Origin of the sequence: Vibrio sp. 11986-1-5, from assembly GCF_963878025.1 — a bacterium.
Lineage (GTDB): Bacteria > Pseudomonadota > Gammaproteobacteria > Enterobacterales > Vibrionaceae > Vibrio > Vibrio injensis.
Genome location: NZ_CAWNVW010000051.1, coordinates 1 through 57,671 on the forward strand (window position 1 = coordinate 1; position 57,671 = coordinate 57,671).

The 57,671-nt window shown below is 44.8% G+C and carries 55 protein-coding genes, 1 tRNA gene and 1 rRNA gene (1 of these 57 running past the window's edge); 32 read left to right on the forward strand and 25 right to left on the reverse strand.

The window, feature by feature from the left end; translation table 11 throughout:
• From AACS00_RS12930 to AACS00_RS12940, 3 genes are all read right to left on the reverse strand, one after another.
• A 16S ribosomal RNA gene (locus AACS00_RS12930) occupies positions 1-66 on the reverse strand; the annotation flags it as partial.
• A gap of 524 nt (positions 67-590) precedes the next feature.
• Positions 591-1,847 (reverse strand): HD-GYP domain-containing protein, encoded by a 1,257-nt coding sequence (locus AACS00_RS12935; RefSeq protein ID WP_072670611.1) that lies wholly within the window; start codon positions 1,845-1,847, stop codon positions 591-593.
• A 183-nt stretch (positions 1,848-2,030) separates the two neighbouring features.
• Positions 2,031-2,115, reverse strand: a tRNA-Leu gene (locus AACS00_RS12940).
• A gap of 188 nt (positions 2,116-2,303) precedes the next feature.
• On the opposite strand from AACS00_RS12940, the gene AACS00_RS12945 reads away from it, so the two are divergent.
• On the forward strand, positions 2,304-2,780 hold the full coding sequence (locus AACS00_RS12945; RefSeq protein WP_072670374.1) for an RDD family protein: 477 nt from the start codon (positions 2,304-2,306) through the stop codon (positions 2,778-2,780).
• Positions 2,781-2,883: 103 nt separating this feature from the next.
• Here AACS00_RS12945 and lptG read toward each other — a convergent pair whose 3' ends face one another.
• Together lptG and lptF are read right to left on the reverse strand one after the other, a co-directional pair.
• On the reverse strand, positions 2,884-3,954 hold the full coding sequence (gene lptG / locus AACS00_RS12950) for an LPS export ABC transporter permease LptG (RefSeq protein ID WP_072670375.1): 1,071 nt from the start codon (positions 3,952-3,954) through the stop codon (positions 2,884-2,886).
• Between the two features lie 3 nt (positions 3,955-3,957).
• A complete protein-coding gene (lptF, locus tag AACS00_RS12955; protein ID WP_072670376.1) occupies positions 3,958-5,061 on the reverse strand; it encodes an LPS export ABC transporter permease LptF in 1,104 nt (367 codons plus the stop codon).
• A gap of 192 nt (positions 5,062-5,253) precedes the next feature.
• On the opposite strand from lptF, the gene pepA reads away from it, so the two are divergent.
• From pepA to AACS00_RS12970, 3 genes are all read left to right on the forward strand, one after another.
• Positions 5,254-6,762: a leucyl aminopeptidase gene (gene pepA, locus AACS00_RS12960; protein WP_004394608.1), complete on the forward strand. Its 1,509-nt coding sequence runs from the start codon at positions 5,254-5,256 to the stop codon at positions 6,760-6,762.
• A gap of 55 nt (positions 6,763-6,817) precedes the next feature.
• A complete protein-coding gene (locus tag AACS00_RS12965) occupies positions 6,818-7,267 on the forward strand; it encodes a DNA polymerase III subunit chi (protein WP_110167668.1) in 450 nt (149 codons plus the stop codon).
• 94 nt (positions 7,268-7,361) lie between these two features.
• Positions 7,362-10,220: a valine--tRNA ligase gene (locus AACS00_RS12970; RefSeq protein ID WP_110167669.1), complete on the forward strand. Its 2,859-nt coding sequence runs from the start codon at positions 7,362-7,364 to the stop codon at positions 10,218-10,220.
• Between the two features lie 62 nt (positions 10,221-10,282).
• Here the strand turns inward: AACS00_RS12970 and AACS00_RS12975 are convergent, their stop codons facing one another.
• Positions 10,283-11,245 carry a D-2-hydroxyacid dehydrogenase gene (locus AACS00_RS12975; protein ID WP_110167670.1) on the reverse strand — a complete coding sequence of 321 codons (963 nt, stop codon included), beginning with the start codon at positions 11,243-11,245 and terminating at the stop codon, positions 10,283-10,285.
• 66 nt (positions 11,246-11,311) lie between these two features.
• Positions 11,312-12,049 carry a pseudouridine synthase gene (locus AACS00_RS12980; protein WP_072670380.1) on the reverse strand — a complete coding sequence of 246 codons (738 nt, stop codon included), beginning with the start codon at positions 12,047-12,049 and terminating at the stop codon, positions 11,312-11,314.
• A 450-nt stretch (positions 12,050-12,499) separates the two neighbouring features.
• Between AACS00_RS12980 and AACS00_RS12985 the strand changes: the two genes are divergently transcribed.
• Positions 12,500-13,771: an NRAMP family divalent metal transporter gene (locus AACS00_RS12985; RefSeq protein ID WP_110167671.1), complete on the forward strand. Its 1,272-nt coding sequence runs from the start codon at positions 12,500-12,502 to the stop codon at positions 13,769-13,771.
• A 102-nt stretch (positions 13,772-13,873) separates the two neighbouring features.
• Here AACS00_RS12985 and rapA read toward each other — a convergent pair whose 3' ends face one another.
• A complete protein-coding gene (gene rapA / locus AACS00_RS12990) occupies positions 13,874-16,783 on the reverse strand; it encodes an RNA polymerase-associated protein RapA (RefSeq protein WP_110167672.1) in 2,910 nt (969 codons plus the stop codon).
• Between the two features lie 445 nt (positions 16,784-17,228).
• On the opposite strand from rapA, the gene AACS00_RS12995 reads away from it, so the two are divergent.
• The 5 genes from AACS00_RS12995 (at position 17,229) to AACS00_RS13015 (ending at position 21,923) form a co-directional block, all read left to right on the forward strand.
• Positions 17,229-18,605 (forward strand): PhoH family protein, encoded by a 1,377-nt coding sequence (locus AACS00_RS12995; RefSeq protein ID WP_004394601.1) that lies wholly within the window; start codon positions 17,229-17,231, stop codon positions 18,603-18,605.
• Between the two features lie 113 nt (positions 18,606-18,718).
• Entirely contained in the window at positions 18,719-19,723 is a 1,005-nt protein-coding gene (gene argF, locus AACS00_RS13000; RefSeq protein WP_110167673.1) for an ornithine carbamoyltransferase, read from the forward strand.
• A 260-nt stretch (positions 19,724-19,983) separates the two neighbouring features.
• Positions 19,984-20,913 (forward strand): aspartate carbamoyltransferase, encoded by a 930-nt coding sequence (gene pyrB / locus AACS00_RS13005; protein ID WP_072670384.1) that lies wholly within the window; start codon positions 19,984-19,986, stop codon positions 20,911-20,913.
• 11 nt (positions 20,914-20,924) lie between these two features.
• The gene (pyrI, locus tag AACS00_RS13010; RefSeq protein ID WP_040904035.1) at positions 20,925-21,392 is read left to right on the forward strand and encodes an aspartate carbamoyltransferase regulatory subunit; all 468 of its coding nucleotides are present in this window, start codon (positions 20,925-20,927) and stop codon (positions 21,390-21,392) included.
• A 141-nt stretch (positions 21,393-21,533) separates the two neighbouring features.
• Positions 21,534-21,923, forward strand: coding sequence for a RidA family protein (locus AACS00_RS13015; protein WP_110167674.1), 390 nt, complete (start codon positions 21,534-21,536; stop codon positions 21,921-21,923).
• Between the two features lie 99 nt (positions 21,924-22,022).
• Here AACS00_RS13015 and AACS00_RS13020 read toward each other — a convergent pair whose 3' ends face one another.
• The 8 genes from AACS00_RS13020 to mlaF form a co-directional block, all read right to left on the reverse strand.
• Positions 22,023-22,760, reverse strand: a complete 738-nt coding sequence (locus tag AACS00_RS13020; RefSeq protein WP_072670385.1) for a 1-acylglycerol-3-phosphate O-acyltransferase — start codon at positions 22,758-22,760, stop codon at positions 22,023-22,025.
• A 74-nt stretch (positions 22,761-22,834) separates the two neighbouring features.
• Positions 22,835-24,100: a UDP-N-acetylglucosamine 1-carboxyvinyltransferase gene (gene murA, locus AACS00_RS13025; protein ID WP_110167675.1), complete on the reverse strand. Its 1,266-nt coding sequence runs from the start codon at positions 24,098-24,100 to the stop codon at positions 22,835-22,837.
• Positions 24,101-24,109: 9 nt separating this feature from the next.
• Positions 24,110-24,364, reverse strand: a complete 255-nt coding sequence (ibaG, locus tag AACS00_RS13030; RefSeq protein WP_072670387.1) for a BolA family iron metabolism protein IbaG — start codon at positions 24,362-24,364, stop codon at positions 24,110-24,112.
• On the reverse strand, positions 24,357-24,686 hold the full coding sequence (locus AACS00_RS13035; RefSeq protein WP_110167676.1) for an STAS domain-containing protein: 330 nt from the start codon (positions 24,684-24,686) through the stop codon (positions 24,357-24,359). The genes ibaG and AACS00_RS13035 overlap by 8 nt, the downstream gene beginning before the upstream one ends.
• Entirely contained in the window at positions 24,683-25,321 is a 639-nt protein-coding gene (locus AACS00_RS13040; RefSeq protein ID WP_110167677.1) for an MlaC/ttg2D family ABC transporter substrate-binding protein, read from the reverse strand. Before AACS00_RS13040 ends, AACS00_RS13035 begins: the two co-directional genes overlap by 4 nt.
• A 3-nt stretch (positions 25,322-25,324) precedes the next feature.
• Entirely contained in the window at positions 25,325-25,813 is a 489-nt protein-coding gene (gene mlaD / locus AACS00_RS13045; protein ID WP_072670389.1) for an outer membrane lipid asymmetry maintenance protein MlaD, read from the reverse strand.
• 2 nt (positions 25,814-25,815) lie between these two features.
• Entirely contained in the window at positions 25,816-26,607 is a 792-nt protein-coding gene (gene mlaE, locus AACS00_RS13050; RefSeq protein WP_072670390.1) for a lipid asymmetry maintenance ABC transporter permease subunit MlaE, read from the reverse strand.
• Entirely contained in the window at positions 26,597-27,400 is an 804-nt protein-coding gene (gene mlaF / locus AACS00_RS13055; RefSeq protein WP_110167777.1) for a phospholipid ABC transporter ATP-binding protein MlaF, read from the reverse strand. Before mlaF ends, mlaE begins: the two co-directional genes overlap by 11 nt.
• A 371-nt stretch (positions 27,401-27,771) precedes the next feature.
• Between mlaF and AACS00_RS13060 the strand changes: the two genes are divergently transcribed.
• The 12 genes from AACS00_RS13060 to mgtE all read left to right on the forward strand — a co-directional run bounded on the left by AACS00_RS13060 (position 27,772) and on the right by mgtE (position 37,036).
• Complete coding sequence (locus AACS00_RS13060) at positions 27,772-28,737, forward strand: calcium/sodium antiporter (RefSeq protein ID WP_110167678.1); 966 nt, start codon at positions 27,772-27,774, stop codon at positions 28,735-28,737.
• A gap of 14 nt (positions 28,738-28,751) precedes the next feature.
• Complete coding sequence (locus AACS00_RS13065; RefSeq protein ID WP_181397577.1) at positions 28,752-29,726, forward strand: KpsF/GutQ family sugar-phosphate isomerase; 975 nt, start codon at positions 28,752-28,754, stop codon at positions 29,724-29,726.
• On the forward strand, positions 29,726-30,283 hold the full coding sequence (gene kdsC, locus AACS00_RS13070) for a 3-deoxy-manno-octulosonate-8-phosphatase KdsC (protein ID WP_110167680.1): 558 nt from the start codon (positions 29,726-29,728) through the stop codon (positions 30,281-30,283). Before AACS00_RS13065 ends, kdsC begins: the two co-directional genes overlap by 1 nt.
• Positions 30,280-30,843, forward strand: coding sequence for an LPS export ABC transporter periplasmic protein LptC (gene lptC, locus AACS00_RS13075; RefSeq protein WP_072670394.1), 564 nt, complete (start codon positions 30,280-30,282; stop codon positions 30,841-30,843). The genes kdsC and lptC overlap by 4 nt, the downstream gene beginning before the upstream one ends.
• Complete coding sequence (lptA, locus tag AACS00_RS13080) at positions 30,824-31,321, forward strand: lipopolysaccharide transport periplasmic protein LptA (RefSeq protein ID WP_072670395.1); 498 nt, start codon at positions 30,824-30,826, stop codon at positions 31,319-31,321. Before lptC ends, lptA begins: the two co-directional genes overlap by 20 nt.
• Positions 31,322-31,323: 2 nt before the next feature.
• A complete protein-coding gene (gene lptB / locus AACS00_RS13085; RefSeq protein ID WP_004394585.1) occupies positions 31,324-32,049 on the forward strand; it encodes an LPS export ABC transporter ATP-binding protein in 726 nt (241 codons plus the stop codon).
• A gap of 99 nt (positions 32,050-32,148) precedes the next feature.
• Complete coding sequence (locus tag AACS00_RS13090; protein ID WP_110167681.1) at positions 32,149-33,603, forward strand: RNA polymerase factor sigma-54; 1,455 nt, start codon at positions 32,149-32,151, stop codon at positions 33,601-33,603.
• A 23-nt stretch (positions 33,604-33,626) separates the two neighbouring features.
• Positions 33,627-33,914, forward strand: a complete 288-nt coding sequence (gene hpf / locus AACS00_RS13095) for a ribosome hibernation promoting factor (protein ID WP_004394583.1) — start codon at positions 33,627-33,629, stop codon at positions 33,912-33,914.
• A gap of 1 nt (position 33,915) precedes the next feature.
• Positions 33,916-34,368: a PTS IIA-like nitrogen regulatory protein PtsN gene (ptsN, locus tag AACS00_RS13100; protein WP_072670397.1), complete on the forward strand. Its 453-nt coding sequence runs from the start codon at positions 33,916-33,918 to the stop codon at positions 34,366-34,368.
• 8 nt (positions 34,369-34,376) lie between these two features.
• Positions 34,377-35,237, forward strand: coding sequence for an RNase adapter RapZ (rapZ, locus tag AACS00_RS13105; RefSeq protein WP_110167682.1), 861 nt, complete (start codon positions 34,377-34,379; stop codon positions 35,235-35,237).
• Positions 35,238-35,244: 7 nt separating this feature from the next.
• Positions 35,245-35,523 (forward strand): HPr family phosphocarrier protein, encoded by a 279-nt coding sequence (locus AACS00_RS13110; RefSeq protein WP_072670399.1) that lies wholly within the window; start codon positions 35,245-35,247, stop codon positions 35,521-35,523.
• A gap of 157 nt (positions 35,524-35,680) precedes the next feature.
• Positions 35,681-37,036, forward strand: coding sequence for a magnesium transporter (gene mgtE / locus AACS00_RS13115; RefSeq protein WP_072670400.1), 1,356 nt, complete (start codon positions 35,681-35,683; stop codon positions 37,034-37,036).
• A 70-nt stretch (positions 37,037-37,106) separates the two neighbouring features.
• On the opposite strand, the gene pmbA is transcribed toward mgtE, so the two are convergent.
• Positions 37,107-38,450 carry a metalloprotease PmbA gene (gene pmbA, locus AACS00_RS13120; protein WP_110167683.1) on the reverse strand — a complete coding sequence of 448 codons (1,344 nt, stop codon included), beginning with the start codon at positions 38,448-38,450 and terminating at the stop codon, positions 37,107-37,109.
• A 111-nt stretch (positions 38,451-38,561) separates the two neighbouring features.
• Here pmbA and yjgA point away from each other — a divergent pair, with 111 nt between their 5' ends.
• A complete protein-coding gene (yjgA, locus tag AACS00_RS13125) occupies positions 38,562-39,089 on the forward strand; it encodes a ribosome biogenesis factor YjgA (RefSeq protein ID WP_072670402.1) in 528 nt (175 codons plus the stop codon).
• Positions 39,090-39,196: 107 nt separating this feature from the next.
• On the opposite strand, the gene thiQ is transcribed toward yjgA, so the two are convergent.
• From thiQ to mpl, 5 genes are all read right to left on the reverse strand, one after another.
• A complete protein-coding gene (gene thiQ, locus AACS00_RS13130) occupies positions 39,197-39,910 on the reverse strand; it encodes a thiamine ABC transporter ATP-binding protein (protein WP_072670403.1) in 714 nt (237 codons plus the stop codon).
• 3 nt (positions 39,911-39,913) lie between these two features.
• A complete protein-coding gene (gene thiP, locus AACS00_RS13135) occupies positions 39,914-41,506 on the reverse strand; it encodes a thiamine/thiamine pyrophosphate ABC transporter permease ThiP (protein WP_072670404.1) in 1,593 nt (530 codons plus the stop codon).
• A gap of 3 nt (positions 41,507-41,509) precedes the next feature.
• Entirely contained in the window at positions 41,510-42,523 is a 1,014-nt protein-coding gene (gene thiB / locus AACS00_RS13140) for a thiamine ABC transporter substrate binding subunit (RefSeq protein WP_110167684.1), read from the reverse strand.
• 249 nt (positions 42,524-42,772) lie between these two features.
• Positions 42,773-43,402, reverse strand: a complete 630-nt coding sequence (locus AACS00_RS13145; protein ID WP_110167685.1) for a flavin prenyltransferase UbiX — start codon at positions 43,400-43,402, stop codon at positions 42,773-42,775.
• Positions 43,403-43,423: 21 nt separating this feature from the next.
• Positions 43,424-44,785 (reverse strand): UDP-N-acetylmuramate:L-alanyl-gamma-D-glutamyl-meso-diaminopimelate ligase, encoded by a 1,362-nt coding sequence (gene mpl, locus AACS00_RS13150; RefSeq protein WP_110167686.1) that lies wholly within the window; start codon positions 44,783-44,785, stop codon positions 43,424-43,426.
• A 301-nt stretch (positions 44,786-45,086) separates the two neighbouring features.
• On the opposite strand from mpl, the gene fbp reads away from it, so the two are divergent.
• Both fbp and ppa read left to right on the forward strand, forming a co-directional pair.
• Positions 45,087-46,100, forward strand: a complete 1,014-nt coding sequence (gene fbp / locus AACS00_RS13155; RefSeq protein WP_004394571.1) for a class 1 fructose-bisphosphatase — start codon at positions 45,087-45,089, stop codon at positions 46,098-46,100.
• A 255-nt stretch (positions 46,101-46,355) separates the two neighbouring features.
• Positions 46,356-46,886: an inorganic diphosphatase gene (gene ppa, locus AACS00_RS13160; RefSeq protein WP_004394570.1), complete on the forward strand. Its 531-nt coding sequence runs from the start codon at positions 46,356-46,358 to the stop codon at positions 46,884-46,886.
• 81 nt (positions 46,887-46,967) lie between these two features.
• Here ppa and AACS00_RS13165 read toward each other — a convergent pair whose 3' ends face one another.
• Genes AACS00_RS13165 through tamA form a run of 3 tightly spaced genes read right to left on the reverse strand, consistent with a single transcriptional unit; the run spans position 46,968 to position 52,799 of the window.
• Positions 46,968-47,318 (reverse strand): gamma-glutamylcyclotransferase family protein, encoded by a 351-nt coding sequence (locus AACS00_RS13165; RefSeq protein ID WP_110167687.1) that lies wholly within the window; start codon positions 47,316-47,318, stop codon positions 46,968-46,970.
• Positions 47,319-47,325: 7 nt separating this feature from the next.
• Positions 47,326-51,084 (reverse strand): autotransporter assembly complex protein TamB, encoded by a 3,759-nt coding sequence (gene tamB / locus AACS00_RS13170; RefSeq protein WP_110167688.1) that lies wholly within the window; start codon positions 51,082-51,084, stop codon positions 47,326-47,328.
• Entirely contained in the window at positions 51,081-52,799 is a 1,719-nt protein-coding gene (gene tamA, locus AACS00_RS13175; protein ID WP_181397579.1) for an autotransporter assembly complex protein TamA, read from the reverse strand. The genes tamB and tamA overlap by 4 nt, the downstream gene beginning before the upstream one ends.
• A 296-nt stretch (positions 52,800-53,095) precedes the next feature.
• Here tamA and msrA point away from each other — a divergent pair, with 296 nt between their 5' ends.
• From msrA to AACS00_RS13210, 7 genes are all read left to right on the forward strand, one after another.
• Positions 53,096-53,719, forward strand: a complete 624-nt coding sequence (gene msrA, locus AACS00_RS13180) for a peptide-methionine (S)-S-oxide reductase MsrA (RefSeq protein WP_072670411.1) — start codon at positions 53,096-53,098, stop codon at positions 53,717-53,719.
• Positions 53,720-53,814: 95 nt separating this feature from the next.
• A complete protein-coding gene (locus tag AACS00_RS13185) occupies positions 53,815-54,492 on the forward strand; it encodes a hypothetical protein (RefSeq protein WP_110167689.1) in 678 nt (225 codons plus the stop codon).
• Positions 54,489-55,046: a YtfJ family protein gene (locus AACS00_RS13190; protein ID WP_110167690.1), complete on the forward strand. Its 558-nt coding sequence runs from the start codon at positions 54,489-54,491 to the stop codon at positions 55,044-55,046. The genes AACS00_RS13185 and AACS00_RS13190 overlap by 4 nt, the downstream gene beginning before the upstream one ends.
• A 66-nt stretch (positions 55,047-55,112) precedes the next feature.
• On the forward strand, positions 55,113-55,406 hold the full coding sequence (locus tag AACS00_RS13195; protein WP_110167691.1) for a DUF2607 family protein: 294 nt from the start codon (positions 55,113-55,115) through the stop codon (positions 55,404-55,406).
• Between the two features lie 59 nt (positions 55,407-55,465).
• Entirely contained in the window at positions 55,466-56,086 is a 621-nt protein-coding gene (zrgA, locus tag AACS00_RS13200) for a zinc uptake protein ZrgA (protein WP_110167692.1), read from the forward strand.
• 80 nt (positions 56,087-56,166) lie between these two features.
• A complete protein-coding gene (locus AACS00_RS13205; RefSeq protein WP_072670416.1) occupies positions 56,167-56,883 on the forward strand; it encodes an ABC transporter ATP-binding protein in 717 nt (238 codons plus the stop codon).
• Positions 56,880-57,671, forward strand: partial view of an ABC transporter permease gene (locus tag AACS00_RS13210; RefSeq protein ID WP_072670417.1) — the 5' portion only. The gene runs 468 nt beyond the window's last position; only the first 792 of its 1,260 coding nucleotides appear in the window; it begins with the start codon at positions 56,880-56,882; its stop codon lies off the right edge, out of view. The genes AACS00_RS13205 and AACS00_RS13210 overlap by 4 nt, the downstream gene beginning before the upstream one ends.

Genomic DNA, 57,671 nt, shown 5'->3' on the forward strand with positions numbered 1-57,671 from the left:
CTCGACTTGCATGTGTTAGGCCTGCCGCCAGCGTTCAATCTGAGCCATGATCAAACTCTTCAATTTAAGTTTTTTGTGGCTCAATGAATACTGACTTTAAACTACCATAAGTAATTCAAAGCTATTATCGTTCCAACAGAACGATAATGAATTGACTGTGCCGATAGTGCTAAAAGCGCTATCAATTGGTCACTCAGTTCATTGATACCGAAGTGCTTATTGCTAAGCATTTTGATTATCATCAACGAGTGCCCACACAGATTGATTGGTTTAAATTGTTAAAGAGCGTTGCTTGCGAGGCTCACTGAGCTTCGAAGCGGAGGTGAATTCTAGCGAGTTAATTTGAAGAGTCAAACACTTTTTCAAATTTTCTTTTTTAGAAGCTTTCCCTCAACCAACACTGCCTGAAGCCTTGTGGCGTCTGCCGTGTCAGTGAGGGCGCATTATAGGGAGTTCGATTGACTTGGCAAGTGTAAATTTTAGATTTTTTCGAAAAAAAACACCGTTTGCGCAAATAACCAGCAAACCATTATTTACCTACCACTTATCATCAGATAGCCAACATATTACCCACATTCACCTGTGGATAACTAGTCATCACTATCAAAGAAATAGGAAATTCGCGCCCTTGGATTTAAGTAATCACGAATCTTATCAGGAAGCTTATTTGGCAAAATTGCACTAAGGATTTTTATCTCTTTATCAGCAAGATCAATAATCGGTGCTTGTGTTCTAGGGACCGAGGGATCATAAATCAATACATTCGGGGATAATAGCTGCTTAGCATTGACGGATATCACCAAGCCAATAGCATTATTCGATAATTGAACTACCGTACCCGGTGGGTACACCCCCATAAATTTAACTAAAATACTTAAGTTTTCTTGGTTATAGAGATGCTTGGCATTTTTATATAGATAAGAGAGAGCGATATAAGGAATTTTTTGCTCGCTAGCAATCGCAGGATGACAAAGATTATCAAATGCATTCGCAACCGAAATGACTTGAGTTAACTCATCAATATCGGCTTCTTTAAGACCCTTGGGATACCCAGAACCATCGCTTAACTCATGGTGCTGCTCAATAACAATTTTTGCGCTTTCCGGGAAAGCGTCAAAATTACTCACCATTTCTAAGCCATATTTTGTGTGTAACTTAAGATAATTTTTTTCTGGTTCAGTGAGTGGCGTCGTTTTACGCACGATTGCACTCGGCACTCTTATTTTACCAATATCGTGAAATAGTGCCGCAAAGGCTATTTGTTTGATTTGTAACTCAGAGAGTCCTTTAGCTTTAGCGATCATCATTGAGATCACCGAAACATTCAGTGAATGAAAATAGATATCTTCAAATTCACTCTTACTATTCATTAGATGCAAAGTAACATTTTCATCACTCAATAATTTATCAACGATCTCTTCTACTAAGGCGCTAGCTTCATCAATAGCATCAGTCGGGCGGCTACGAATTTTATTCATAATCGCTCGCATCCGCGCTAAAGAACGCTCGAACTCTTTTTCACACTCTAATACCTGACGACGATAACAATTGAGTTTCTCTATCCGTTGTTCTTTCTCCTGCCAGAGTTTATCCGCCTGTTCATCAAGATTCGTCGGTTCTGCTACTGTTTGAGGCTCACTATCGAGAGGTAAAGGCGATGTATCACTTTGTGCGGGATTTAAGAAGACATGCTGTATACCCAAATGCTTAATCAACTGAATTTGTTCAACAGACTGAATTTTAAAGCTATTGAATAAAAAAGGATGCTCATTCCATTTCACTGGTAAGCGAATATGTAAACCTGGCTGCAATCTATCGACGGTAATCTTTATGCTTGTACTTGCCACGATCAGGACCAACAAAATAGGATTTTTGTCTAGTGTAGGAGATAGACGTGGCAAAATCACGCTCAGTACTCGGTAACTGTGCTTACGGTTAACATATTAGCGGCATGAAATTGAAAATATTGATGTGGTTGGTTCAGAAACAACAAAGCCCCGACTTTCGTCGAGGCTTTGTTGTATAAATTATGGTACCGATGGGCGGACTTGAACCGCCACTCCCGAAGGAAACGGATTTTGAATCCGTCGTGTCTACCAATTTCACCACATCGGCATCTAGGCTGTTGCCATCTGATGTCGGGCATTATACGTAAGAACGACGGTAGCGCAATAACAAAATATTGAAAAACAAATCGTTTGCTGAATATTTCGCCACAAGTCCCCTTCTTTTTCTGACTCTCTTTTCAGGATAGTAAACTGTCGATATGCTGATAGTCATTCATCTCCTTTATACAGACTACTATGAATAAGACCTCGCCCTTACTGTCAGCTGGATTTTTTCGCCGATTGACCGCACTACTCTATGATTCATTGATTGTTGTTTTTCTATTGTTTGTAGCGGGCGGCATGATCATGGTGATATTAGAGGCCTTAGTCACGATTGGTTTTCTAAGCTATGGTCCTTATCAAAATGTCAGCCAATTTTTAACTCGTCATCCCACTGTCAGTCCAGCCTATACCTTGTATTTGGCTACCATTTGGATTTACTTTTTTGTTTATTGTTGGACCAAGCACGGGCAAACCCTAGGCATGAAAGCATCGAAGATCCTGGTCCGTAATCAAGACGGTAGCTTAATCACTACCACACAAGCTCTTATTCGGCTTGCAACCGCAGGGTTAGGATTAGGGAACTTAACGGTACTGATTGACCCACAAAAACGCAGTTTTCAAGATATATGGGCTAAAACAGAAGTGGTTGTGGTCAGTCAATCTCGTTGAAACGTATAACCAAACGACGTTGAGCTGTAGAAAGGAAAGGTATCTTGCTCGAAAATAATAGGAGGGGAGATAAATCATCTCCCCTCCTATTATTGGTTTCATTCTACAACTTACGACGTAATAACATAACGGCAATACTAAGAAAGACTAGACTAGGTGCAATCGCGCCAAAAACAGGTGGAAAACCGTAAACTAAACTTAATGGACCAAAAAATTCACTGGAAATGTAAAAAGTGAAACCCGCAATCACTCCAGAAAGAATTCTTGCTCCCATAGTTACGCTGCGCAGTGGACCAAAAATAAATGACAGTGCCATCAACATCATCACACCGATTGAGAACGGTTGCGTCAATTTTCGCCATAAAGCTAATTCATAACGAGAGGCATCTTGCTCAGAGGCTTTCAAATAATGCACATAATCATAAAGGCCACTTAAGGCGAGCTCTTCAGGCTTAACAGTCACAACAGCTAATTTATCGGGTGCTAAAGCCGTACGCCATTGGTAGACATCTAAATACTGTTTGGTCAGAACCACATTATCTTGTAAATCGGTGATCTGAACTTGCTTCATTAACCAATGGTTGTCACCTAAATAATCCACCTGCTCAGCAAATACCACATGACGAAGCTGTTTTTGCTCATCAAAACGCCACATATTCAAACCATAGAGACGCTCATTATCAATCTTCGCGACAAAGATAAAATCATTGGCGTCTCTGGCCCATACACCTGTCCTTACAGAAAGGATATTACCACCAGAGGTTGCAAAAGCTCGCATATCACGAGCCATTTTTTGAGCTTGAGGGGCGCCCCATTCACCCAGTAAAGTAACAATAATCATTAAGGGAATCGCGGTTTTGAGCACCGATAAACCGATATCTAATTTAGAAAAGCCAGAGGCTTGCATCACCACTAATTCTGAACTGGCGGCTAGGGCTCCCAAACCGATAAGCGCACCCAGTAGCGCCGCCATTGGAAAAAACATTTCCACATCGCGCGGTACACTTAACAGTACAAAAAACAAAGCTTGCAAAAGATCATAGCTGCCATCGCCAACTTTTCTTAACTGCTCAACATATTTAATAATGCCGGACAAGCCCACGAAGGTCACTAGGACAAGACTTGTGGTAGCAATAATGGTTCGCCCGATATACCAATCTAAAATTTTAAACACGAATTAGGCCACCTTGCGCTTTGGTCTGAATTTGTCTTTTATCTTTCTTACCCATACGCTATCCAAGGTATTTGCAATAATCGCAGCAAATAATAGGGCAGCGTTGATGGGCCACATGCCAATTTCAATCGGAATCGTTCCATCTTCTAAAGCAGATTTCATGGCGCTGATGGTTAAGAAATAAGTTAAATAAATCAAAATGGCAGGACCCATTTTGGCAAATCGTCCCTGCCTCGGATTGACTGCCGACAGTGGCACCACCAACATCGTCAGTAGTGGAATACACAACACCAATGAAATACGCCATTGCAGCTCTGCTTGCGCACGCGGATCCGGATTCCGAATCAAAGCTAAAGTCGGCGTCTCTTGCCAATCACGTCCTTTAGCCTTGACCGAGCGTTGACCAATGAGACCTTCGTATTGATCAAAACGCGTGATCATATAGTCTAATCGCGTCGGAACTCCTTCATAACGAACCCCATTATGCATAGTGATCATCTGTCGCCCATCACTCAACTCTTTGACTTCGCCAGAATCAGAAAACATCACGCTAGGTAAAATCGATTGACGAGGGGCAAGCTGTGCGACAAAAACATTCTGTAACTTTCTATTTTCGATGTTATCAATAAAAACTACTGATGAACCATCTGGCGAACGCTGAAATTGACCTTTTTGTAATAAATCAACGCTACTTTCAGCCGCTAACTGTTCAATGAGTTGGGCTTCTTTATCTTGGCTCCATGGCGATAACCAAAAAGCATTAAAAGCCGCGGCACTTGAGGTAATGATCGCTAAGTAAAGCGCGGCGCGGATCAGAAACTTATTTCCGATACCCGTTGCGTTCATTACAGTGATTTCGCTTTCTGCGTACAAGCGACCAAAGGTCAGCAGAATACCGATGTATAAGCTCAGCGGCAGCATGAGCAATCCCATCGCTGGCATATTTAACGCGACGATTGATAGGATCATTCGCGCAGGAATTTCACCATCCGAAGCATCAGCGAGAACACGAATGAATTTTTGGCTCAAAAACACTAAAAACAGCACGAAAAAGATCGCAAACTGGCTCTTTAATGTCTCTCGGATCAAATATCTAACAATAATCACGCTGAAATAACCTATGCAAAACTTGTTTTTTTGATTGAATCACTATAATTTCCCGTTGAACCTTTTATTTTTTTAAAATTTCGCTATCTGTTAGAACACCTAAACTATAGGTCGATCCATTAACGGATTCATCAAGTAAGAATGCATTATCTAACATTTAGTTCTATTTGTCTTTAGGATGTAGGAGTACGCATGGAGTTCAGTGTTAAAAGTGGTAGCCCAGAAAAACAACGCAGTGCATGCATTGTGGTGGGGGTTTTTGAACCACGCCGACTTTCTCCAGTAGCAGAACAACTTGATAAAATCAGTGATGGCTACATCAGTTCACTACTGCGTCGCGGTGATCTTGAAGGAAAACCGGGCCAGATGCTGCTGTTGCATCAAGTTCCGGGAGTCTTGTCTGAACGGGTATTACTGGTTGGTTGTGGTAAAGAGCGTGAACTGGGTGAACGTCAATATAAAGAGATCATCCAAAAAACCATTAGCACTCTTAACGAAACTGGCTCAATGGAAGCTGTATGCTTCTTAACTGAGTTACACGTTAAAGGCCGCGACACCTACTGGAAAGTTCGTCAAGCCGTAGAAGCAACCAAAGATGGTTTGTATACCTTTGATCAATTTAAAAGTGTTAAGCCAGAAACTCGTCGCCCACTGCGTAAGCTGGTATTTAATGTTCCAACTCGCCGAGAATTAAGCTTAGGTGAACGAGCCATCAACCATGGTTTAGCCATTGCTTCTGGTGTGAAAGCCAGTAAAGATCTTGGTAACATGCCACCGAATATCGCCAACCCAGCCTATTTGGCCTCTCAAGCCCGTCGTTTAGCGGACGATTATCCGACCATCACCACCAAAATCATTGGTGAAGAAGAGATGGAAAAACTCGGTATGACATCTTATTTAGCGGTAGGCCGAGGTTCGAAAAATGAATCCATGATGTCGGTGATCGAATATAAAGGACACGCAGACCCAACAGCAAAACCGATTGTGCTAGTTGGTAAAGGCTTAACCTTTGATTCAGGCGGTATCTCACTCAAACCAGGCGAAGCCATGGATGAGATGAAATACGACATGTGTGGCGCAGCTTCAGTGTTCGGCGCAATGAAAGCATTAGCCAAGCTGAATCTACCCATTAATGTGGTGGGTATTTTGGCGGGTTGTGAAAATATGCCTGGCAGTAATGCCTATCGCCCAGGCGATATCCTTACCACCATGTCAGGCCAAACCGTTGAAGTATTGAATACCGATGCTGAAGGGCGATTAGTACTGTGTGATGCTCTGACTTATGTTGAGCGTTTTGAACCCGATTGCGTCATTGATGTCGCAACCTTAACGGGAGCTTGCGTCATTGCTCTTGGTCATCACATTAGTGCCGTTATGTCGAACCATAACCCTCTGGCTCATGAGTTGATCAACGCCTCTGAGCAATCGAGTGATCGTGCTTGGCGTTTACCGTTAGCAGATGAATATCATGAACAATTAAAGAGCCCGTTTGCTGATATGGCGAATATCGGCGGTCGTCCAGGTGGTGCCATCACCGCAGGATGTTTCTTATCGAAGTTTACCAAGAAATATAATTGGGCGCATATTGATGTGGCTGGTACAGCTTGGAAATCGGGTGCCGCCAAAGGTTCGACTGGACGTCCAGTCTCGATGTTAGTGCAATTTCTCCTCAATCGTAGTGGCCACGATAGCGAGGAATAAACCTCAAAAAAGGGCCAAACGGCCCTTTTTTATTGCAATCAATGTGAGGTAACCAATGGCAACCGCAACCTTTTATTTAATTGCTAATGATAGCCCTCAAGCGACCATTACAGGGTTTGAGCACTATATTGTTTACCTAGCACACCATTTTGCTCGGCAAGGTGCCAAGGTGTACGTGCATTGCCAAGATAAACGTCATGCAGAACAGTTAGCGGAACGCTTTTGGCAAGTTGAGCCCACTCAGTTTATCGCTCATAACCTGATCGGTGAAGGTCCCAAATATGGCACTCCGATTGAAATTGGCTATCACGGAGTGAAGCCAACCTACAATCGCCAATTGGTAATAAATCTGGCCGATAATCATACAACCTTTGCGAACGCCTTTAGAGAGGTGGTAGACTTCGTCCCCTGCGAAGAAAAAACCAAGCAGCTGGCACGTGAACGATATAAAATCTATCGTCAAGCAGGCTATCAGTTACAAACGATCGAGCTACAGCATCCGTAGGTCAAACCTTATAGTTAAGGCGATCTTGACCAAGATCCTTCACTTATGAAGTTTGACTAAGATTAACTATTCACAGTATCCATTTAAGAGCACTATGGAAAAGACATATAACCCAACAGCAATCGAACAAGCTCTCTATCAGACTTGGGAAGAGAACGGCTACTTTAAGCCACACGGTGACACCTCAAAGCCAGCGTACAGCATTATGATTCCGCCACCGAACGTCACTGGTAGCCTTCATATGGGTCACGCTTTCCAAGATACCATCATGGATACTTTGATCCGTTGCGAACGTATGAAAGGTAAAAATACCTTATGGCAAGTCGGAACAGACCACGCTGGTATCGCCACCCAAATGGTTGTTGAACGCAAAATTGCTGCTGAAGAAGGCAAAACGAAGCACGATTATGGTCGTGAAGCGTTTATCGACAAAATTTGGGAGTGGAAGGCTGAATCTGGCGGTACGATTACTCAACAGTTACGTCGCCTAGGGGCCTCAGTTGATTGGGACCGTGAACGCTTTACCATGGATGAAGGTTTATCAAATGCCGTGCAAGAGGTCTTTGTTCGTTTGTATGAAGATGATTTGATCTATCGTGGCAAACGTCTGGTTAACTGGGATCCAAAACTGCACACCGCGATTTCCGATCTTGAAGTTGAAAATAAAGATATCAAAGGCCACATGTGGCACTTCCGCTACCCGTTAGCCGATGGTATTACAACCGCGGACGGTAAAGATTATATCGTCGTCGCCACCACTCGTCCTGAAACCATGCTCGGTGATACTGGTGTCGCGGTTAACCCTGAAGATCCTCGTTACCAAGCATTGATCGGTAAAGAAATCCTACTCCCTATCGTTAATCGCCGCATTCCTATCGTTGCCGATGAGCACGCCGATATGGAAAAAGGCACGGGTTGTGTAAAAATCACCCCGGCTCACGACTTCAATGACTACGAAGTGGGTAAACGCCATCAATTACCGATGATCAACATTCTCACCTTTGATGCCAACATTCGTGATGCCGCCGAAGTGTTTAATAGTAATGGTGAATCAAGTGATGTGTACAGCAGTGAGCTTCCAGAAAAATACCACGGTATGGAGCGTTTTGCCGCACGCAAGGCAATCGTTGCGGAATTTACTGAACTGGGCTTACTGGATGAAATCAAAGATCACGATCTGACCGTACCGTATGGTGATCGTGGTGGTGTCGTAATTGAACCGATGCTGACCGATCAATGGTATGTACGCACTGCTCCGTTAGCAAAAACAGCGGTCGAAGCCGTAGAAAACGGTGACATTCAGTTTGTTCCTAAGCAGTACGAAAACATGTACTTCTCTTGGATGCGCGACGTACAAGATTGGTGTATTTCTCGTCAGCTCTGGTGGGGACATCGTATTCCGGCTTGGTATGATAATGATGGCAACGTTTATGTCGGTCGTGATGAACAAGAAGTGCGTACTAAACACAACCTTGCGCCAGTCGTGGTGCTTAAGCAAGATAACGATGTGTTAGATACGTGGTTCTCCTCTGCACTTTGGACGTTTGGTACTCAAGGCTGGCCAGAAAATACCGATGCACTAAAAACCTTCCATCCATCGGATGTGTTGGTGACAGGCTTTGACATTATTTTCTTCTGGGTAGCACGGATGATCATGATGACCATGCATTTCTGTAAAGATGAGCATGGCAAACCTCAAGTCCCATTTAAAACCGTTTATGTCACCGGTCTTATCCGTGATGAAAATGGCGATAAAATGTCAAAATCGAAAGGTAACGTCCTTGATCCTATCGATATGATCGACGGTATCGATCTTGAGTCATTAGTTGAGAAACGTTGTGGCAACATGATGCAGCCTCAACTTGCCGCTAAAATCGAGAAAAACACGCGTAAAACGTTTGAAAGCGGTATCGACGCTTATGGTACTGATGCACTGCGCTTCACTCTAGCAGCCATGGCTTCAACTGGTCGTGATATTAACTGGGATATGAAACGCTTAGAGGGCTACCGCAACTTCTGTAATAAGTTGTGGAATGCCAGCCGTTACGTGTTGATGAATACCGAAGAGCAAGACTGTGGCTTTACTGCTGGTGAGATCGAGTACTCACTGGCCGACAAGTGGATTGAATCCCAGTTTGAACTAGCAGCTAAAGAGTTTAACAACCATATCAATAACTTCCGATTAGATATGGCTGCAAATACCTTATACGAGTTTATCTGGAACCAATTCTGTGACTGGTATCTGGAGCTAACCAAACCGATTCTTTGGAAAGGGTCTGAAGCTCAGCAACGCGGTACGCGTCGCACCCTTATTACCGTTCTCGAAAAAACACTGCGTTTAGCTCACCCGGTGATCCCTTATATTACCGAAACCATCTGGCAAAGCATCAAGCCTCTGGTTGACGGGGTTGAGGGCGAGACCATCATGCTCCAAGCACTGCCTCAATATAATCCAGAAAACTTTAATCAAAAGGCACTGGATGATATTGAATGGGTAAAAGCCTTTATTACCAGCATTCGTAACCTACGTGCTGAGTATGATATTAATCCGGGCAAACCTTTATCGGTAATGTTGAAAGTTGCTAATGAAGAAGATGCCGCACGCGTTGAAGCCAATAAACCTGTGCTGATCTCTCTCGCTAAACTTGAGTCCGTACGAGCGATTGAAAGCAATGAAGTTACGCCAGCTTGTGCTACCGCACTGGTCGGCAAATCGGAATTGATGATCCCGATGGCAGGATTGATTGATAAACAAGCTGAACTTGAGCGTCTAGCGAAAGAAATCGCCAAAACCGAAGGCGAAATCAAGCGTATTGAAGGCAAGTTGAGCAATCAAGGTTTTATTGCCAAAGCCCCAGAAGCGGTGGTTGCTGTCGAGCGTGACAAACTCAATGGCTATCAAGAAACCCTGGTGAAGTTAATCGAACAAAAAGCCACTATCAGCGCTTTATAAATTTCATCTTTACCTAATAAGAAAGGCAGCAATAAAGCTGCCTTTCTCTTTATAACCTGTAACTAAACCAACCTATTTTGCGACTTTCCAGCAATAAATGCCTCGATATTCGCGATTAGTATCGTCACCAGACGTTGAATGGCACTATCGCTTCCCCAAGCAACATGTGGCGTGAGTAATAAATTCGGTAAGTCCATATTGGCAATCAGTGGATTTCCCATGTCAGCAGGCTCTTGAGTAAAGACATCCACTCCAGCTCCAGCAATACGACGTTGCTTTAACGCATCCACCAGAGCCACTTCATCAATTAATCCTCCTCGACCAGTATTAATAACCAGCGCATTCGGTTTCATTAACGCCAACTCTGGCTGACTGATTAAATGGGTGGTCGCTGCCGTTAAAGGGCAATGCAGTGTTAATACATCAGCCGTCGTTAATACCTGCTCAAAATGAACATACCCTTCACGGCAAGAGTCAGCACCTTTGTGTTCTGCAAAGACCACTTGCATCCCTAATGCTTGAGCTAGGGCAGCCGTTGCTTTGCCTAGCGATCCACCACCAATAATACCCATCACACTACCGGCAATATCACCAATCGGATGAGTAAAGAAACAAAACTGCTTATTGCGTTGCCACTCTCCAGCAGCAATATCTTGATGGTATCCAAAAAGATTGCGTCTTAAGGCAAACATCATCGCAATAACATGTTCAGGTACCGATTGAGTGGCATAGCCCTGCACATTACACACCGCAATGTTTAGCTCACGACACGCCGATAAATCAACATTATTCGTTCCCGTAGCAGAAATCGCGACCAACTTGAGTTTCGGTAGTTGAGCCAGTATCTCGCGAGTGAGTACCACTTTATTAGTAATCACGATATCAGCGTCACCGATGCGCTCAAGCACCTGCTCAGGAGTCGTAAAATCATACTCTCGCCACTGGTGAGCAACGCTCAGATCGGGAAGATCAATATGGCGAGGGATCGTCGCTCGATCCAAAAACACAATGTTAAGTAATGACATAAACCACTCCCTATAAAATCACTTTAATCGCACATTGATTACTTCGCTGAGTCTCGTTCAATCACATTAAGGACGAGGCAGAGTTTTATAATCCGGTAGTTTTCTTTCTGGATCAAAATGATCCAAGATCACCGCCTCAGCTTCGGGATAGAAATCACACGGTACAAAAATGGTGCGCAGCCAATGACTGCGTGGATGATAAAAGCTGAGTTCTGCAGCGTGCAGGGCTAATCGATCAGAAAAGGCTAATGCCTCCGGAGAAGCATAAAACTCGTCACCGACTATCGGATGCCCAATCGCTAACATATGTACTCGTAACTGATGAGAACGCCCAGTGACAGGAAACAAACGCACAATCGTTGTCTGATCCTCTTGCTTAACCACCTGATACAAGGTTTTCGATGCTTTACCGTGCTCAAAACAGACTTTTTGTCGCGGACGATTCGGCCAATCGCAGATTAATGGTAAATCAACTTCACCTTGCTGCTGCTCAAGCTTGCCCCATACTCGCGCATAGTAGACTTTATGGGTTAATCGATACTGAAACTGCTTTTTCAGCGCCGCTTCCATGTATTTATTCTTAGCAAACAGCATTAAACCTGAGGTCGACATATCTAAACGATGCACGACTTGGATTTCCGAATGCTCAGCCACCAAGCGACTCCACATACTGTCATAGTGCTCAATGTGTTTGCCGGGCACAGAGAGTAATCCTGACGGTTTATTGACCGCCAAAATATACTCATCTTCATACACCACATCTATCCACGGATCGGTGGGGGGATGGTATTCAATCATCGCCATTATTATTGTCTCATCAGGAAAAAACGCCGCATTATATACTTAAATAGGGTCAAGTTGCAGATTGATGGTAAGAGGGATGATCGGCGCTTTATGCATCGCTTGTGCTTAGTAGCCCTACCGAAAACGTAACTAAAAGTTGACAGAATATTAACCTGTGATATTGATACGATATATTGACATAAGATCAATAAGTCATATGCCAAAATCACTTGGAGTGACAGGTAAGCGGCAAGTGGGTTCATCACCACAATCATAGCCAGACTATCTGATTGAGGTGAACCAACGTAGCCAACACCGCTGCAGCTTCAAGTAGGAAGGGGATAGTGACTATGACCATAACAATAAATCAAACACAACTATCAATCATACCTCTGGCATTGAAGATTGCTCAATCATGGCCTAAAACCAAGTGACCGCAAACGTAAGTCAAAGGTAGAAAAAGGATCGAGAATGGAAAACAGTGTCCCTTATTCAAACACCGAAAAACTCAGGTTAAAACAATTAGTTCGCTCACTTGGTCCGGGGATCATGATGGCTGCAGCGGCAGTCGGAGGCTCCCATCTTGTCGCTTCCACTCAAGCTGGCGCAATTTATGGCTGGCAATTAGCGGCATTGATTTTACTGGTGAATTTATTCAAATACCCTTTCTTTAAAGCTGGTGTTCAATACACCATGGGAACCGGAGAAAGTCTCGTTGAAGGTTACGCTAAGCTAGGAAAAACCTACCTGTGGGGATTCACTCTCTTAAGTATTTTCTCCGCGATTGTTAATACGGCTGCGTTACTGTTATTCAGTGCCAGTTTACTGGGTTACTTCATCCCATTTGAAATAGCGACCAGCGTACTTAGCGGCCTCATTTTAGTGACTTGTTTGATTATTTTGATCGCAGGGCACTACAAAGCTTTGGATGTTCTCTCCAAAACCATCATGGCAGTGCTCACCCTAGCGACTCTCACTGCGGTCTTCATTGCCGCGACTGGGCCCGCCCCATTCACCGTTGTCAGCGAAACGCCCTCACCTTGGACATTCGCTGCAATCGGTTTTATCGTCGTGACAATGGGCTGGATGCCGGCACCAATTGAAATTTCGAGCTTAACCTCAATGTGGCTAAAAAGTCAGCGCCGCCAACAAAATGTGACTGCACAATCGGCACTGTTTGATTTCAATGTCGGCTATATTGGTACAGCCTTACTCGCTATTGTGTTTCTTGCACTGGGCAGTTTGGTGCTACACGGTACAGGGGTTGAGCTGGCACAATCAGGCATTGGATTCTCTCATCAACTGGTCGGTTTGTACGCTTCCACCATTGGTGAATGGTCGCGCTATTTGATTGCTGTTATCGCCTTTTTCTGTATTTTTGGCAGCACAATTACGGTGATTGATGGCTATTCACGTGTCATTGCCGAAGCACAGCGTTTACTGCAACATAAAACTCACGCTTCACCTCGTTTGTTTCAAACATGGCTGTTTATCGTTTCAGCGCTGGCGTTGGCCATCATTGTCTTTTGGGCGTTTGCCTTGATGCCAATGCTCAACTTTGCCATGGTGATGGCATTTATGACCACGCCATTTTTTGCCCTACTCAATTACATATTAGTCACTAAGACCCCTTTACCAGCCGAATTAGCACTTGGTAAAAAAACGCGAGCGTTATCGATCGTGGGATTGATTTATCTATTCGGTTTCTTAGCGCTGTTTATTTGGTGGAAATGGCTAGTCTAATCGTGAAAGCGGGTGCTCTATTTCGCATCCGATTCAAGCGGATCAAAAAAGGCTTTGTCATTGGACAAAGCCTTTTTACATTAAAACGAACGGGATATAACGTTAGTTATGTGAAACCACAATCAAACGCAGTGAATCAAGTTGGTATTGCGCTTGAGAAATATACCCACTTAATGCACTTATCTGCTGCTCTAATGCGCTGATCTCTTCATCACGGATATTCGGGTTAACCGCTTTCAGTGCCAATAAACGCGCTAACTCTGCGTGCAAATTATGCTCCATCTCCTGCTTGGCCTGCTCACGAATAGCGTGTACTTTCGTACTAACCGCAGGATCGCTGGCGACAATTAAACGATGAATTTCAGCCTGTACAGAAGCCACCAATTTACTGGCTAAATGACGATTAACCGGGCTTAACTGACGATTAAAACTTTCAAAATCGACTTGCGCTGATAAATCATTGCCGCGGCCATCCATCAGAATACGGATTGGTGTTGCGGGTAAGAAACGGCTGATACCACTGCTCTTAGGCGCTTGAGCATCCACCAAATAGACCATCTCTAATAGAATTGTCCCCACTGGCAGCGCTTTATTTTTCAACAGAGATACCGCACAAACGCCAACTCCTTCACTCATTAGAAGATCAATCCCACCTTGAATCATCGGGTGCTCCCAACTGATAAAGTGCATATCTTCACGAGAAAGCGCTGTAGTACGGTCAAAAGTAATCGTCGCCCCTTCATAAGGCAAACCGGGATAACTCGAAACCATCATATGTTCAGAGGGCGTGACCACTAAAGCATTGTCACCACGGTCATCTTGATTTAACCCAACGGTATCAAACAGACTTAATGCGAAAGAAACCAGATTGGTATCACCATCGGTTTCTGCAATCGACTGAGCGATCTGCAGCGCTTTTTCTCCACCATTCGAGTGCATTTCCAATAAACGGTCACGCCCTTGTTCCAATTGGCTTTTTAGGGTTTGATTGAGCTTAGCTGAAGCCTCGATCACGCTCTCCAATTCACTGCTGTCTGCCGTGGCTAGCATTGCGATCAAAGCTTCGGAGAATTGGTCGTAGACCGCACGCCCGGTTGGGCATGTTTCCGCAAAAGCATTCAATCCTTCATTAAACCAGCGAGCCAGAATCCCTTGTGACGTCCCTTGCAAATAAGGTACATAAATATCGATGTCATTTTCTTGACCAATACGATCTAAGCGACCAATCCGCTGCTCAAGCAAATCAGGGTTAAACGGCAGATCAAACATAACCAGTTGGTGAGCAAACTGGAAGTTACGTCCTTCAGAGCCAATCTCACTACAAATCAGTACCTGAGCTCCGCCCTCTTCTTGAGCAAAATAAGCCGCCGCTTTATCGCGATCAATGATTGACATTCCTTCATGGAACACCGTCGCGCGAATCCCTTCTCGCTCACGAAGAGCTTGCTCTAATTGCAACGCGGTACTTGAGCGAGATGCAATGACTAAAATCTTTTCGCTACGTTTGGCTTTAACCTTATCAATCAACCAATTGACTCGTGAATCAAACTGCCACCAGCTCGCATCATCGCCTTCAAACTCTTGGAAGATTTCTTCTGGATAGAGCATTTTCATCGCTCGCGCTTGTGGACTTAGCTTACCACCAATCATCCCCGCGACGCGCATTGAAGTACTGTACTGCGCTGGAATCTCCATCGGTAATAAATGCACATTCCGCTTAGGAAAGCCTTTAATCGCAGCGCGCGTATTTCTAAATAGAACACGTCCTGTACCGTGGCGATCCATAAGATTGCTGATCAACTCATCACGGGCAGCGGCTTTTTCCTGTTCGTCAGCTTGACTGTCTAATACCCGCAGTAAGGGCTCGACGTCCTGCTCGGATAATAATTCTGCGATTTGATTTTTTGCGGTATCAGTCAATGCAAGACCAGATAACAGCGCGCTCACGGCATCAGCGACAGGCGCATATTGCTCTTCTTCTTTAACAAACGCGTCATAGTCATAAAAACGATCCGCATCCAGCAAGCGTAAACGAGCAAAATGACTTTCGCGTCCCAATTGCTCTGGTGTCGCAGTTAACAATAATACCGCAGGTGTGCGTTCTGCTAATCCTTCAATAACTTGATATTCACGACTCGGTTTATCTTGGCTCCATTGTAAATGGTGCGCCTCATCAACCACTAACAGATCCCATTCCGCTTCGAGCGCTTGTTCAAAACGTTGTCGGCTTTTACGTAAGAAATCTAATGAACATAAGACATATTGCTGGGTTTCAAACGGATTATCCGCTTCAGCATAGGCCTCAACACAGCGCTCTTCATCAAATACCGAAAAATGCAAGTTAAAGCGGCGCAACATTTCTACCAGCCACTGATGCTGCAATGTTTCAGGCACCACAATTAAAATCCGCTCTGCGCGTCCAGATAGCACTTGCTGATGAATGATCATCCCCGCTTCGATGGTTTTACCTAAACCCACTTCATCGGCTAACAAGACACGAGGCGCATAACGGCGACCCACTTCATGGGCAATGTATAATTGATGAGGAATTAACCCCGCACGCATACCACATAGGCCGCGCATTGGGCTTTTATGTTGCTGATATTGATTGGTCAGCGCACGATAACGCAATACAAAGTTATCCATCCGATCAATTTGCCCAGCAAACAGCTTATCTTGTGGTTTATTGAAGCGGATTTGGTTACTCAGAAAAATCTCTCGCAACGCAATGCCTGCTTGTTGAGTATCTTCACGAGTCCCTAAATAGGTGAGTACGCCCTGATCTTCCACCACTTGTTCAACATTGAGTGACCAACCTTCTTGACTATCAACCGTATCACCGACATTAAAAGCCACCCGTGTGACTGGCGCATCATGACGCGCATACACTCGGTTCTCTTCGGATGCAGCAAACATTAACGTCACCGTACGAGCGTCCATCGCGACCACTGTACCCAACCCTAAATCACTTTCTGTATCACTTATCCAGCGTTGCCCTAAAGCAAAAGTCATCAAGACTACCTCATCTATTGGGATTAAACATTATCCGTTACCGTGACTGCACCGGTGCCAAGAAAAAGTCTACTTGTCCTACCGTTATGGTGCAGAAAAAGGTCGCTAATCTTACTTGATGGCGTGATACAGGTCACGTCCATTCCACGCTTTTTTTCTTCAGTAGCTGGCTGACATCAAAGTGTCACATTTTAATGTCAATGCTAATTCAATAGGTTGCTATACTGAAAAAGACCAGCAGGTTGCCAAACGATACTAAACCAGTATCACCTTACATCGACGTAAGGTTTGTTGGCATACGATATGCTTGTTCAAACAGAGAGTATCCATACCAGTTTGCCTTCTATCCGCAGTGATCGACAACCTGGCGACAGCGTAGAATCGATCGTAAGCACGAGAATGCAGACCTTCATTATACCCGCTATCACATAGCAAGGAGACGCTTATGGGCGATACTGACCGGAAACTGTTTGTCCTAGACACCAACATACTATTGCATGAACCGCTTGCAATTTACTCCTTCCAAGAACATGACGTCGTCATCCCGATGACCGTCCTCGAAGAACTCGACAGAATTAAAGACAGCAAACGCGATGTGGCCCGAGACGCACGAGTCGCCATTCGTGCCTTGGAAAACATTTTCCACGATGCAACACCGGATGAGATTTCTGAAGGTATCCCCTTAAAAAATTCAGGTGGCAATAAAGGAACGATTGCCATTTTGGCCGATTACGAAGTGCATGAAACGGTTAAAGCGTTTACCGACAAAGAGGGAGACAACCGGATCTTGAATGCCGTGTTGCACCTACAAAACAAGCGCGCACCGCGCTCGGTGGTATTAATCACCAAAGACATCAACATGCGTTTGCGTGCGAAGGGAGCGGGAGTACGCTTTGTTGAAGATTACCGAACCGACCAATTAATTGACGATGTACAATACCTAACAAAAGGCTTTCAGACCCGTCCCGGTAATTTTTGGGATAATGTCGATAGCGTGGACAGTTATACTTTGGGAGGCAAAACTTTCCATAAATTGGATCGCAAACCTTTCGAACCCACCTACATTAATCAATATGTATTGGATGAAGAAAGCGACTTCACCGCTCGAGTCGAAACCCTCAGCGATGACTCAATAACCCTACGTGATCTTGGACGTGAGCGGCTCATGCACCGTAAAGTCTGGGACATCATGCCAAAAAACATTTATCAGGCCATGGCATTAGATGCCTTGCTCGATCCTGAGATTGATTTAGTCATTCTCACCGGCGCGGCCGGTAGTGGTAAAACGTTGCTGGCTATGGCCGCCGCCTTGGACCAAACCATCGAACGTAAAATGTTTGATAAAATCATTGTTACTCGCAACACACCCGATATTGGTGAGTCGATTGGCTTTTTACCGGGTAGTGAAGAAGAGAAAATGATGCCTTGGTTAGCCGCCATCACCGATACTTTAGAAGCGCTGCACAAGCACGATCACTGTACCGAGGGCTCGCTCAAATACATCTGTGATAAAGCGAATATTCAATTTAAATCCATCAACTTTATGCGTGGTCGCTCAATACAAAATGCCTTTGTCTTATTGGATGAGTGCCAAAACTTAACCGCATCACAAATTAAAACCATCATTACTCGCTGTGGGGAAGGAACCAAAATTGTCTGTTCTGGTAACTTGGCACAAATTGATTCCCATTATCTCACGCCTGTCACCTCCGGGCTCACCTACATGGTTGAGCGTTTCAAAAACTTCGAAGGCAGTGCCAACATTCACCTCAATGGTGTCGTTCGTAGCCGCTTAGCTGAATTTGCGGAAGAAAACTTATAACCCAATGCGGTGAGTTATTTCACATGACTCACCGCCAATAAAAATAATTATTCACTTTTATAGCATTTATATGTTTAACTAGTCCTATTCTTTTTTATGGTTAAGGACTCGATATGGCTTTTAATTTGCGTCAACGTAATTTTCTAAAATTACTTGATTTCACTCCCCAAGAAATTCAATTTTTATTGAGTCTAGCGGCGGACTTAAAGCGAGCCAAATACGCAGGCACCGAGCAAAAAAACTTGCTGGGTAAAAATATTGCGCTTATTTTTGAGAAAGCCTCCACGCGTACCCGCTGCGCTTTTGAAGTTGCTGCCTTTGATCAAGGCGCTCAAGTCACCTATATTGGCCCTTCCGGCTCGCAAATTGGCCATAAAGAATCAATGAAAGATACGGCACGAGTATTGGGCCGTATGTACGATGGCATACAATATCGCGGTTATGGTCAATCGATCGTCGAAGAACTTGGCCAATATGCTGGGGTTCCAGTATGGAATGGCCTCACTGATGAGTTTCATCCAACGCAAATTCTGGCTGATTTCCTAACCATGCAAGAGTTTTCTCATGGTAAAACTCTAGATCAAATCCGCTTTGCTTATCTTGGTGATGCGCGCAATAACATGGGCAATTCGCTCATGGTCGGCGCGGCAAAAATGGGCATGGATATTCGCTTAGTCGCTCCTAAAGCTTTCTGGCCAGACCGTCAATTGGTCGATACTTGTCAAAGGATTGCTCAACAAACAGGGGCAAGTATTACCTTGACCGAAGATGTCGCAGAGGGCGTCAAAGGCTGTGATTTCCTCTACACAGATGTTTGGGTATCAATGGGTGAAGAACCCGAAGCGTGGGACGAACGCGTGGCGATCATGACACCTTATCAAGTTAATATGGCGGCGATTCATGCCACGGGGAATCCTCGCGTTAAATTTATGCACTGCTTACCCGCCTTTCATAACGATCAAACCATCATCGGTAAACAAGTGGCTGAAAAATATGGTATGCAAGGCTTAGAGGTTACTGAAGAAGTGTTTGAATCCGAACACGCGATCGTGTTTGATCAAGCGGAAAACCGACTCCATACCATCAAAGCCGTAATGGTCGCCACCTTAGGTGGATAACTATGCATTTAATGGTTAATAAGCAAACGAAAAACTCACTAAGCAAACGCTTGCCTTGAGAAAAGTTAGGCGTATAATGCCCAGCAATTTGTCTAAGGGGTGGCTTGTGAACAGAAACGATATCAACCATGTTTCTATGCTTCATTGCGGTGAGCAATTTTGCTTACTAGTCAATGCGTTGTTACCCTTTATTGATAATAAATAGCCTCCCAGATCGGGGGGCTTTTTTATGGCCGAAACACCAAGCAAGGGAAGAAATTATGACCAATTCGCTTTATCAAAAGCACATCATCTCCATTTCTGAGCTATCACGAGCAGAACTGGAATTGATTGTCCGCACCGCAGGTCAATTAAAAGCCGAACCGAAACCGACTCTGATTAAAGATAAGGTTATTGCCAGCTGTTTTTTCGAACCCTCAACTCGAACGCGACTCTCTTTTGAAACGGCAGTACAACGTATCGGTGGCAGCGTGATTGGTTTTGACAACGGTGGCAATACGTCACTGGCTAAAAAAGGCGAAACCTTAGCCGATTCAGTTCAGGTGATAGCCTCTTACGTCGATGCGTTTGTTATGCGTCACCCTCAAGAGGGAGCCGCTCGTCTTGCTTCTGAATTTTCCAATGGTGTGCCAGTGATCAATGCTGGTGATGGTTCTAACCAACATCCGACACAAACCCTGCTCGATTTATTCTCAATTTTTGAAACCCAAGGCCGTTTAAATAACTTAAATATCGCCTTTGTCGGTGATTTGAAATATGGCCGTACCGTCCACTCTTTAACTCAAGCATTGGCGAAATTTGACAATAATCGCTTCTTCTTTGTCGCACCAGAAGCTCTGGCGATGCCTGATTATATTTGTGAAGAGCTTGATGATGCAGGGCTGCAGTACAGTTTACATAGTGATATGGAAAGCGTGATCCCTGAACTCGACATTTTATACATGACACGAGTCCAAAAAGAACGTTTCGATGAATCAGAATACGCGCATATTAAATCCGCCTTCGTGTTAACGGCAGCGATGCTGCAAGACGCTCGTTCAAACATGAAAGTCCTCCATCCACTGCCACGAGTTGATGAAATTACAACGGATGTCGATAAAACCTCGCACGCCTACTTCTTTCAACAAGCCGAGAATGGGGTCTATGCCCGTGAAGCACTGCTCGCCCTTGTGTTAAATGAGTCACTGTAATGGAGCCGAACATGAATAAAGAGACTAAACTGCAAGTTGAAGCGATTAAAAACGGGACGGTTATTGACCACATCCCAGCCAAGGTTGGGATCAAAGTATTGCGCTTATTTGATATGCACAACTCTCACCAACGCGTCACCATTGGCCTCAACCTCCCCTCATCAGCACTCGGCCATAAAGATCTCCTGAAGATAGAGAATGTCTTTATCAACGAAGATCAAGCCAATAAACTCGCACTCTATGCCCCCCATGCTACGGTTAACCAAATAGAAGATTATCAAGTCGTTAAAAAATTAGCCTTAACGCTGCCAGAAAAGATCAATAACGTCTTTGCTTGCCCAAACAGCAACTGTATCTCACACAATGAACCCGTTGAGAGTAGCTTCCGCATTTTTGAGAAAACCAATGAAATTCGTCTTAAGTGTAAATACTGTGAGAAAGTCTTCTCACGCGAAGTAGTCACCGAACGCGAAGCCTAAACAGAGTTCATCCGTACTAACGACGTAACATCCATAAACGGAGTGCGAACCGCTAAGGTTCTGCCGATTGCCTCTTTACCTCTACGGGGTTTAGAGGCACACTAAAAACTCATTTTTAATCAAGATTATGGAATAACTCGCATGACTACAGTTCTGCATACCAAATCGGCACCAGCCGCAATCGGTCCTTATATTCAGGGGATTGATTTGGGTAACATGGTTCTGACTTCAGGCCAAATCCCTGTAAACCCAGTGACAGGAGAAGTCCCTGCTGACATCGCTGCTCAAGCAAAGCAATCTTTGGATAACGTTAAAGCGGTGGTTGAATCGGCAGGATTGACGGTAGGCGATATCGTTAAAATGACCGTCTTCGTCAAAGATCTCAACGATTTCGCTACCGTGAATCAGGTTTATGGCCAGTTTTTTGATGATCATAACGTCGCCAATTACCCTGCACGTTCTTGCGTTGAAGTTGCACGTTTACCGAAAGATGTTGGGATTGAAATTGAAGCGATCGCTGTTCGTCGATAAGCGCTCTCACGAAAAAAAGGTTGCTTGATAAGCAACCTTTTTTCTTTTCTCTGATCTATTAGCGCAATTTTAATAGCTCAGTGATTTTATAATAGGTCACTATCCACGAGCTGGCTGAGCATCTAATCGCGCAACTTCAGCATCAAGTTCTGCTAATTTAATTTGCATATCATGATGACACTGCTTAGATAAATCACGGACCTGTTCTCGAGTTAAGCCTTCCGTACTAACGGGCGGCAGCATCTCGACAATCACATGACCATTATTCCAGCGATTTAAACGTAAGTGATCGGTAGAACTACAGACGATCGGAATAATCGGCACCTTTGCTCCTATCGCCGCGTGAAAAGCGCCCGCTTTAAAAGGCAATAATCCACGGCCACGAGAGCGCGTTCCTTCTGGAAACATCCAGACCGAAACATCACTGTTATTCATACTCTCGACTACCTGATCGATCGTCCCCTTGGCTTTAGCCTTGTTACTGCGATCAATCAAAATATTACCCGTTAGCCAATACAATTGGCCAAATAACGGCGTCCATAATAGGCTTTTTTTGCCGACCGTCACCACTTTGGGCGTCACCGCCGCAGAGACGGTAAAAAGATCCCAAGTATTTTGATGGTTAGCAATATAAATCGCCTGACCACGATGATAAGCATCATCAGGAATACGCAGCTCTAAAGTAATACCAAACACACGAGACATTTTGGCGAATAAACGGCCAAATGTGAAAACGTGTTTCGGATTACGCGGACTGAGTAGACAATAGGCACATCCAAAAACAAACATCACCACAGCAAATAGAGCTAATGCAAAAAGACGCAAGACAGCAATCATGCAGATTCTCCAATGGAGCTTAAATAAAAAAAAGCCGAAATCCTAAAATTTCGGCTCATTAACTATTGAGCCCGTTAGTTTGGCTCACTGATTCGTTCGATATGAGCCCCTAACGCTGACAATTTATCTTCGATGCGCTCATAACCACGATCGATATGATAAATACGATCAACGATAGTCTCACCCTTGGCGATGCAACCCGCGATCACTAAGCTCGCAGAAGCTCGTAGATCCGTAGCCATCACTTGAGCACCACTCAGCGATTCCACATCACCACAAATTACGGTATTACCTTCCACTTCAGCTTTGGCTCCCATACGCATCAATTCAGGGACATGCATAAAGCGGTTTTCAAAGATGGTTTCGGTAATTTTGCCACCACCTTTGGCCATTATATTCAGTAAAGTAAACTGGGCTTGCATATCAGTCGGAAAACCAGGGTGAGGAGCCGTACGAATCGACACGGCTTTTAGCTCTCGCCCAGTCATGTCCAAACTTATCCAATCATCGCCAGTTTCAATTTCTGCGCCAGCTTCTTCCAACTTGGCAAGCACCGCTTCCAGTAAACTGGCTTTAGTATTGCGACAGAGGATCTTGCCACGGGAGACCGCAGCGGCGACTAAAAAAGTACCAGTTTCAATACGATCAGCAACCACGGCATGGCGGCCACCAGCAAGACGTTCAACACCCTCGATAGTGATACTGTCTGTACCTGCACCAGTAATTTTAGCGCCGAGCTTATTTAAAAAGGCAGCAGTATCAACAATTTCCGGCTCTCTGGCAGCATTATCTAAGACTGTTTTACCTTCTGCTAATGTCGCAGCACACATGATGGTAATCGTGGCACCGACACTGACTTTATCCATGACAATATGCGCACCTTGCAAGCGTCCATCAACGCTCGCTTTAACATAACCGTCTTCTAACGTAATCGTCGCACCCAATTGCTCGAGGCCATGAATATGTAGGTCAACAGGACGTGCGCCAATCGCACAACCACCCGGCAGTGAAACTTGGCCTTGACCAAAGCGCGCAACCAATGGGCCTAACGCCCAAATTGAGGCTCGCATGGTTTTCACCAGATCGTATGGCGCGCAATATTGATTAATTTGGCTGGCATCAACATGCACCGAGCCATTACGTTCAACTTTTGCGCCTAAACGTTTGAGCAGTTCCATCGTGGTATTAATGTCGCGTAAGTGAGGAACGTTGGCGACTTCAATGGGTTCTTCAGCCAAAATCGACGCAAATAAAATAGGTAGTGCAGCATTTTTTGCACCGGAAATGGTCACTTCACCTTGTAGTGGCTTATCTGACCCAATAACTCGAAACTTTTCCATTAAAAAACCTTACAGCGACATCAATTTTTTATTGCGAGCCCACTCTTCTGGGGTGAACGTTTTGATTGATACCGCGTGAATATCATTGCGCTGAATGTGCGCCATTAACGGAGCATAAATCAGCTGCTGTTTCTTCACTCGACTCATCGTCTCGAAGCTCGCATCAATAGCGATCACTTCATAATGGCTACCTTCACCTTTGACATGTAACTCTTCAAGGTTGAGCGCTTGTTGTAATAATTGTTGTACTTGTGTGCTATCCACAATTCACCCCTGCTAATGGTTGAATATGTTGAGCCATCATCGTTTCGATGTTGCTCAACTGAAATAATGTGCGCAGTTGTTGTGGCACAAAACTCAGCATTATATGACAGTTTTGTGTTTTTGCATGCTCTATTAAGTGAATGAGCATCACCATCCCCGCAGAATCGATACGCTGTACTTCTGCTAAAGAAATCTCGCATTGCGCAGCGGTAGGTTGCCAAGCTTGTAAGTGACGCCACAAGTTAGGAACGGTTTCTCTATCAAGTGCACCTTTTAATCGAGCTTGTTCAGGATTGAGTACTTGCCATTGCTCAGCGCTCATTGCGACTCACTCTCAAAACGGATCGGTTGCTCTGATATACGTTGTAACTCTTGTGCTACCGCGAGAATGCCATCCTGACGTATTTTGCCGCTCCACTCAGATTGCTTACTGGATAACAAACTGATCCCTTCCGCAATCATATCAAATCCTTTCCATTCGCCGTTTCTCTCCTGACGTAAACGAAATTCAATTTTCACATTCGGTCTCGGAGGGTCGATAAGTTCAACTTGTACACCGGTGATCCGTCTTCCTTCAGGAACCGGAACTTCCGGAGCAAATTCTATGCGCTGATCATTATATTGAGTAAGTGCTTGTGCATAGCTTGTCACCATGTAAGCGCGAAATGCGGTAATAAACTGCCCAACCTCTTCACGATTGGCCCCTTGTAAATGAGTACCGAGTAGTTTCAGGGCTGCATACTGTTCATTGATGTAAGGCATCAGCTCTTCTTCAACAATAACTTTAAGGTACTCAGGATTGTCGCGAATCTTTGGTTGCTCCGCTTTTAAGCGAGCAAATGATTTTTCTGCCACTTGTCTCATCATCTGATAAGGCTGTGTTTTATCAATCACTTCCGCTTGAATTGCCAATGAAAAAAACAGGCCAAGCACTAAAATCCAATACCGTTTCAACATGATTTACTCCTGTTTTTTACTGTCTGAACTGCCGACGCTATACAGAACTTGGCCGATCAAGTCTTCCAATACCAACGCTGACTTGGTGTCTTCAATATGGTCGCCATCTTTGAGCATTTGCTCATCATCAAAGACAAAACCAGGCACTAACCCAATGTATTGCTCACCAATTAATCCTGAAGTGAGTATTTTCACACTGGAGTTTTCAGAAAACTGATCGTATCGGCTATCAATCGCCATTGTGACAACAGGCAGCAGACGCTGACGGTCCAATTGAATATCCGACACACGTCCGACGACTACACCGCCCACTTTGACTGGTGAGCGCACTTTTAAGTTACCAATATTGTCAAACTCAGCGGTTAATGAGTAAGTATCGTTTGAACCTAACCCTTTCACGTCAGCAACGTGAAAAATCATAATAAGAATTGCGCAAATTCCTGCTAGCACAAAACTTCCTACCCAAAATTCTACTTTTCGTGTTTGCTGCATGTTTAATTCCCAAACATCAATGCGGTCAGAACAAAATCCAGTGCTAACACCGCCAAAGACGAGTGTACCACGGTGCGTGTTGTCGCTCGGCTAATCCCTTCTGAAGTAGGAATAGCGTCATAACCGTTAAACAGCGCGATCCAAGTGACGGTAATCGCAAAGACCACGCATTTGATTACGCTGTTACCAATATCTCTACCTAATTGAACAGAGGATTGCATTACTGACCAAAAACTCCCTTGATCAATGCCTTTCCAATCAACGCCGACTAAATGCCCACCCCAAATGCCTACCGCCATAAAAATCATGGCTAATAAAGGCATCGAAATCAGCCCAGCCCAAAGGCGTGGCGCAATAATTCGCTTGAGTGGATCAACGGCCATCATTTCCAAACTGGAAATTTGTTCCGTGGCTTTCATTAGGCCAATTTCTGCCGTCAACGCCGAGCCAGCTCGTCCTGCAAATAGCAATGCCGTCACCACTGGGCCAAGCTCACGTAGCAACGATAAAGCCACCATTTGTCCTAAGCTCGTTTCAGCCCCAAAATCGACTAAAATAACATAACCTTGCAGACTGAGAACCATACCAATGAAGAGACCAGAGACAATAATAATCGCCAAAGACTGTACGCCCACACTGTATAATTGTTTAATCAGTAAGGGTAAATGTTGAATCGGTCTTGGTCTTCCTACCAGAGCACCAAACAGCATTAAGCTCGCTCGTCCAAAAGACTCGCCGACACCTAAACAGCGTCGACCAAAACGGCTGATTGCTTGCTCCCAATTATTGGCCATCAAACAAGTCCTTCTCTATCGACTGCGCAGGAAAACGAAAAGGAACTGGCCCATCCGCTTCACCACGCAAAAATTGTTGCACTCGTGGATCTGGGTTACTTTCCAGTTCCTGTGGCGTACCAAAAGCGATAACTTTACCATCCGCTAATAGATAAACCCAATCAGCAATACTCATTACCTCGGGCACATCATGGGACACCACCACTGACGTTAAACCAAGTGCTTGGTTTAAATTGCGGATCAACTCAACCAAAACCCCCATAGTGATAGGGTCTTGGCCAACGAAGGGTTCATCGTACATGATCAACTCTGGATCGAGCGCAATGGCTCGAGCTAAGGCAGCTCGACGTGCCATACCGCCAGAAAGCTCGCTTGGCATTAAATGGGCCGCTCCGCGTAAACCCACCGCTTCAAGCTTAAGAAGGACCAGCGTTTTTATCAACGACTCGTTTAATTTTGTATGTTCGCGGAGTGGAAAAGCCACATTATCAAACACATTAAGGTCGGTAAATAAAGCCCCCGATTGGAAAAGCATACTCATCTTTTTACGAGCTTGATAAAGCTGCTTACGCGATAAACGGGGAATATTATCGCCATCGAACCAGATTTCACCGGCTTCAGGCAGAAGTTGACCACCAATCAGACGTAGTAAGGTTGTCTTACCTATCCCAGAAGGACCCATGATGGCGGTGATTTTCCCTTTCGGCACCTGCAAACTCACTTTATCAAAAATGAGACGATTGGCTCGGGAAAAGGTTAAATTATTGATGGTCACTAGATCAGTTTCGGACATACTCTCGATTCGCTGTTGTGGTTTTCCATCCAGAGAATGCGCAATCATAAGCAGATTACGCCTAAATTAAAAGCGCTGTTCAATTACTCATTCGCCAACCCATGATTCTGACCAACGCTATTTTCATCTAATGACCTTACACCACTTAGCGTAAAAAGAGCGATGAAAACGTCATCTAACCTTTAACTACACTGAAAAATCGGTAACAAAGTGTAAGCAAAGCATCCGATTTATCTCAATTAAGCGCAATCACGCATGAAAATCCTCAATAAAAATGCCACAATAAATGTTATCTTCGACTTCCCTTTTAGTGACCAACACGTCAAAATTAGCGGTTACTCATTCATTTTTTATTGAGATTAGGAATCGCCATGCTCGAAGCCATTGGATTATTGATTGTCGGCCTTATTCTGCTGGTTTGGAGTGCCGATAAGCTGGTTTTCGGAGCTGCCGCCATCGCACGCAATATCGGCATTTCTCCTCTAGTTATCGGTATGACCATTTTAGCCATGGGCTCATCAGCTCCAGAAATGATGGTTTCAGCTACCGCCGCTTTAGATGGCAAAACGGATACCGCCGTTGGTAACGTACTCGGATCAAACATCGCCAATATTGCACTGATTCTCGGTATCACCGCGCTCATCAAACCATTATCGATCAGTTCAATGGTATTACGTCGCGAGCTACCACTAATGGTTGGCGTGACCTTATTATCCGGTCTTCTACTCTGGAATAGCTATTTAGGTTTTTATGAAGGTATTCTACTGTTTGCCCTATTTGCCGTATTTATTCTGGCAATGTTACATATTAGCCGTAAAGAGCAGCAGAATGGTGATGCCTTATTGTCTGAATGTGAATCAGAAATCCCAACAGACGTTAGTAACAAAAAAGCCATCATCTGGGTCATTATTGGTTTAATACTACTCCCTTTTGCAGCCAGTATGCTCGTTGATAACTCGGTGATTATTGCTAAGTATTTTGGTATGAGTGATTTAGTTATTGGACTAACGATCATTGCCGTTGGCACCAGCTTACCAGAACTTGCCGCCTCACTCGCTGGAGTACTAAAAGGCGAAGACGATATGGCCGTCGGCAATATCATCGGCTCGAATGTGTTTAATATTCTCGCGGTGATGGGGATTCCAGGCATTTTAAACCCATCAATACTGAGCGATAGCGTCATGGGCCGGGACTTTTGGGTCATGTTAGCGGTCTCATTATTGTTAGTGATCATGGCCCTTGGTAAATCACGCAGTATTAATCGTCTCGAAGGTGCCGTACTGTTTATTATCTTCCTTGCTTATCAAGGATATTTATTGATGAATATGGCTGCTTAATGTAGGAAATGAGAATGTCTGAAAACTTTGATTACCACCGAGTTGCTCAACAAGTTTTAGCCACCGAAATTGCCGGATTACAACAATTAGAACAGTACTTTAATGCTGACTTTACCCAAGCATGTGAAATGATTATCGCCAATAAGCAGGGTAAAGTCGCCGTAATGGGAATCGGTAAATCGGGACATATCGGTAAAAAAATTGCCGCAACACTCGCCAGCACCGGCACTTCCGCTTTTTTCGTACATCCAGGCGAAGCCTCGCATGGCGATCTTGGCATGATTGAACGTGGCGATATTGTTCTCGCTATCTCTAACTCCGGTGAATCATCTGAAATTTTGGCGTTATTTCCAGTGCTAAAACGGCTCAATAATCGCATCATCAGTATGACTGGTAACCCCCGTTCAACCATGGCGAACTTAGCCGATATCCATTTACAAATCACCGTTCCTGAAGAAGCCTGCCCGCTAGGGTTAGCACCGACTTCAAGCACCACGGCAACGTTAGTCATGGGCGATGCATTAGCGGTCGCACTCTTACAAGCGCGTGGTTTTACCGCTGAAGATTTTGCCTTGTCACACCCTGGGGGCACTCTTGGCCGTAAATTACTGCTTAAACTATCGGATATCATGCACCAAGGGGAAGCGCTCCCCAAAGTTTCACCCAGCGCACTCATTCGAGAAGCGTTATTAGAAATCAGTCAAAAAGGCTTAGGTATGACTGCTGTCGTCACTGAAGATGATCGCTTAGTGGGGATTTTCACTGATGGTGATTTGCGCAGAATTCTCGATAAACGAGTGGATATTCATAGCGCAACTATCGAACAAGTGATGACACAAAACCCAACCGTTGCCTCGCCACACCTACTGGCAGTAGAGGGACTAAACTTAATGCAAGAGAAGCGCATTAATGGCTTAATGCTGGTCGATAACCATAAATTGGTTGGCGCTTTAAATATGCATGATCTACTCAAAGCAGGAGTCATGTAATGACTCAACCTATCACCACTTTATATGGCCAAATTGATGCCAACGTATTCGCCATCGCTAAGCAGATCCAACTGCTGATTTGTGATGTTGACGGTGTTTTCTCTGACGGGTTGGTCTACATGGGTAACCAAGGGGAAGAGCTCAAAACCTTCCATACACGTGATGGCTATGGCGTCAAATCGCTAATGAAAGCGGGAATTCAGATTGCAATCATTACAGGTCGTCAGTCAAAAATTGTCGAAAATCGTATGAAAGCGTTAGGTATTTCACTGATTTATCAAGGGCAAGATGACAAGCTCAGTGCTTATCACGATATTTGTCAAAAGCTAGCCATTGCCCCAGAACATACCGCTTACATTGGCGATGATCTGATCGATTGGCCCGTCATGGACAAAGTCGCTCTCAAAGTATGTGTCGCTGATGGGCACCCTTTACTGGTTCAAAAAGCCAATTATGTGACCCATATTAAGGGAGGACACGGAGCGGTACGTGAAGTCTGTGATCTTATTTTACAAGCTCGTGATCAACTTGAAACTTATCAAGGTCTGAGTATATGAGCTTGACTCGTATCCTTTACCTCTGTTTATTTTTTGTCGCTGCATGGTCAGGGTATTATCTGCTGGATAAAGATCAATCGACAGCCATTCAAGTGACCCCAAATTTTGAGCTGCCGATGTTTAGCGGCCAGCATTTAAACAACGTCACCTATAATCAACAAGGTGTACGTAATTACGAAATAATCTCACAACACTTAGATTTTTATGCGGAAAGTGGTAACACAACATTTGAATATCCCGTTCTTAAAGTGTATCGAGATGGAACAACTCAAGAGTGGCAATTGACCGCGAAGCGCGGAATTCTCACTAAACAGCAGGTGCTGATCCTGTATGATGACGTTGTGGCCCATAATTTATTAGCCGACTCTGGCTTTGAACGGCTCACCACCAGCAAATTTAGTATTCAGCTTGATAATCGTGACTTTTGGGCAGACAGCCAAGTTACGTTAATCGGGCCACAGTTTGAAACCCACGGGCAGGCGATGAAGGGTAATTTGTCTGACCATTCGGCTGTTCTCTATAACCATGTACAAGGTAGATATGAAACTTTCACACCTTAGTCTTTTGGCTTGTTTATTCGCTTCGGCACCGATATTGGCTCTATCTACTGATACCCAACAGCCTATTCATATCAACTCAGATAGCCTGCAGTTAGATATGAAGAACAACCGAGTGACCTATATTTCTAATGTTAAACTTGTTCAAGGTAGCATCAACATCAATGCTGAACGACTGGTCGTGATTCGTAATCCAGAGAGTGGAAAAATCGAACAAATTGAAAGCTATGGCAATCCTGCTACCTTTTCTCAGTTGACCGACGAAGGGAAAACCTTGCATGGTCAAGCAAGGCAGTTGTATTACAAAATGGCTGACGACGAACTGCTGATGATTGATCAAGCAATGTTAGCTCAAGATGACAGCGAGATCCGTGGCCAGCGAATTCGCTATCAGATTTCCTCACAAAAACTGATCGCTGATGGACAGGGCACGGAACGTGTCTCTACCATTCTTCAACCTCAAGCCGTGCAGCAAGATTAATTATGTCGATACTCAAAGCCGAACACTTAGCCAAAAGCTATAAAAAACGTAAAGTTGTCTCCGATGTGAGCCTGCAGGTCGAATCTGGTCAGATTGTTGGTTTACTTGGCCCTAATGGTGCAGGTAAAACCACCTCATTTTATATGATCGTTGGCTTAGTCGCGCGTGATGAAGGTTCGATCATGATCGACGATAAAGACATTAGCATTTTGCCGATGCACAGCCGATCACGACTAGGCATTGGTTATCTGCCTCAAGAGGCTTCTATTTTCCGTAAATTATCGGTTGAAGATAACATTATGGCGGTACTGCAAACCCGTGAAGAAATGACCCATGAAGAGCGACAAGATAAACTTGAAGATCTTCTCGAAGAGTTTCATATCCAACATATTCGTCATAGTGCCGGCATGGCACTGTCAGGCGGTGAACGCCGCCGAGTAGAAATTGCTCGCGCATTGGCCGCTAATCCAAAATTTATCTTACTCGATGAACCATTTGCTGGCGTCGATCCGATTTCAGTCATTGATATTAAGAAAATCATTGAGCACCTACGCGATCGTGGACTGGGTGTGCTGATCACTGACCATAACGTACGAGAAACCCTCGACGTGTGTGAAAAAGCCTATATTGTCAGTCAAGGCCGTTTGATTGCCGAAGGGACACCACATGAAGTCCTCAATAATGAACAAGTAAAACAGGTTTATCTTGGTGAACAATTCCGTCTATGATTACAGTATGACTACTGAACAATGATCAGTAGGATAGGCATTCACGTCACAGGATAAACATCAAGTAAGGCATCACCTAGACAAGGTAGTTAATACTGAATGAAACCTTCATTACAGCTCAAGCTTGGTCAACAGTTAGCCATGACTCCCCAGTTGCAGCAAGCTATCCGTTTGCTGCAACTCTCTACCTTGGATCTACAACAAGAGATCCAAGAAGCTTTGATCTCTAACCCGCTACTCGATGTTGAAGAGACCATTGAAGAGTTCTCCGCTAACGACAACTCTGCGCGCAATGAAGACCCAGCTCCCAGTGCAGAGGCCAGTGAACCGGAAGACAGTTCACAATTAATCGAAAAGTCAGAAATCAGCGCTGAGCTAGAAATGGACGCTAGTTGGGATGACGTCTACAGCGCCAACACTGGCAGCACAGGGTTAGCCTTAGACGATGATTTACCCATTTACCAAGGCGAAACCACCGAAACACTGCAAGATTATTTATTATGGCAACTCGATCTCACACCTTTTAGCGATACTGATCGTACTATCGCTCGGGCATTAATCGACGCGATCGACGATCACGGTTACCTCACTGTCCCGCTGAGTGATATTTTAGAAAACTTCGCAGAACAAGAGATCGAGCTGGACGAAGTAGAAGCGGTTCGCAAACGTATCCAACAATTTGATCCTCTTGGTGTCGCTTCGATCAATCTGCAAGATTGCTTGCTACTGCAATTGGCAACCTATCCAAGCGACACCCCTTGGTTAAATGAAGCTAAGCTGTTGCTCACCGATTACATCGATCTGTTAGGCAATCGTGACTTTAAATTGATTGTTAAAGAGAGCAAACTCAAAGAAGAAGCTTTACGCGATGCGCTACAACTGATTCAACAGTTAGATCCTCGCCCTGGCAACCGAATCTCTCAAGAGCAAGCGGAATATGTTGTGCCAGACGTGTCGGTTTATAAAGATCGAGGCAAATGGCAAGTCAGCATTAATCCCGATAGCGTCCCGAAATTAAAGATCAATCAGCAATACGCTAGTCTTGCCCGAGGTAATAATCCCGATAGCAACTATATTCGTTCTAATTTGCAAGAGGCAAAGTGGTTAATTAAGAGCCTTGAAAGCCGAAACGAGACCTTGCTCAAAGTTGCCAAGTGCATAGTTGAACATCAGCGCGATTTCTTCGAATATGGCGAAGAAGCGATGAAGCCGATGGTACTGAATGACGTAGCACAGATTGTGGAGATGCATGAATCGACCATTTCTCGAGTAACAACTCAGAAGTACATGCACACTCCACGGGGTATTTTTGAGTTGAAGTACTTTTTCTCAAGTCATGTCAGTACCGATAATGGCGGAGAGTGTTCATCGACTGCGATTCGCGCCCTGATTAAAAAATTGGTGGCGGCAGAAAACCCAGCGAAACCATTAAGTGATAGCAAAATCGCAGCCCTACTCGCTGATCAAGGGATTCAGGTAGCAAGACGGACAATTGCGAAATACCGTGAATCCTTGGCGATTGCGCCCTCGAGTCAGCGGAAACGCCTGTTATAAGGCCCAACAGAGAAGGAATGTCTATGCAAATCAATATCCAAGGCCACCACATTGATCTTACCGATGCAATGCAAGACTATGTTCATTCGAAGTTTCAAAAGCTTGAGCGTTTTTTCGAGCATATCAATACCACTCAAGTGATTTTACGGGTTGAAAAACTTCGTCAGATCGCCGAAGCTACGCTCCACGTAAACCAGGGAGAAATCCACGCAACGGCAGACGATGAAAATATGTATGCCGCGATCGACAGTTTAGTGGATAAACTCTCTCGTCAACTCAACAAGCATAAAGAAAAGCTAAGTAGCCATTAACATGCAATTAAGCGAAGTACTCTCATTGGACTGCACCAAAAGTGCAGTCCAATGTTCTAGCAAGAAACGAGCATTAGAAATCATCAGTGAAGTCGCGGCTCAACATACTGGTCAAAATGCCACTGAGCTGTTTGAATGCATGCTCAGTCGTGAAAAAATGGGCAGTACTGGCATCGGTAATGGTATTGCAATTCCCCATGCCCGAATGACTGACAGTGATAAGGCCGTCGCCGTGTTGATTCAATGCGCAGAACCGATTGAGTTTGATGCTATTGATAACCGACCGGTTGATCTTTTGTTTGCTTTACTGGTTCCAGAAGAACAGTGTAAAGAGCATCTGAAGACCTTATCTTGCATGGCCGAACGCCTCAACGATAAGCAAATTCTTAAGCAGCTCAGACACGCCGAAAGCGACCAAGAGCTATACGATATTATGCTCAATCAACCTCAGTAGGTCTTGTGATGCGTTTAATTGTAGTGAGTGGTCAATCTGGCGCGGGAAAAAGTGTCGCCTTACGAGTCCTTGAAGACTTAGGTTATTATTGTGTCGATAACCTGCCCGTTAGCTTATTAGATGCCTTCATTCAATCGGTACAAGGCAGCAAGCAGAATGTTGCCGTGAGTATCGATATACGCAACTTACCGAAAGAACCGAGTTTGGTAGAAGATGTTTTAGACCAACTCAAAAAAAATAATGACGTCAGTGTACTCTTTCTGGATGCCAGCAAAGAGACACTACTCAAACGCTACAGTGAAACACGTCGTATTCATCCCTTATCACTACAGGATGATAAACCGACCTTAGCTCAAGCTATCGAGCGGGAAAGATGCTTATTAGCACCATTAAAAGAGCAAGCGGATTTATTACTAGACAGCAGTAATCAATCTTTGCATGAGCTGAGTGAGACCGTACGTATGCGTGTTGAAGGAAGGGAACGGCGTGATTTAGTCATGGTCTTCCAGTCCTTCGGCTTTAAATATGGCATTCCAAGCGATGCGGATTACGTGTTTGATGTGCGTTTTTTGCCCAATCCTCACTGGCAACCGGATTTACGCCCCCTTACTGGACTTGATGCCCCAATCAAATCATTTCTTGAAAGTCACAATGATGTCATTGAGCTAAAACTGCATATTCAGCGTTTTTTTGAATATTGGTTGCCGCAGTTGGAAAAAAACAATCGCAGCTATTTAACCATTGCCATTGGCTGTACGGGCGGCAAGCATCGCTCTGTGTATCTGACTCAACAACTCGGGGAATACTTCGCTCAGCTTGGTCATCAGGTCCAAATACGCCATCATTCATTAGAGAAACACCAAGGATAATCCCCTTATGGCACACGAGCATCGTACGGTCTTTATTCAAAATAAACTTGGGCTGCATGCGCGAGCTGCCGTTAAACTGGTCGAACTCGCCCAATCTTTTCAAGCGGTAATTACCATTAAAGGTGAAGATGATAAGCAAGCCACCGCCGACAGTGTGATGGGGTTACTGATGCTTGAGTCGGCGCAAGGACAGAGAATCTCTATTTGTGCCGATGGTGACGATGCCAGTACCGCTCTCGATGCCGTATGCCAACTGATTGAAAGCAAATTTGATGAGGCCGAATAAACCTCGTTGTCTAGCCTTAACTTATCTCCATCTTCGCTTTTTGATTAGCGTCTAACCAGATTAACATTGACGGCTCCAATATCTTCAGGTTACTTGATTCCTAAATTAAGTTACTATTCTGTTTATTGTCAGAACTTAATAACCGTGAGGAGGAAGCATGGCCGAACCGATTGAATTTGACCAAGCTCACAACACCCTCCAAGAAATTACCGAAGCCCTCGAAAATGGTCGCTTTGTTCATGTGCGCAGACAACTGCAGGACATGGAACCTGAAGATATTGCCCACCTGTTAGAAGCCTCTCCCCGCAAAGCTCGTGATGTTTTGTGGCAATTGACCGACCCAGAAGATTACGGTGAGATCCTTGAAGAGCTCAACGAAGACGTCAAAGATGCGTTAGTCTCAAAGATGGCTCCGGAGATGCTCATCGAAGCAACCGAAGGGATGCACAGTGACGATTTAGCTTACGTCCTGCGTAGCTTACCTGATGATGTTTCACGTGAAGTATTAGCCCAAATGGACGCTGCCGAGCGTCAGCGTGTTGAAACAGCGCTATCTTATCCAGAAGACACCGCTGGCGGTCTAATGAACACCGACGTCATCACCATTCGTGGTGATGTGGATGTCGATGTTGTACTGCGTTATTTACGCATGAAAGGCCAACTGCCCTATGCCACAGACTCACTGTACGTCATCGATCAAGAGAGTCAACTGATTGGCTATCTGCCTTTAGCTACGCTAATCACGACTCAACCAGATATTCAAGTTAGTGAGGTGATGGAGGATGCCGATGAGGCAATTAAAGTCGATGCCAAAGCCTCAGATGTCGCCAGCCTGTTTGAACGCCGCAACTGGGTTTCTGCTCCGGTGGTCGATGAGAACCAACATTTAGTCGGCCGAATTACTATCGATGATGTGGTGGATGTGATTCGTGAAGATGCCGAGCACTCGATGATGAGTATGGCGGGTATGAACGACGATGAAGACACCTTTGCTCCGGTGTTAAAATCGACTCGAAAACGCAGTGTTTGGCTGGGTGCTAACGTCCTAGCTGCCCTGACTGCCGCTTCGGTGTCAAATATGTTTGAAGCAACATTAGAACAAATGGCTGCCATCGCGATTCTAATGACCATCGTTCCTTCGATGGGAGGCGTGGCTGGTAATCAAACGGTAGCACTGGTGATCCGTGGATTGGCTCTTGGTCATATTGGTGACAGTAATAAACGCGAGCTATTGCTTAAAGAGGCAGCGATCGGTTTTTTTAATGGCATATTATGGGCACTGATCATTGGCGCGATTGTCGTATTATGGAAAGGAGAATGGCTATTGGGCGGGATTATTTCTGCGGCCATGATGGCCAACCTATTCATAGCTGGCGTTGCGGGTGTGACTATTCCAATCTTGCTCAAAAAAATGAATATCGACCCAGCATTGGCTGGAGGTATGGCATTAACTACGGTGACCGATGTAGTCGGTTTATCGGTTTTCTTGGGTTTAGCCACGTTACTGATTTAACCCGATCATGGTCATATTAGAGCCCCTAAAGCGCTAATCAACGCCAGCACTTTAGGGGTTATTGATTGGGCTATTCACCAGCCACTTTCATTGATTCAATCAACATCGAACCCGTTTGAATTTGCGAACGCGTTTCGACGTCCGTCCCAACCGCCAGCAATTGCTTAAACATGGTTTTTAAGTTACCAGCAATGGTTACCCCCGAAACGGGATACTGAATTTGACCATTTTCAACCCAGAACCCTGCCGCGCCACGCGAATAATCCCCAGTCACTGTATTAACACCTTGTCCCATCACTTCAGTAACCAATAAACCGTTACCTAATGTTTTGAGTAACTGATCGAAATCTTGCCCAGTAGAGGTAACAAACCAGTTATGGATTCCCCCCGCATGCCCTGTTGGTTGCATGTTCATCTTCCGTGCAGCGTAGCTGGTTAATAAGTACGTTGCCAGAACCCCATCGGTGATGATCTCTCGGTCAATTGTCGCCACGCCTTCGCTATCAAAAGGTGTCGATGCAAGACCACGTAATAAATGAGGACGCTCATTAATCGTGAACCAACTCGGTAAAATTTGCTGACCTAAATGATCCAATAAGAAAGAGGATTTACGGTACAAACTGCCACCACTGATCGCTGTCACTAAGTGGCCCATTAAACCCGTGGCGACATCAGCAGCAAACATCACTGGATATTGGCCGGTTTTTAGTTGACGAGCATCCAAACGCTGAATGGTTTTTTCTGCCGCTTGCTGACCAACAAACTGAGGCGTCCGTAAATCGTCTCGATGACGTGCCACCGTATAGCTGTAATCTCGCTCCATCTCGCCATTTTTGCCTTCACCGATAACGCTACAACTGATGCTGTGGCGGCTTGAAGCATAACTGGCTAATAAACCATGACTATTGCCATACACTTTAACGCCGTAATGGCTGTCGTAACTCGCACCATCACTTTGCTTGATTTTACTGCTGTAATTGAGGGCTTCACGCTCGGCAGCAATGGCAATCGAAGCAGCGCGATCAGGGTTTGGCTCATCAGGATGAAACAAATCTAAATCTGGGATATCTTTAACCATCAACGCTTTGGGTGCCGGACCAGCGTAGGGATCCTCTGAGGTATAGTGAGCGATATCCAAAGCCGCTAACACGGTCTGCTGAATGGCTTTTTCACTCAAATCCGAGGTTGAGGCGCTGCCTTTACGTTGGCCTCGATAAACCGTGATCCCCAAGGCACCATCGCTATTAAATTCAACGTTTTCCACTTCACACATATGAGTGGAGACACTTAATCCGGTACTTTTGCTGATTGCGACTTCGACGGCATCTGCTTGAGCAGAGGCCATATCGAGCGCTTTAGCGACGGCCGCTTCAAGTTCGGCACGCTGGAGCATCACTTGTTGTCTAATATCCATCTCTCATCCATAACTAATTGAGCTTTTATCGTCTTAGGATAACAAGAATTTCGCTTTCTCCCCACGATTCTTGCTAAAATAGCAGAGATAAATAACTAATTAGTGAAGACTATGGCGCGTAAAAATCAGAAAGCCCCTTGGGAAGAGGAAGAAGAGATCATCTTAGTCAGTAAGACTGAGCTGAAAAATGACATGATCGTCCTACAAAAGCTCGGTGAAGAGTTGGTTGAGTTAAAACCATCCGCCTTGCAAAAAGTACCGCTACCGGAAGAGTTAGCCGAAGCAGTAAAAGATGCGCAACGCTTTAAAAACGAAGCTCGCCGCCGTCAATTACAGTACATTGGTAAAATGATGCGCCACATTGATCCAGAGCCAATTCAAATTGCTTTGGATAAACTGCGCAATAAACACGCTCAGACTACCGCTATCTTGCATAAAATAGAGCAATGGCGCGATAAGATTGTTGAACAAGGTGATAGCGCGATCGAAGCTTTAATGGAGCACTATCCGGAAGCCGATAGACAGCGTTTACGCCAATTGGCTCGTCAAGCCAGTAAAGAGAAACAAGGTCAAAAGCCACCTAAAGCGGCACGAGAAATTTATCAGATGATCAAAACCCTTTATGGGCAAGATAGCTAGACTTCTCAGCTGCCAACATAAAGCCATTCGCCTTCAATCACCTCAACCAGCTAAGGGATTGAAGGCCAAATGGTGCAAGGTCACCGCTGACCACTACTCGTCACCAATTAGCAACGATGACTTCCTGCACGGACAAATTCGCTAAATAATGGGTGGATATTCTGCTCATGCAGCTGTTCAATCTCGCCGGTTACCTGAACTTCACCTTGAGCTAAAAACGCAAAATCACTGGCGATCATTTTCGCATCGTTGAGATGATGAGTTACCATCAAAATCGTGACCGCTCGTGCTTTAGCTAATGATTTAACTAATTGCAGCATTTCTTCACGCAATAACGGGTCGAGCGCCGAAAACGGTTCATCCAATAACCAAATCGGATGAGATTGTACAAAACATCGAGCCAAGGCTACCCGTTGTTTTTGTCCACCAGAAAGTTGCTCCGGCAAACGCGTTACAAGTGCCTCAAGCCCCACTTGCCTTGCTGCCTCAACCACTTGTTGCTGTTCGATATCGGTTAATTTAAGACTCGGGTTCAAACCCAAGGCAATATTGTCCCAGACGGTGAGGTGATTAAATAAATTGTGGTCTTGAAACAACATTGCGAAAGGTCGCTGATGCGGTAATTTACCAAGCACAGAATCCCCTGCGACCTCAATCTGACCACTCAGTGGTTCGATAAAACCGGCAATCAAACTAAGCAGTGTTGATTTCCCTGCTCCACTCGGCCCCATTAAAGCCGTAATACTGCCTTGTTTAATGGTTAAATCAAACGTGAAACACTCATCTTGATATTGGTAAGTGAGCTTTACAACGTTTAGCATGACTTATTCTCTCTGTTTAATCTGTAATAACCGCTCAACGCCGTAATAAAGTCCGACACTAAAAACTAATAAAGCCAGTGATAATACTGCCGCCGCTTGCATCTGATAGCTGCCCATCAATTGATATAAATACAACGGAAGAGTGCGAAACTGCTGACTACCAAATAGCGCCACTGCACTCAAATCACCCATTGACACTAAAAAGCTAATGATGAAAGCGTGGGCAAATGGTTTTTTCAGCGCTCGCCACTCAATCAGTCGCAAACGCTGCCAGCCTCTCAAACCAAGACTGGCACACAGTAAATGATATTGCTGGGCCAGATGCAGCATCGGTTGTGATAAGGTTTTAATCACATAAGGCAGAGCCATAACACTATTGACGATAACCACCAACCAATAGGCCATGCTAAAGATATCGACCGTTTGACGTAGCAACAAAAACAACCCGGTACTGATCACCAAGCCAGGTGTAACCAGAATAATGGTGCCAATCCATTCAATACTATTGGCTTTAATAGGTTGTTGATTGATTCGCCAATGACGACTTGTCATAACAATTGCACATCCCGAAAGTAACGCTATCGCTCCCGTCACACTGGCTACTTGAAAAGAAGCGGCAGTAGCAAGCCAAAACTCCTGACTACTCAAAACTTGCCATAGGTGGGTATTTAAGCCGCTCAATACCACCATCAATAGCGGAGGAATCACCAATAGGATCACCAAACCGATCCACATTCCATCCCAGAGTTGTTTTAGTCGTGTATCCCCACCCCAGACTTGGATTGGATAATCCCCTCCCTGAGTTGCGGGCAAACAACGACTAAACCATTGCATCGAAAAGTATAACAATCCACACAATAACATCTGCCAAATGGCTAACAGTGCCCCCGTAGCCAAATCAAAATCAAACTTGATCGCCTGATAAATCGCCAGTTCAATCGTTGTGGCTTTCGGTCCGCCCCCCAAGGCCATGACAGTAGCAAAACTGGTGAAACAGAGCATGAACACTAAGCTCGCCACATGAGGCAATTGCTGGCGTAACCTTGGCCACTCAACCCATTTAAATTTTTGCCAGCTGTTCATACCTAAATGAGCACATAACTTATGCTGCTCGAGTGGAATAGCTACTAAGCTTTGCAACAATAATCGACTGGCGTAAGGTAAATTAAAAAACACATGGGCCAATAAAATTCCGTTTAAACCATAAATCGAAAAAGGCAGACGGATCTGCCAATAGCCCAGTATTTTAGCTAATAATCCTTGATTACCGTAAATCGCGAGTAAACCAAATACCCCCACTAAAACGGGCAAGACTAAGGTCATCGCAAACAGCTTGAGCAGTAAATCTTTGCCTTTAAAACGGCGACGATTCAATGCATGGGCGACAGGAATAGCGAGTCCTACACTCAGTAGCGTCGATAAAAAAGCTTGGTAGAAGCTAAACCAAGTAACGTGTCGGTAATAAGCATCCTGCCATAATTGATCAATAGCAAAAGAAGGGGCTTGCCACAACAAAGCGGCCAATGCACTAATAACGAGGGCCGCAACCAACGCTGCGACCCCTATACCTAATTTAGGTGTCGTTGATAAGATCATCGATTAAAAAGTCAATGCGTGTTGCCACTCACGAATCCAATGACGACGCTGTGCCGCCACTTCTTTGGCACTAAAGGTCAATGATTGGCTGGGTTTCTGTAACTCAGAAAAAGCTTCCGGTAAAGCCACATTGGTCACTGGATACATCCAGTTGGTGGTTGGAATAGCTGATTGGAAATCATCACTGACAATAAACTGCATAAATTGAGCCGCCAACGCTGGATTTGGGCTACTCTTCACCTTAGCCGCAACTTCAACCTGCATATAATGACCCTCGGCAAAATTAGCCGTGATATAGCGATGATCATTTTCAGCTATCTTATGATAAGCCGGAGAAGTCGTATAAGAGAGCACCATATCAGCCTCTCCTTTTAAAAACATCGAATAAGCTTCCGACCACCCTTTGGTCACCGTGACGGTTTTTTTCGCCAGTTGCTGCCATGCATTGGCCACTTGATCCCCGTAAACCGACTTCATCCATAGTAGCAATCCCTGACCTGGGGTTGAGGTCCGTGGATCTTGATAAATAATCGTCAAGTCATCGCGCTGTTCAACAAGTTCTCTTAGGCTCTGCGGTGGATGAGTTAAGGTTTGCTGATTATACACAAACGCAAAATAGCCATAATCATAAGGAATAAAGGTCTCATCATTCCAACCATTCGGCAACGTCAGCGCTGATAAATCGACGGAATGAGGGGCTAACAGTCCTGTTTGTTCTGCTTCCGTCATCAAGTTGTTATCCAGACCCAACAAAACATCGGCCTTAGTATGACGACCTTCAAGACGTAAGCGATTTAAAATCGATACGCCGTCATCCAAACCAACTAAGTTCAGTTGACAGTTACACTCGGCTTCAAACGCTTTTTTAATCACCGGGCCTGGTCCCCAATCAGCGATAAAAGAACTATAGGTATACACCGTCAAGGTCGGTTTATCGGTCGTCGTGGTTGGCGCGGCAAGCGCAATAGAAGAAAAAAATAGACTGGTTAATGCGATGATAGAGTATTGATTATTCAAGGCTTGCGCTCCATGGTGAGCGGCACAGGCTTGAGGAAGAGTGAGACAGCATCCATGAGTCTGTTTCTAATCTCCTGCTCAATTCCTACGCCAGTATTATCTGGTTCAGGTGTTTAGTCAGCATCCCTTAATGGTCAAATGACTAATGCGGGTCCCAAGCATGGCTTGATCTCAGCGCCATTCGGTTATGAATGGTTGGCTCCCCGATGAGTGAGTAAGATTGTAATGCTAAAACATAAAAGAAGCTACTTAACGCTGATCATAACCCCAGCGCGGCACCAGTCCTTGTTCGATTCCTAGATGATCGAGAATGCGGGCTACCATAAAATCAACCAAATCATCGATCGATTTAGGTTGATGATAAAAACCGGGCGCTGCTGGCATAATAGTAACGCCCATTTGCGACAATTTGTGCATATTCTCTAAATGCAGGGTAGAGAACGGGGTTTCGCGAACCACCAACAGGAGTTGCCCTCGTTCCTTGAGCACCACATCTGCAGCACGCTCAATCAAATTATCCGACATGCCATGAGCGATAGCAGCGACGCTGCCCGCCGAACAAGGACAAACCACCATTTTTTTCGGTGCCGCAGAGCCTGAAGCCACGGGGGAAAACCACTCTTCTTTACCACAGACGATCAGTTTATTCGGATCGCAATTAAACAGTTTAACCAACTGCTGCTGCGCCGCTTGGGGTTGACTAGACAATTGCAAACCATGCTCCGTCGCTAATACCACTCTGGCAGCGGATGAGATAAGCAAATACACGGCATGCTCACTGGCAAGTAAACATTCTAAAAGACGCAGTCCATAGGGTGCGCCAGAGGCTCCTGTCCAGGCCAAAGTAATGGCTTGGTTATGTGTTGTTAAATCGGTCACTGTTATTGAATACCCTAAACGTTACTGAGCTCGCTTTTTAAGCGTGGCGAGTAACTTATTATGTATACCGCCAAAGCCACCATTACTCATCACTAAAATGTGCGAGCCCGGTTTGGCTGCTGCGCAAATTTTCTCAACTAAGTCATCGATGTTATTGCTCACATAAGCGGGTGAGGTGCATTGCTGAGCAACTTCATCAACCGACCACGCTAATTCGTTAGGCTGAAAAAAATAGACTGAATCAGCTTGCGCGAGTGATGCCGCCAGTGTGCCCTTATGAACACCTAATTTCATAGTGGCAGAGCGGGGTTCGACGACAGCGATAATTTTTTCACTGCCGACCTTGTTACGTAAGCCAGCCAAAGTGAGTTCAATCGCCGTCGGATGATGAGCAAAATCGTCATAGACGGTCACGCCGTTTTCCTGTCCTTTTTGCTCTAAACGCCGCTTGGTATTGATAAAGCTTGCTAGTGCCTGACAAGCTAAATCAGGTGTAACTCCCACATGTCGCGCGGCGGCAATCGCCATTAAGGCATTATTTACATTGTGATCACCAATCAATGACCACTCGACGTCGCCCACTCGTTGATCTTGAAAATACACCGAAAATTGTGAGCCTTGTGGGTTATGTTTTTTAGCCAACCATTGCCCCTGTTGACCAATAAATTCTCGTTCACTCCAGCATCCTCGGCTTAACACGTCCGCTAAGGCAGAGTCTTGCTGGGGAACCAATACTCGTCCATTACCCGGTAAAGTGCGGATTAAGTGATGGAACTGACGCTTGATCGCTTCAAGATCATCAAAAATATCCGCATGATCAAACTCTAAGTTATTCAGGATCAACGTTCTTGGGTGATAATGAACAAACTTAGAACGCTTATCGAAAAAAGCACTGTCATATTCATCGGCTTCAACCACAAAAAACATGCTTTCTCCCAAGCGAGCTGAGAGATCAAAGTTGCCTAATACCCCTCCAACGAGAAAACCGGGCTGATAGCCAGACTGCTCTAAAATCCACGTTAACATACTGGCAGTCGTGGTTTTGCCATGCGTCCCCGCTACCGCGAGAACCCAGCGATCTTGCAATAAGAAGTCGTGCAGCCATTGCGGTCCCGAGGTATAACGTAAATTGTGATTCAAAACATACTCAACACAAGGGTTTCCACGACTCATCGCGTTACCAATCACCACCAGATCAGGATGTGGACTTAATTGTTTCGGATCAAAACCTTCAATAATTTCAATTCCTTGGGATAATAACATCGTACTCATTGGTGGATAGACATTGGCATCACTGCCCGTTACCTTATGGCCTAACTGACGAGCAAGCATCGCCAATCCCCCCATAAAAGTGCCACAAATCCCCAAAATATGAATATGCATCAACCTGATCTCACTTGTGCTGTTTATCTGCCTAACCATTATCCTGATCCATACCATAAAAGCGAGTACCGAAAATCGCCACAATGTAATTTATCGAAAGTCGACATCTAAATTGAGATCTTCAGCAGTTAGTTTATTACTCGTAAAAAGTTCTAGGATTTAAAATCACCGCTATAACGAAACACCTTGAAAAGGTAGCTAAATTTGCTTTCTTCTCAAGGAGTAAGAACACCAACGCTGATGACCCTACTCTTTCGCGTTACCTTTCTCCCCCAGAACCAATAAGTGTTAAGGAAATAACATGTCGAAGATGCGCACCCTTGGTGAGTTTATTGTTGAAAAACAACACGACTTTCCCCATGCAAGCGGTGAACTCTCCTCTTTACTTGCGTCCATTCGTCTTGCCGCCAAAATCGTTAACCGAGAAATCAACAAAGCTGGATTAGCCGATATTACTGGCGCATCGGGTAACGATAATATTCAAGGTGAAGAGCAACAAAAACTGGATGTCTACGCTAACGATAAGTTTAAAGCGGCTTTAGAAGCGCGCGATCAAGTCTGCGGTGTTGCCAGTGAAGAAGAAGATGAGGCAGTCGCCTTCAATAAAGAGCTTAACCAAAATGCGAAATATGTCGTGTTAATGGATCCACTCGATGGTTCATCGAATATTGATGTCAACGTTTCTGTTGGAACCATTTTCTCAATTTATCGCCGTATCTCTCCCGTAGGTGGACCACCAACCGCAGAAGATTTCCTTCAGCCTGGTCATAAACAGGTTGCTGCTGGGTATGTAATTTATGGCTCGTCAACCATGTTGGTGTACACCACAGGCAATGGTGTCAATGGTTTTACTTATGACCCTTCGATTGGTTCATTTTGTCTCTCTCATGAAAATATGCGTATTCCAGAGCAGGGCAAAATTTACTCTATCAACGAAGGTAACTACATTCGTTTTCCAACCGGCGTTAAAAAATACATTAAATACTGCCAAGAGAGCGTACCGGAAGATAATCGCCCTTACACCTCACGTTATATTGGCTCATTAGTCGCCGACTTTCACCGCAACTTGCTCAAAGGCGGTATCTATCTTTACCCAAGTACTCAAAGCCACCCCAACGGCAAGCTGCGTTTACTGTATGAATGCAACCCGATGGCACTATTGATTGAGCAAGCGGGCGGCTTAGCGACAGATGGTAGACAACGTATCCTTGATATCAAACCTACCGAGTTACATCAACGCGTGCCGTTTTTTGTCGGTTCAAAACAGATGGTTGAAAAAGTCTCTCAGTTCCTTGAAACCTACCCAGATGAATAGTCATCTGAATCGGACTCAACGGACTGAGCGTGGTCGATAAATATCGAACAACCATAGAACAAATCTAACCAATAGCGCTGATGCTTAAAGTATGTAAGCGCTAAAAGCCCATCGAGTTACTCACTGCTACTTGGGTATCCGGCTTTTTACAGGTAAACTTCGCCTTTTTCTGCACGTCGGTTTTGCACCGACGTGCAGTTTGCATAATAATGAGCGACACTTTTTAAAATCCGGCTAACCAAAAAGGAAACCGTAATGAGCTTAAATAATGTGCCAGCAGGAAAATCCCTGCCAGATGATATCTACGTAGTGATTGAGATCCCAGCGAACGCTGACCCAATCAAATACGAAGTAGATAAAGATTCTGGTGCGGTATTCGTTGACCGTTTCATGTCTGCGCCTATGTTCTACCCATGTAACTACGGTTATGTGAACCACACGCTATCTCTTGATGGTGACCCAGTGGACGTATTGGTTCCAACACCCTACCCATTGATCCCAGGCTCTGTGATTCGTTGTCGTCCAGTGGGTGTTTTGAAGATGAGTGATGAGTCAGGTGAAGATGCCAAAGTCATCGCCGTTCCACATTCTAAGCTGTCTAAAGAGTACGACCACATTCAAGATGTGAATGATATTCCAGCACTACTGAAAGCTCAGATCACCCATTTCTTCGAGCGTTATAAAGAGCTAGAAAGCGGTAAATGGGTGAAAGTAGAAGGTTGGGAAGATGCCGCTTCTGCGCGTGCTGAAATCCTTTCTTCTTACGAGCGTGCACAGCAAAAATAATGCTCGTTTTCCCTGATTAAGTCAGGATGAATAAGCCCAAAAAGCCAGCATTGCTGGCTTTTTTCATTGAGAAAACACGGCTTAAATACGTTGGCACCAATCGCCAGATTCAATTTCAGAATCAAGCCGCGAAGCCTCTTGATAAATGTATATCCAAGCGAGGCCATAAGGCGTATCAATGGTTTCGCGTCGATACTCAACGGGAACATCTTCTAATACATCAAGTTTTGCTAATGTGCGCTCATCGACTTGATACACTTCCCCTTTGATTGATTGCTGACCAGCAATCAATCCCGGATAGGGGCCAAGATCGTGTAACGCATAGCTTGGCGGTGTTTCAAAGTAGCCTAAGAGCTTACTTTCGCTTAAATAATCGTGATGGCTTTCACCTTGTCGTAAGGTGCCATAGACAAACACTAGAGACAATAGCATACCCTCCTTAGTTAAATTCGAAGCGATAGAGCAAATCAATCGCACTATCGACTCCAGAGACCGCTTCCAAATAGAGGTCCCTCATTAAACGATAACGAATGGTAAATTGACCGACAGAATTGAAAATTCCCACCCCATATTTAACTTGTAAATCAGGTAAAATATAGCCACTCACCGTAATTTGTGCATCATCCCCCGAACCGGCAGTATCCAATTGCAGATCTTGTACACCAAATTCTTCGCCAATTCGACCTACCACTTTACCGCTTTGCGCTAAGCTTAGCCCAATCAGCGTCATGGTCATCGCATTACCGCCAGCTTCACCATCAATATCTTGCCCACGTAATAAATAAGATAAAGCATTGGCTTGTGGCATCGCTGGCTCAGAGAAAATGGTGATCATCGGTTCATCAGCGGGCCCAGTTACTTGGATACCGGCAATGACACCATCTTGGGTATTATTTGGATTACGAATCGCTTTGATCGATACAAAAGGCTGATCGACTGGGCCATTCATTAAAATTTTACCTTCTTGGATCTGTAGATCTTGGCCAAATGAGCGATACTGTCCCTGTAAAATATTGACTTCACCAATCACCAATGGCCCACGATCGCGCTGCGTGACATTCAACCGGCCTCGTAGCCCGCCTTCTAAGCCAAAAGCACTCAGACGAACATCGTCACCAATTACGATCTCAACATCCGTTTCAATGCGCAGTGGTAAACGACTTTGCTCACTTAAAGGCTGTAAATCTTTACTCAATATGACTTGATCTTTAGACACCTCGATAGCGCTTGGAGGTAACTCTTCGACCGTAATCCGTCCCCAAGGAAGATGGATAGAACCCGAGACTTGTGCCACATCCGGTTGCATGGTTAAGGTTAAATCAGGGATCACTTTCATTTTTACAATCGGCGGCATATCCACTAACAGCGAATCAGCAAACACTCGACTGTTAACTCGCCACTCAGCCATGTTGTGCCAATCAGCATCACCGGTGACATTCAGCAAACCCTCTGGCGTACCAATTTGTGCATGCAGCGCCGCTTGGTAACCAGAAAAGTCTATCGTAACTTGGCCCGAATCCATATCAACTGGAGAGATATCACCTTTAAGCTGCAACCCTGTTAACTCAATATTACCCAGCACCTGTGGATGAAGCATGGCTCCTTGCAAACTTAAATCCGCCGTGATCGTCGCATCCGCTTGACTAAATTCACCGACGAATGGTTGCAGAAAATCAAGATGAAAAGGGGTCAATTTTAATCCGGCCTGCCACTGTTTTTCTTCTGCGGTGACATCTGGGATCTGTATATGACCAGAAAACTGACCATTATTTGTCACCTGCAACGACCAGTCCGCTTGTAAGGAATTATTGGCTAATTCAGCATTAAGCTGCATCGCATCCCATCCTAAAATAATCGGTTGTGACAAATGCTGCTGGACTTCACCTGCTGGTAAGGTAACAGAAAGTTTTACTTGTGGTGCCGCCTGTGCTGACCACTGAGCCGACAACTGACCATTCAGTTCCCCCTTTATCTGGGTTTCTGGTGGCAGTAATCCTTGAATTTGACTGAATTGGAAATGGTTGATAGCGAGTTGAACTGCACCGCTATCCCCTACACTGGCGCTTTCTTCAAGACACAGAGAGGCATCCGCTTGTAACCAACAGTGCGGCGCTATCATCGCACGAGCTTGGTCGAGGTCAACATTGATATCCGTAGCATGACTCAACTGCCATGGCCCTTGTATGGACTCGATATTCATACGCTCAAGCTGGCCATCCCAACGCCAATTGGTCGACTCGGTAAGCCGTCCTGATATCGCCAGTTGGCTAGACACAAGGGGAGACTTAACCTCTAACGTCAAATGATGTTGCTCTTGCTGACCATTCAACGACAATAGCAGTGATTCTATGCTCTGCTCTTGGTAACGGGCATCCGTCATCGAGAGATGTAAATCTGCTTGTGGTAAAGGCAGCGGTGTTAACTGGCCAACTAACGATAATTCGCGAATCGTTGCCTCGTTTAACCAAGCCAGCTGATCTGCGCGCAAATCCAGCTGAATATCTGGCTCTGTCAGTTGCCCACGTAGCGTTACGTGACCTGCTACTTGCCCCGATAAATCCGGCACTGTTTTCGCTAAATCTTTTAACGATAAAGCCACATCCATTTGCCACTGTTGGTCTAATTGACCTTTGGCGGTCAAGAGATTCGGTCCGTGCGCGAAGGTTAATCCAGAGGTAGAGACGCGATACTCCCCTTTACCACGCGGATCAGCGGCGTTGAGTTGTCCTTTAATATCTAACGGATAACCACGAAGATCACCATGAATAGCCAATAACGGCAGGGCAATCTCAAAACCACCTTGCTCAGTCAATTTCCCAGAAGTGACTAGTTGACCGCTGATCGTCCCTGATGCTTCAGGCCATTGTAAACCAGGGTTAATTTGCCTAACGTTAAGCTTGGCTTGCCAATCAATACTTGGCTGCCAGTGCGCTTGCAACTCACCCTCAATCTCACCATTCAACGTCTTCAAAAGCAGTGAGCGTAAAGCTATCTGAGTTGATGAACCTTGTCCCTGTACTGACAACGTCATCTCAGGGATATCAAGCCCTGAAAACGTCGTGTCGATGGCTAGCTGATAATCATCGAGAATACCTTGCGCGTTTAGTAAAGGCGCTTGCACAAAATAATCGCCTTCACCGACTAGCGGCCACTGCGCTTTTAGCTGCTGCACCGTGATATCAAAAGGCAGCTCGGGTTGTAGCGGTTTTAATTTCGCCTGCAACTGAGCCTGTGCCAGTCCGGCAAGTTGCGCCTCCAAAGCGAGATCGGCCACGCTGCCTGAAGCCTTTAATTGTAATGTTTGTCCCTTAGCCTCTGGTAACTTAAGCAATGACTGAAGAGTGAAATTCAAAGGATAATCACCGCGCAAAGTCGCACGCCCAGTCAAAGATGCGTCCAGCTCTGGCATATCAAGAACTAGGTTCTTTAAGTTAACTTGAGACTGAAATGCTTGTGCTTGTACCACCAGTTGATTAACGGCAATCGGATCGGCTTGCTGGAGGAGAAAATCGTGTAACTCAAAGCGACTCAACTCAACTCGCAGTGGAATAATAACCTCAGGTAAGCTTATCGGCAGCGCATCGGATGAAGAAGCGCTCGTCGCAGCCGACAGCTCCGCCTGTTCTTCAGCCAACGCAATGCGTACACCTCGCCATAACGTGCGATCGATCGTTAATCGATCGCCTTGTAGTGCGCCACTGGTCGTAAAGTGCTGCCAGTTAATCTGATTGCCAAGCAGATTAAGCTGAATATTATTCAAGGTTAATCTGCCTAATTTGATCGGCACTGGTGTAGAAATTGTGGTCACTGGCGCTGATGCCGTCTCTGCCGATTGATTCGTTGAATCGGCAATAGATTCCAAATTAAACTGCAATCCCGAGACAATCACCTCATTAATACAGATCATCGGTTCGAGTAAGCAGTTCGCATTCACCGCGAGCGTTAGTTGTTCAAGCTGTAAATCAACGGAAGTCGATGGATCTTGATATTCAACACCATACAGTGAGAAACGGGGAAAAATAGCTCCTTGGGTCGATTGAACCGAGAAATCGGCTAATGCTTTCTGAGCGCCCCACACCAAGACATTTAAGCCACTATTGGTAAAAAACAACCCAGCAAACAGCAGCAACAGAAGCGTGACGATGCCTGCTAAGCTTGCGGATAACCAACCGGTCCATTTCATCGCTCGCTTAATCATAATTCAGGCCCTAACGTAAAGTGCAGTTTAAATCGGTCGCCGGGTTCAGAATCTAATCCCCATGCAAAATCAAGTCGCAGCGGGCCCACTGGTGATACCCAACGCAAACCAAATCCAGTCCCCGTTTTCCAATCAGGGGTGTCATTAAAAGCATCACCATAATCGACAAATAGCGCAGCCCACCAGTTACCACCTAGCCGATATTGATATTCCAACGAGCTGGTGGCCATGTATTTCGCCCCGGTTAACGAGCCACTGGCATCCCGCGGTGAAATAGATTGATAGCTATAGCCACGTAAGTTGTTGTCTCCACCAGCAAAAAAACGCAGTGAGGGAGAAAGTTTATCAAATTCTTCGGCGAAGTTGGCACTGCCGTCAATTCTAAAGAGGCCACGATGATTATCACCTAAACTACGAATCCAAGAGCTACCAGCTTGCACTCGCGTGACTCGCGTTTCCGAAATCACTGAAGGATCGGCGTATTCTAAGGTGATGGTTTGCTTATCGCCCCAAGTTAATAACGAGCGATTCAACCGCGTACGGGTACGCGTATAAGTAATGCCTGGCATTAAAAATTGCGCCCCGTCATCTTGTAAGCCCTGCTCATAGCTTTCTATCAGATAACGTAAAAATACTGTCCGATGCCAGCCACTATCAAGTAACCAATGACGCTCTAAAGCAAGATTAGATTCTAAACTCTCGGTATCTCGATTATCGACATGCTTCATCCCATATTGGATACGATAATACTGCCGAAGCACATCTTCGAGAGGAATTTTATACCCTGCAGTAATACTCTGTTCAGGACCGGATATCGATAGACTACTATCAAAACTATGGCCATATTCATTTAACCACGGCTTCTTCCATTTTAATGAGCCTCTTACGCCAACATCGGTTGAATAACCAATACCCGTTTCTAGTTGATTACGCGCTTTGGGCGCTAAAGCAACCACCATAGGTAACTCACGCTGATCGGGATTTAACTGCTCTAAATCAGGTTTAACAAACACCGATGAAAACCAATCCGTATTGGCTAAGTTAAGATTAAATTGACCAACTTGTGAGACTAAATAAGGATCACCTTGTTTAAACGGTTGCAGTGAGCGCACACGAACCTCTTCAATTTGGCTCCCAGAGATCGACGTAGCGCCAAAATGATAGCGAATGCCACTATCAAAATGCAAACGAACAAACGCTTGATGCAGATCGGGAATCACTTCCAGACGGCTTAACTGAAAATCGCCATCGAAATACCCCTTTTGGAGCGCTAAATTACGCAAAGAGGATTTAAGACTGTCGTATTGGCTGTGATTGAGTGTCTCACCCACCTTTAGGCCGCTACGTTCAATCACTCGAGCAAAATCTGCATCTTGCTGCGCTTCTCCCTCAATCACAATCTCAACCAACGCTAAACGCACCACTTCTCCGGGAGAAACATGCACCGTCATCGCTTTATCCGGTTCCGTGACTTCAAAAACAAACGTCGGTTGATAATAACCCAATGCATTTAATGCAGCGGTTATCCTTTGTTCTAGGCGTGACTGAAATCGTAACTGGGTCGAGTAATCGCTGGTCGATATTGAAGACAGATAAGCATCGACGTTATCTTTTAAGTCGCCGCTTAATCCTCGAATGGTTAAATCGACTTTCGCCAGCGCGGTGCAGGAAAAGAATAACGTCGCGAATAGTACATAGAATGGGAGTGATCTCATGTTAAATAGTGGTTAAGCGCCTTACCGCAATGCAGGTTAATAGACTTTAAATCATACCGACTATAGGATAAGAAGTCTGTAGGATAATTGCTCACACGCCAATAGATTACACGCAGATATCGCGGTCAATCTATCTCGGTAAGCGAGACGAACAACGAACGTTATCCGATCATCAATGCCAATAGCTCAGAGAAATACTCTGGATCAATCGCATCCGATGTGGAATAAAAAATCGTATCAATGAGACACAGAATTTCACTCAACGTTCCATTGACTATTACTAATAAGGAATGGCTATGCTCAACAAATCTTCACTTATATCAGCGGATCAGGCTTTACCTGGCCGCGTGACTCCGATCGAGTTTGAAGACAAACATTTTATTTATCATATTCCGCTAAGCATCAAGCCGAGCCTAGGACAAGAGCAATTACTGATTGGAATGGGCTGTTTTTGGGGAGCTGAGCGTTTATTTTGGCGTTTAGAAGGTGTTATTGTGACTTCTGTCGGCTACGCTGGTGGTTTTACTCCAAACCCAACGTATCAAGAAGTTTGTACTGGTCAAACTGGTCATGCTGAAGTCGTTCGAGTGATCTACGATCCTAAGGTGTTACCTTTGAGATCACTGTTGCAAGCCTTCTGGGAAAATCACGACCCAACCCAAGGTATGCGCCAAGGTAATGATTTAGGAACTCAATATCGTTCGGTGATCTATACTTACACCGATGAACAACAAACAGTAGCCGAACAAAGTCGCGCAGAATATCAAGCTTTGCTAAGCGAACACAATAAAGCGGAAATCACCACCGAGATTACTCCTGCTGGCGACTATTATTTTGCAGAAAGTTCCCACCAGCAATATCTGGCTAAAAATCCACAAGGATATTGTGGACTTGGTGGTACAGGAGTGTGCTTCTTGTAAGTAATAATCCAACTGACTAATTTAACGCTCGCTTTAGCACGATAAGCGAAGCGAGCTTATCATTGGCTCATTGAATGATGAAAGAGCATTCTCTTATGATCAATTATTTAAAAACGAGCATCATTTTTACTCTTTGTTGTAGCTTGCCAGTTTGTGCTATTGAGCTCAATCTGGGCCTACAATTAACGACCAACAATATTGATGTGCGCGACGAGTCCGAGCAGAACATTGCACAAATGAGTAATAAGCTTGCTCTTTCTCCAACAGTCTCTCTTTTATCTAAAGGCTACTATTTATCAGAGCAAAGTTCGTTGGGCGTACAATTTCAACTGGATGGTAATCTAGTCAAAGTTAATCGACAAACGCTCCATCAAAACGATCAATTAACCAATCTTGATACCAAGATATCAGGCTATGCACTGTATGCAATGCCATTATTTTTTTACCATTTTAATCGCCACCAACCAGAAAAATGGCAAGTAAAAACGGGGATCGGTGTCGGGCTGGGTTATCTTAATCTGAGCGGTAACTATCAAATCACTCAACCTTTACATCCTGAATTTGGCGAGACAAAAAATATCAAGTTTAGTGAGTTTGGTCAGGCGATAGGGGTTTATTTAGAGATCAAAAAAGGCAAACATGCGTTCTTGCTCTATAATTTTAGTCCATACGTTAATAACAGTAATTACCAATTTCAAGAACACAATGCGGTTCTTGCATATCGGTACACCATCAACTTAAACCACTTATTTACTAAAATGGACTTACCATGATAAAAAAAATACTGCTTACCCTACTAATCGCCACTCACAGTTTCATCGCATCAGCCCACAACATAGTAGTGGGTCAACCACTGCCAGCCGTCGACGTTGCAAAATATGGCGAAGTGGTACTCGAAGGTAAAGACACTCAGTTTGTACCATGGAGTAGTCTTCAATTACCCGGCAAGGTTCGTGTCATTCAAGCTCTAGCCGGACGAAGTGCCGCCAAAGAGATGAATGCACCACTGATGACCGCACTGACAGCGGCAGCCTTTCCGAGCGAAGATTATCAAACGACGACGATCATTAACCAAAATGATGCGGTATGGGGAACTGGCTCGTTTGTAAAATCATCAGCTCAAAGCAGCAAAACCGATTTTCCTTGGTCGTCGATTGTCCTTGACCAAGCAGGTATCGTGGCACAAAGTTGGCAGTTACAAAAGCGCTCATCAGCGATCATCGTGCTCGATAAACAGGGGATCGTGCAATTTGTCCAAGAAGGCGCTTTAAATAACGATGCTATTCAAAACGTATTATCACTCATTCAACAACAACTAGAAAAATAACCTTAAGACTTGCCAGACAAGAAGATTGTTATACTATAACAATCTTCTTGTTGTATTGGGTATAAGATGATGGTCAAACCGCAGCCTTTACGTCTATCGATCAACACAGTCAGTATACTGGCCGTATTGTTGGTGCTGTGGCTCAATATCGCCGTGATAAATCATCAATTAGACATTCATCCAACTCAACATACTGATCATCATTGTCAGCTGTTTTCTGTTGTGAAACATGGTCTTGAGTATACCACTCTGATCATCCCTATCTGGCCAGCACAGGGTTTTATGCCTGTCATCGTTAGCCCATTTTGTTTGATACTCGATAGCATTGCTTATGTAGCACGCTCACCACCGAAGCGTTGAAAAGTTCGATATCTTCATTAACCCTATATTTACTCTCTCTAGATTATGGAATCAACATTATGCTAACTAAACCTTTGCTTGCCTTAAGTATTTCTGCCGTATTATCGACCGCTGCGTTTGCTCATCAAGAGTTTCGTCAACACGACGCTCATGTTCATGGGCAAGTAGAACTTAACGTCGCTCAAGACGGTACGGATTTGCTGATTGAAATTACCGCTCCAGGCGCAGATGTGGTGGGTTTTGAGCACGCGCCACAAAACGAAAGCCAAGTTCAGGCACTGAATCGAGCATTAGATATCTTAGGACAAGCAGAATCATTGTTTACCTTAAGCTCGGCAGCGAAATGCCAATTGGAAGAAACTCATGTTAGCCACACCTTAAGCGGTGGTAAAGATAACCACGACCACAGCGATCATGCTCATCATGATCACGGGCACAATCATAAACACGATCATAAACATGACCATGACCATCACGATCATAAGCATCATGATCATCAACACGGTGAATTTACTGCGCAGTATCACTATCAATGTGAAAATGTTGGCGCTCTCACTCAAATCAACACGGAATGGTTCGCCTTGTTCCCAAGCACGGAAAAAATGCTGGTCAATTTACTCACCGAGCGTACACAAACTGCCGTTGAGCTGACCAAGCAACAAACTCGTCTGTCACTGTAAATGCATCATCTGATGTAAGCGTTCACGCCCCAATCGGGTAAGCATGGCTTACCCGATTTTCCATCAAATAAGGATAAGTGATGAACAGCCAACCGCTGCCAAGCGCCACTCCGGTAATTGACCTTAGCGATGTACAATTTCAGTGGCCAAATAATCCTCAACCAACCCTCCATATTGATGCTTTGAGTGTGCTTGCCAAGCAACATCTTTTTGTAAAGGGGCCAAGTGGTTGTGGTAAATCCACCTTACTAAGCTTACTGACCGGAATTAATACCGCCACTCAAGGCCATGTCCACTTGCTCGGTCATGATTTAGCTAAACTCAAATCTCGCCAACGAGATAAATTTCGCGCTGACAATATTGGTTATATTTTCCAACAATTTAACTTATTACCTTACTTGTCAGTGATTGATAACGTCATCCTACCCTGTCAATTTTCAGCTCATCGCCGCGCTAACGTCTCGGGAGATATCCGCGATCGAGCCAAACAGTTACTCGCTCAACTGAAGCTCAGTGACACACTGCTTAATAAGCCGGTGACGGAATTAAGTATCGGTCAACAACAACGCGTCGCCGCAGCAAGAGCATTGATTGGCGATCCACCACTGCTGATTGCTGATGAGCCCACCTCCGCACTCGATTACGATAACCGCAGTGCCTTTATCGAACTGTTATTAGATGAAGCCAATCGTGTCGGCTCAACATTAGTGTTTGTCAGCCATGATCCAACTTTAGAGAAACTTTTTGAACGAAGTGTGTACTTACCTACTATTAATCAAGCACGAGGTGTGGCATGAGCGTAGTCACCAAGTTAGCGTGGAAAAGCTTACTGAATCGTAAAACTACCGCTTTATTAACCATTCTTACTGTGGCGATTTCCGTCATTCTATTAATGGGGGTTGAGCGCATACGCACTCAAGCGAAGAGCAGCTTTGCCAATACTATTTCAGGCACCGATCTGATTGTCGGAGGCCGTTCTGGACAAGTGAACCTTCTGCTTTATTCCGTGTTTCGTATTGGTAATGCGACCAATAATATTGATTGGAAAAGCTATCAAGAATTTAGCCAGCATCGCGCCGTAAAGTGGGCAATCCCTATTTCGCTAGGTGATTCGCACCGTGGTTTTCGTGTTATGGGCACTAATCATAATTACTTTGAACATTTTCGTTATGGTAGTAAGCAACCACTTACTTTTGCTCAAGGTAGAGAGTTTTCTGGCTTATTTGAGACCGTGCTCGGTGCCGACGTCGCCAAACAACTCGGTTATCACTTAGGCAGTGAGATCATTATCGCTCATGGCATCAGCGATGTCGGCTTCAGTCGGCACGATAATCTGCCTTTTACTGTCGTCGGCATTTTAGCGCCAACCGGCACGCCGGTAGATAAAACCGTCCACGTTTCACTGGAAGCGATTGAAGCAATCCATGTTGGCTGGGAGTCTGGGGCAAATTTAGGTAATACCCCAAGCAAAGAAGAGTTAAAGCAGCGTGAATTTGAACCACAGCAAATCACGGCAATGCTACTCGGTTTACATTCAAAAATTCAAACCTTTGCACTCCAAAGACAAATTAATCAATACCGAGCG

Coding starts and splice junctions, on each gene's coding strand:
- AACS00_RS12945 (WP_072670374.1), top strand. CDS start 2,304: ATGAATAAGACCTCGCCCTTACTGTCAGCTGGATTTTTTCGCCGATTG.
- pepA (WP_004394608.1), top strand. CDS start 5,254: ATGGAGTTCAGTGTTAAAAGTGGTAGCCCAGAAAAACAACGCAGTGCA.
- AACS00_RS12965 (WP_110167668.1), top strand. CDS start 6,818: ATGGCAACCGCAACCTTTTATTTAATTGCTAATGATAGCCCTCAAGCG.
- AACS00_RS12970 (WP_110167669.1), top strand. CDS start 7,362: ATGGAAAAGACATATAACCCAACAGCAATCGAACAAGCTCTCTATCAG.
- AACS00_RS12975 (WP_110167670.1), bottom strand. CDS start 11,245: ATGTCATTACTTAACATTGTGTTTTTGGATCGAGCGACGATCCCTCGC.
- AACS00_RS12980 (WP_072670380.1), bottom strand. CDS start 12,049: ATGGCGATGATTGAATACCATCCCCCCACCGATCCGTGGATAGATGTG.
- AACS00_RS12985 (WP_110167671.1), top strand. CDS start 12,500: ATGGAAAACAGTGTCCCTTATTCAAACACCGAAAAACTCAGGTTAAAA.
- rapA (WP_110167672.1), bottom strand. CDS start 16,783: ATGACTTTTGCTTTAGGGCAACGCTGGATAAGTGATACAGAAAGTGAT.
- AACS00_RS12995 (WP_004394601.1), top strand. CDS start 17,229: ATGGGCGATACTGACCGGAAACTGTTTGTCCTAGACACCAACATACTA.
- argF (WP_110167673.1), top strand. CDS start 18,719: ATGGCTTTTAATTTGCGTCAACGTAATTTTCTAAAATTACTTGATTTC.
- pyrB (WP_072670384.1), top strand. CDS start 19,984: ATGACCAATTCGCTTTATCAAAAGCACATCATCTCCATTTCTGAGCTA.
- pyrI (WP_040904035.1), top strand. CDS start 20,925: ATGAATAAAGAGACTAAACTGCAAGTTGAAGCGATTAAAAACGGGACG.
- AACS00_RS13015 (WP_110167674.1), top strand. CDS start 21,534: ATGACTACAGTTCTGCATACCAAATCGGCACCAGCCGCAATCGGTCCT.
- AACS00_RS13020 (WP_072670385.1), bottom strand. CDS start 22,760: ATGATTGCTGTCTTGCGTCTTTTTGCATTAGCTCTATTTGCTGTGGTG.
- murA (WP_110167675.1), bottom strand. CDS start 24,100: ATGGAAAAGTTTCGAGTTATTGGGTCAGATAAGCCACTACAAGGTGAA.
- AACS00_RS13035 (WP_110167676.1), bottom strand. CDS start 24,686: ATGAGCGCTGAGCAATGGCAAGTACTCAATCCTGAACAAGCTCGATTA.
- AACS00_RS13040 (WP_110167677.1), bottom strand. CDS start 25,321: ATGTTGAAACGGTATTGGATTTTAGTGCTTGGCCTGTTTTTTTCATTG.
- mlaD (WP_072670389.1), bottom strand. CDS start 25,813: ATGCAGCAAACACGAAAAGTAGAATTTTGGGTAGGAAGTTTTGTGCTA.
- mlaE (WP_072670390.1), bottom strand. CDS start 26,607: ATGGCCAATAATTGGGAGCAAGCAATCAGCCGTTTTGGTCGACGCTGT.
- mlaF (WP_110167777.1), bottom strand. CDS start 27,400: ATGTCCGAAACTGATCTAGTGACCATCAATAATTTAACCTTTTCCCGA.
- AACS00_RS13060 (WP_110167678.1), top strand. CDS start 27,772: ATGCTCGAAGCCATTGGATTATTGATTGTCGGCCTTATTCTGCTGGTT.
- AACS00_RS13065 (WP_181397577.1), top strand. CDS start 28,752: ATGTCTGAAAACTTTGATTACCACCGAGTTGCTCAACAAGTTTTAGCC.
- kdsC (WP_110167680.1), top strand. CDS start 29,726: ATGACTCAACCTATCACCACTTTATATGGCCAAATTGATGCCAACGTA.
- lptC (WP_072670394.1), top strand. CDS start 30,280: ATGAGCTTGACTCGTATCCTTTACCTCTGTTTATTTTTTGTCGCTGCA.
- lptA (WP_072670395.1), top strand. CDS start 30,824: ATGAAACTTTCACACCTTAGTCTTTTGGCTTGTTTATTCGCTTCGGCA.
- lptB (WP_004394585.1), top strand. CDS start 31,324: ATGTCGATACTCAAAGCCGAACACTTAGCCAAAAGCTATAAAAAACGT.
- AACS00_RS13090 (WP_110167681.1), top strand. CDS start 32,149: ATGAAACCTTCATTACAGCTCAAGCTTGGTCAACAGTTAGCCATGACT.
- hpf (WP_004394583.1), top strand. CDS start 33,627: ATGCAAATCAATATCCAAGGCCACCACATTGATCTTACCGATGCAATG.
- ptsN (WP_072670397.1), top strand. CDS start 33,916: ATGCAATTAAGCGAAGTACTCTCATTGGACTGCACCAAAAGTGCAGTC.
- rapZ (WP_110167682.1), top strand. CDS start 34,377: ATGCGTTTAATTGTAGTGAGTGGTCAATCTGGCGCGGGAAAAAGTGTC.
- AACS00_RS13110 (WP_072670399.1), top strand. CDS start 35,245: ATGGCACACGAGCATCGTACGGTCTTTATTCAAAATAAACTTGGGCTG.
- mgtE (WP_072670400.1), top strand. CDS start 35,681: ATGGCCGAACCGATTGAATTTGACCAAGCTCACAACACCCTCCAAGAA.
- pmbA (WP_110167683.1), bottom strand. CDS start 38,450: ATGGATATTAGACAACAAGTGATGCTCCAGCGTGCCGAACTTGAAGCG.
- yjgA (WP_072670402.1), top strand. CDS start 38,562: ATGGCGCGTAAAAATCAGAAAGCCCCTTGGGAAGAGGAAGAAGAGATC.
- thiQ (WP_072670403.1), bottom strand. CDS start 39,910: ATGCTAAACGTTGTAAAGCTCACTTACCAATATCAAGATGAGTGTTTC.
- thiP (WP_072670404.1), bottom strand. CDS start 41,506: ATGATCTTATCAACGACACCTAAATTAGGTATAGGGGTCGCAGCGTTG.
- mpl (WP_110167686.1), bottom strand. CDS start 44,785: ATGCATATTCATATTTTGGGGATTTGTGGCACTTTTATGGGGGGATTG.
- fbp (WP_004394571.1), top strand. CDS start 45,087: ATGTCGAAGATGCGCACCCTTGGTGAGTTTATTGTTGAAAAACAACAC.
- ppa (WP_004394570.1), top strand. CDS start 46,356: ATGAGCTTAAATAATGTGCCAGCAGGAAAATCCCTGCCAGATGATATC.
- AACS00_RS13165 (WP_110167687.1), bottom strand. CDS start 47,318: ATGCTATTGTCTCTAGTGTTTGTCTATGGCACCTTACGACAAGGTGAA.
- tamB (WP_110167688.1), bottom strand. CDS start 51,084: ATGATTAAGCGAGCGATGAAATGGACCGGTTGGTTATCCGCAAGCTTA.
- tamA (WP_181397579.1), bottom strand. CDS start 52,799: ATGAGATCACTCCCATTCTATGTACTATTCGCGACGTTATTCTTTTCC.
- msrA (WP_072670411.1), top strand. CDS start 53,096: ATGCTCAACAAATCTTCACTTATATCAGCGGATCAGGCTTTACCTGGC.
- AACS00_RS13185 (WP_110167689.1), top strand. CDS start 53,815: ATGATCAATTATTTAAAAACGAGCATCATTTTTACTCTTTGTTGTAGC.
- AACS00_RS13190 (WP_110167690.1), top strand. CDS start 54,489: ATGATAAAAAAAATACTGCTTACCCTACTAATCGCCACTCACAGTTTC.
- AACS00_RS13195 (WP_110167691.1), top strand. CDS start 55,113: ATGATGGTCAAACCGCAGCCTTTACGTCTATCGATCAACACAGTCAGT.
- zrgA (WP_110167692.1), top strand. CDS start 55,466: ATGCTAACTAAACCTTTGCTTGCCTTAAGTATTTCTGCCGTATTATCG.
- AACS00_RS13205 (WP_072670416.1), top strand. CDS start 56,167: ATGAACAGCCAACCGCTGCCAAGCGCCACTCCGGTAATTGACCTTAGC.